This is a genomic window from Lacinutrix chionoecetis (assembly GCF_053604665.1).
Map to the genome: position 1 here is coordinate 1 of NZ_JBSHNQ010000080.1, position 57,671 is coordinate 57,671.

Below are 57,671 nucleotides of genomic sequence, written 5' to 3' on the forward strand. Positions count from 1 at the left end.
GGGTTGCTTATATTAGTGTAGGTATTTGGTAATGGGTTGGCCTGAGCGTCTGCATCTGCCTGATTGAGGTAATACGTAACGCTATAGGCTGGATTGCTACCTGTTATTTCGTTGTTTTTTATCGTTAAATCGATGGCTGTAAAACCGTCTGGTGTGCCGTCGTCGCAAACTTCTAATGGTGTGGGGGTTATTAGGGTTGGAAGTGGGTATGCAGTTACTGTTACCGTGCTTGTTGCCGGACAGGTGCCACTAGTTAAATAATCTACAGTATAGGTTGCTTCTGGAGTTCCTCCTGTAATCGTTCCTGTTGCTGGGTCTATAGTTGCAGCATCTGTTGGTGCTGTATTAAATGAAAAGGTTCCACCTGGTGTTGCTACGGTATCTACAACGGCTCCGTCGCAGGTTGGTGTGTAGGTGAAGGTAGGATCGTCTGTTGTTAAAACCGTTAAAGTTACTGTTGATGATGATGGACAATTACCTCCAAGGTTATATTCTACAGTATAAATCGTAGCAGATGTTGCATTGGTTACTGTTCCTGTAACGGGATCAATAGTTGCTGCGTCTGTTGGCGCAGGATTAAAACTATAAACTCCGCCTGGAGTTGCTTCTGTAGCTATTGTTCCACCATCGCAGGTAGCAGTCATGGTGAAGGATGGATCGTTTGTTATGTCCACTGTCACTGTAAAAGAACTTGTAGATGGACAAATTCCGTTAGACGTATAATCTACTGTATAAGACGTCCCAGAAGTACCATTTGTAATTGTTCCTGTAGCAGAATCGATAATTGCTCCATCAGTTGGTGTTGGGTTTAAAACAAACGTTCCTCCTGGTGTTACAACAGTGTCTACAGTACCTCCATCGCAAGTGGGTTGCATTGTAAAAGTTGAATCATCAACAGGATTAACTGTGATGCTAAAACTAGTTTCCCCATAACATGTAGGATTAGAATTATCATCTACTCTTACATATATGGTTTGTGTTGGAGTTGTAGTATTTGTATAGGTAGCAGGATTTGGTATAGCATTAGTAGATGTCGCAACATCTGTTTGCAATTCGTAATAACTAACTGTATATAGTGTAGGATCCTGACCATTTAAAATTACTGGCTCTAATGAAGTTAAATCGAATATTTCGAAACCATCGTTAGAGGCATCATCACAAACTTCGATATTCATTGGCTGTACTGCGTCTGCTATTGGATTGACGATAAGTAAAAATCCTTCGGCATCATTTTGTGAAGAAATATAGCAAACACTACTTGATACACTTTCAATTCTAACATAGATTATCTCTCCGTTAGTACCAGTATACGGACTTGTTAATTGATTAAGTCCCATATCTGCATCTGAAATAGAGTTATGATACGTGACAATAAATTCGGCTGGAAATTGAGTTCCTAAAACAGCTGCATCTTGAGTTGTTAAATCGAAAAGTTCTGTTCCATCATTTGAAAGATCGTCGCAAACCTCCATATCTGGAGCTGGATTAATGGTAATGTTTAAATATTGTAGTAAAAACACATCAGTTGAATAACATAATCCAGATTGAGTTTCATCTACTCTAATATAAATTGTTTCTCCATCTGTTCCTGCATAGGTCGCTGGATTTGTAATAGGATTTATATCTGCATCAGCATCCGCTTGAGAATTATGAAAACTCACAACAGTCATAGTAGGATCTTGTGCTCCTATCGCTGGCGCTTCATTTTCAGTTAAATCAAAAATTACCGCTCCATTTCCATCGTTACATTCAACTAAATTATTAACAGCCTCAACCGTTGGACCTGGGATAAATTCTATATAAATAGAATCTGAAGCCAAGCAAGTAGCAGAATAAACAATATCTACAGAGTAGTTACCTTGCTGAGTAACATCTATGGTTGAACCTGTTTCTCCTGTAATTACATTTCCTTCAAAATACCAAGTATGTGTAGCGGTTGGCAGCTCTGTGTCTAAGGTTACCGCTGTACCTTGACAATCTGCTGTTCCTGCGCTTATAGTAATATCGTCACCTAATTCTCCTCCTAAGTTAAATGATCCAGCTCCTAAAAATACTGCTGCATCGTATGCAGTATCCAGTGCGTCTGCAATAACCAATTTGATGGTGTAAGGATTATTAGGAGTAACGTTTGAAAACGCTGTCATTGGTTTAGTGTAACCTAAAAAATTTGTAGGGTTATTGGCTGCTGGTAAACCACCTGCTCCATAATAGGCATCAAAAAACTGAGGGTTTACCGATGGACAACCACCATTCCACATATTATCTCTAACTGTAAAAACAGAAACGACATCTGTAGTTCCGGGAACTAATGCTAAATTTGTTGTTACACCTGTTACCTGATCTGTTAGCAAAAACGCAAAAGCATCAGTAAAACCGCATTGAAAGGTTCCATATTCTTCAGATGCAAAAATAAAATCAAAACTTATTGTGTTGGCTATAGGCACAAAATCGAACTGAAGAAAAGAAGCATTATTTGTGTTAACACCAGCCAGTTGTGCTTCTAAATCTGCATCTCCTGGCCAACCACCACCACCATTACTTTGGTTTCCAGATTCTGGACCTTCGGCAGCTACAGCGCTACCTGAAGATAAAACAATACCAGCCTCAAATGCAAACGCTCCAGGAATAGCAGTAAATGCTCCAATACCTGTGGCCACACCAAAATTCTCTCCAGAACTGGAGATTATATTGGATACTGCAGCACACGGGCTGTCTATTAAAACATCTGTTACTAATTCTTGATTTGTGTAAGTCGTAATATCTACATCAATGTACGGGCTTAAAACCTCTACAGTGATTGTTACCGACTCTGAGCATCCTGTTGGATTGGCATCTGTAATTGTAAATGTAGTTGTAAATGTCCCTATTGAGTTGAATTGATGACTTACAGTTTGACCTGTTTCAATACCACTACCATCTCCATAATTCCATGTGTAAGTAGCACCTGTACCATCATCTGAAAAAACCCCACTCCCTGTAAAATCCACAGTACCTCCAACTGGTATTTGGACTACTCCTGTACCATCTGCTACCGGATTTGTTGAGTCTATAGATGGTGTAATTGTTTGACAAGATTCTAAACATGAAATATTTGCTATCCACCCTAATGTATTAGCTGCAGAATCACTTACAAACTCTAAAGTTACACAACCTGTAACACTCGTAGTAGAAGCTCCAACATTTCCGGGGTTATTTACAACGCCTCCTCCAGAATATGAACCAATTACCGGAGATGCCGTATCTGGTCCATCGTATATTGTAAGAATATCTAACCCTATTTGTGTACTAAATGATGTGAAATCCAATTGTACAAATTGATCTGGACCATCCGGACATAACGTAAGTACAAAATTCTCGTCGTTGGCATAGTTAGCCGCAGCTCCACCAGAATCGTATAAAACACCTGAACATTGGTTAACTGTTCCGTTTTGCATTAAAACATCTTGTGCAAATGATAATGATGCTGAAAAGAATAAAATTAAGATTAGCGTAAAATTCTTCATTATAGAGGGATTTATTTTCTTATTGATGTAATGTACAATAATACTCAAAATTTTTCAAAATTTTCAGTAATATCAAGGCGTTATAACCTTGAAAACTGTACTTTAATCTATTCGACTTAGTTAAATATGACTTAATTGTTATATACATATAACAATCTTCAGATTAATATTCCTACCTTTTAAATTGATAAAATGCGTAAAATTTCTATATTTAGTTGCATCCTAAAAAGCGTTATGAAATATTTAAGTCTTCTATTAATATTACTAATTTCATATTGTAACGCACAAAAAAAAGATACAGTGACTCATAAATACACAAACAATTTAATTAAAGAAACCAGTCCATATTTATTACAACATGCGCATAATCCTGTTAACTGGGAAGCATGGAATAGTAAAACTTTAGAATTTGCAAAAGCCAGCAACAAACTTATAATTATTAGCGTCGGTTACGCTGCTTGCCATTGGTGTCATGTTATGGAGCACGAGAGTTTTGAAGATGAAGAAGTAGCTAAAATAATGAATGATAAATTTATTAATATTAAAGTTGATAGAGAGGAGCGTCCGGATATTGATCAAGTGTACATGAATGCCGTGCAGCTTATGACTGGTAGTGGTGGATGGCCAATGAATGTGGTTACCCTTCCAGATGGACGTCCTGTTTGGGGTGGCACTTATTTTAAAAAAAATCAGTGGATTAATGCTTTAAAACAAATTGCAGAGTTATATGAAAGTAATCCTGATAAACTTGAAGAATATGCCTCTAAATTAGAACGTGGCATGCAGGCAATGGATGTTGTTTCTTTAAATACTAAAACTCCCGAATTTGAGAATTCTTTTGTTGATGAAGCTGTAGACAATTGGTCAAAATACTTTGATAGCAGAAGAGGCGGAATGGGTAGAGCGCCTAAATTCATGATGCCAAACAACTACCATTTTTTAATGCGATATGCCTTTCAAAATAAAAAAGAGAACATTGCAACTTTTGTGAACAACACTCTAAAAAACATGGCATTTGGCGGCATTAATGATCAAGTTGGAGGTGGATTTTCTCGCTACTCGGTAGATGATAAGTGGCATATCCCTCATTTTGAAAAAATGCTTTATGATAACGGACAATTAACTAGTTTATATGCAGACGCTTATTTATTAACCAAAAATGAACTTTACAAAGAGGTCGTACTAGAAACTTTAGAATTTGTTGAAAGAGAACTTTATAACAAATCTGGCGCCTTTTACTCTTCACTTGATGCGGACAGTTTAACACCTTCGGGCGAACTTGAAGAAGGCGCATTTTATGTTTGGACTAAAGCTGAATTAAAATCTATTTTAAAAGTTGATTTCAATCTGTTTTCTATATACTACAATGTCAATAATTATGGTTTTTGGGAGCATAAAAATTATGTTTTAATTAGAAATGGAACCGATGCTGATTTCATTAAAACCGAAAATATTACTCTTGAAACGTTACAACATAAAAAAAAGCACTGGCAAAAACTCTTACTTAAAGAAAGGGCAAAAAGAGAACGTCCTCGATTGGACGACAAAATTCTAACGTCATGGAATGCTTTAATGTTAAAAGGTTATGTTGATGCCTATCGTGTTTTAGAAGACGAGCATTATTTAGATATTGCTATTAAAAACGGTCAGTTCATTTTAGATAATCAATTAAAAGAGGATGGTAGTTTATACCATAACTATAAAGACGGTAAACCCAGCATAAATGGATTTTTAGAAGATTATGCAACAGTTATTGATGCTTTTGTTGCACTTTATGAAAACACTTTAGACAAAAAGTGGTTAAACAATGCTAAAGCCTTAACCGACTACTGCTTTGATGCCTTCTTTAATAACACAAATAAGATGTTTTACTTTACTTCTAATAAAGATAAAAAATTAGTTTCTAAAACCATCGAGTATCGCGATAATGTGATTCCTGCAAGCAATTCGGTTATGGCTAAAAATCTATTTAAATTATCGCATTATTACGATAATAATTATTATCTAAAAACGGCAACTACAATGCTTAATAATGTTAGTCCGGAAATTAAAGAGTATAGTTCTGGTTATTCCAATTGGTTAGATTTAATGTTGAATTACACAAAACCATTTTACGAAATAGCTATCGTAGGTAGCGAATACAAAACCAAACTAAAAGCGTTAAACAATTATTATATTCCTAATAAAATAATTGTTGGCAGCAAAAACGAAAGTGAATTGCCAATACTTAAAAACCGATATGTTGAAAACGAAACACTAATTTACGTATGCGTTAATAACACCTGTAAATTACCTGTTAACGAGGTTGAAAAGGCTATAAACCAAATAAAAAACAATTAATTTAAATGAAGTGATTTATGAATATACTTATTACGCTCTTTGTTATTTTTATAGCTTTATTACATGTCTATTTTTTAATACTTGAAATGTTTTTATGGACAAGACCAAAAACCATAAAAGCGTTTGGCATTAAAGACAAGGCTTTTGCAGAAGCAACCAAAGTTCTTGCTGCAAACCAAGGTTTATATAATGGGTTTTTGGCTGCAGGTTTAATATTTTCAATAGTTATAAAAAACTTAAATACACTGCTATTCTTTCTTACATGTATTATTTTTGCAGGCATATATGGCGCATATTCTACTGGAAAGATTAAATTGTTCTACATACAGGCTGTTCCAGCTATTTTGTGCGTGCTTCTATTAATTATATTACAATAAACAAATTATGGAATTACAAAAATGGATTGATAAAGGATATCAATTAACTATAGATTACGCACCAAAAATTTTGCTCGCGATTATTATATGGATAATAGGTGCTTTTATTATTAAATATATAAGAAAAGGTATTGGTAAAACAATGGATAAAGCTAATTATGACATTAGCCTTAAAAAGTTTTTAATAAACCTTATTGGCTGGGTTTTAAAGATTGTTCTTATTGTAATTGTATTAGGCACTGTGGGAATTGAGACCACTTCTCTTGCTGCTGTAATTGCTGCCGCTGGCTTAGCAATTGGTTTAGCTTTACAGGGCTCGTTAGCCAATTTCGCTGGAGGTGTATTAATTATGATTTTTAAACCATTTAAGGTTGGCGATTTTATAAAAGCGCAGGGTGAAAGTGGCACAGTCAAGGAGATTGAAATTTTTACTACTAAATTAACAACTCCGGATAATAAAGAAATAATTTTACCAAACGGAAGCCTTTCTAACGGAAACATTACCAATTTCTCTACCGAACCTACGCGTCGTGTGGATGTCACTTTTGGAGTTGGTTACGATTCTGATATTAAAACAACCAAGGAGGTTATTATGAGCGTTATAAACGCTAACGAATTAATTTTAAAAGAACCTGCTCCTGCCGTACATGTTAATGAATTAGCAGATAGTTCTATAAATTTCTTTACAAGAGTTTGGGTAAACAAAGACGATTACTGGCCAATTAATTTTTATATGATTGAGGAAACAAAAGAAGCGTTGGATGCTGCAGGAATTGAAATTCCTTATCCACATGCTGTCGAGATACAAAAACAAGGCTAAACTATTTTTTTGATTTAGGCTTTAAAGCGACAAAATCTTTTAAATAATAAGGTTCAAAATAAGCGACATCTTCGGTGTCGTTTTTTTTGTATTTAGCATAAGCTAGAGCACTCATTTCTTGTGCCGAAGGTAATTTATCTTTTATAAAAACCGCATTGTCATGAGAGATAATCGATTCGGTTTTTTCGACACCATTACCTATAAAGTAAACGTTTCCGTTGCTTAATTCTTTAGCAAATGAAGTTTCATCTAAAATTTGAGCTTCTATTTTTCTTTCTATTTTTAAATTTGAAGAGAAAATAGCCGAATACACTTCCATACGTCTTGCATCAAGCATAGGTATAATGACACCACTTTGAGTTTGTACTTGGTGCGCCAAGGCTTCTAAAGTTGAAATGGAGATTAACGGTATATCTAATGCATAGCACAACCCTTTGGCCGCCGAAACGCCTATACGTAAGCCTGTGTAAGAACCTGGACCTTTACTTACAGCAATAGCATTTAGTTGCGAACGCTCAATATTAGCTTCGCGAAGCACTTGATCTATAAAAACGTGTAAACGCTCTGCATGAGAATAATTATTGTTATAATCTTCCTTTAACAGCAAGGTCTCACCATCTTTAGATAATGAGACCGAGCAATTTGTAGTTGCTGTTTCTATGCTTAAAATTAAAGCCAAATTTTTCTATTCTGTTATTGGTTTATCAAGATAAAAATCTAATACTTTCGTTTTAAATACATAGTTATATTTTGCATTTAAAAAGGAAGATTGCGCATTAATTAATCTGTTTCGAACCTGCTCTAACTGAAAGGAGGTACTAACGCCTAAGTCGTATTTGTCTTGTTCGTTTTGAAAAGCTAATTCCTGAGATTCAAGAGATAGTTTAGAGGCCTCGTATTGAATTAAAGATGCTTTAGCATCTGCAAAAGCTTGCTCTACATTCGCTCTCAGGGTTTGAATTTGTTCATCTAGAGCCAAAGTAATACGTTCTTTACTTAATTGCGAGCGTCTAACATTAGCGTCGGTTCTAAAACCATTAAAAATAGGAATGCTTAAATTAAAACCAACGTTGTAACCTAAGTTGTTTTCAATTTGCTCTTTAAATCCGTTTTTTTGAAACTCCGTTATAGGTAATCCCGTCATAGGATCGAAACCTGTTACTATCTGTCTCACATCATCCTGACCTTGCAAGTGTTGGTACGATGTGCTTGCGCCTGCACCAAAGGATAACGTTGGATAATAAGCACTTTTAGCTATTTGATAATTTAATTCGGCATTGTCTATATTAAGTTGAGCGCCTTTTATTTCTGGTCTGTTCTCAATGGCATAAGATAAAATTTCGTTGGTGGATTTATATACTAAAACCGCCTCGGTTAAATCGATATCTACATCCTGAATTTCAAAACCTTCTGAAGGAATTTGTAATATTTGCGCTAAACTTAATAACGATAAATCTACACTATTTTGAGCATTTACCAAACGTTCTTGATCTGCAGCCACTTGCGATTTAGACACTAACAAATCGGCTCTTGCTCTTGCCCCAGCGTCTACCAGCTCTTGTACCTGATCTAAACTTTTCTGACTTATTGAAACTTGATCTTCGGCTAATTTTAGAGATTCCTTATTAAAGAGTATATTTAAATAAGCGTTTACAATATTAAGTGAAATATTATCTTCTAATATTTCTAATTGAATTTGACTTGCTTCTACACCCAATTCTGCCTGTTTTTTAAGATTCATATTTCTAAAGCCATTAAACAAGGTCACACCTGTATTTAGCGAGAAACTATTACCTCTTGAGTCTATTGAAATTCGACCACCATTTTGATCTATAAAAGAACCAAAATTCCAGTTTTGAGAAGCATTGGCATTTACCGTAGGTAAAAAATTTCCTTTAGCAGACTCTAAATCCTGTTCTGCAATTGCCTTATCAATAGCGGTTTGTCTAACAGTAATATTGTTTTCTAAAGCATAGTCAACGCTTTCTTTAAGCGACCATTGTTTTTCTTGTGCAAATGCAAATGCACAAATACATAGGGTTATTATAGATAAAATTGTATTTCTATTCTTCATCATTATCTTCTTTAGAGGCCTTATTCCAAACCTTGATTTTATCGCCTTCTTTAACGCCATCGGTAATTTCTACGTTAATCCCATCAGACAATCCTAATTCCACGTTTACTTTTTCAAATTTTCCAGCTTCCTTTTCAATTTCTACAAAAGGCTTCTCTGTAATTCTATTAAACTGCAGTAAAGATTCTTTAATAACCATTACGCTGTCTTTTGCTTCCATTTCAATTTCGGCATTAGCGCTATAACCAGCTCTAATTTTTGTTGAAGAGTCTACCGTCACATCTGCTTTAATGGTAAATTGTACTGCACCATTCTCTTCGTTTCCTTTAGGCGCAACAAAGGTTAGTTTTGCTGGAAATTCTTTTTCTCCAATGGCGCCAAGAATAACTTTTATTTCTTTCCCTTCTTCTAATTTTCCAACTTCGGCTTCATCTACCTTTCCTTCAAAAATCATTTTACTCATGTCTGCAATGGTAGCAATGGTTGTTCCTGCATTAAAGCTGTTACTCTCAATTACCTGATCTCCTTCACGTACAGGGATTTCTAAAACAGTTCCAGGAATTTGAGCCGTAATACTTGTATTGGCAGAACCTCCTCCAGAAAGCGAGCCTCTTTTAATAATCTGGTAATTATTTTGTGCCTGGTTTAAAGACTCCTGTGCCTGATTTAAAGCTAATTGACTGTTTTCGAAATCTTGTCTTGAAATCACACCTTTATCGAACAATGCTTTATTTCTATCGTAAATTGTTTTAGAATTATTGTATCCTATTTTAGCTGAAGAAATTTGACCACTTGCACCAACTAAACTTTGCTCGTTTGGGACTACTCTAATTTTAGCGATTAGGTCTCCTTTTTTAACAATATCTCCTTCTTCTACAAGAATTTCGTCTATAATTCCTGCGATTTGTGGTTTTAATTCAATTTCTTCTTCAGGATTTAATTTTCCTGTAGCGACCGTTTTAGTATTGATTGATGTGTAAAACGGCTGAGCGGTTTTAAAATCTTCTACAGATTTTGAATTAGAGTCTTTAAAATACTTCAACACTATTATAAGTGCTATAAGCAATCCTAATCCTACAATAATTTTTAATGCTTTTTTCATTTTTAGTTTAATTTACTTTTGTTGGTTTGAAAGCGGTACGCTTTCTTTTTCTATTTTATTTTGATTGATGATTATTCTTCTCGTAAGGCATCTATTGGTTTAACACTTGTGGCTTTAAATGCAGGAATTAATCCTATTAAGGTGCCTAAAACTATTAATATTATTAATGCTATAAATACAACTGAGATAGAAACCGATGCATTAACTAAAACCGCTTCATCGCCTTGTCCAAACATTTTATCAACAACAATTAATAGTGTCCCACCACTTATAATACCAAGTAAACCTGCAATAAGTGTAATAAATACGGCCTCTAAAATAACCTGTCTTTTAATCTCGAATGGTGTGGCACCAAGTGCACGACGTACACCAATTTCTTTTGTTCTTTCTCTTACTGTAATTAGCAAAATGTTACCAATGGCAAACACACCTGCAATTAGTGTTGCAATACCTACAAACCAGGTTAAAAATTGCATACCTGTTAAAAAGCCCGTAATTTTCGCAAACTCTTTTCCTAAGTTAAAACTACCAAAGGCACGATTATCTTCTGGATGCACTTTATTTAAGTTTCTTAAAATAAGTTTAGCATCGGCTTCAATTTGCGAAATATCGTATTCTGGTTTGCCTGTAATCATCATCCAGCCTATATTTTCGCCCATATTATAGATTTGCTGAAATGTGGTAAATGGTATATGGATATCGCTTGATGGTCCCATATTTGCATTTCCTGTTTCAAACATGCCAACAACCTTAAAATTCATACCATTAAGTTGCACGTATTCACCAATCATTTCGGCATCTTTATCGAAGAGTTGTTTATAGATTTCTTCAGAAATAACAATAACTTTTCTATTTTCGTCGATATCTGTTTGATTGATAAAACGTCCACGAATCATTTTCTTTTTTTGAACTTGATCCAGTAAAGGATAATCGCCATTAACACCAAAGTTTCCTGATAAAAAATTATGAACCACCAGTGCTTGACTTTGGTTTCTTGGCACTACAAATTCTATACCATCTACATTTTCTTCTATCTTTTTGGCATCGCTAATTTTTAGCTGGACTTGTCTGCCTTCCTGAAATCCTTTAAACGGCATACTTGTGGCTTGTGCCCAAACAAAAACACTATTTGTAGCGAAGCTACCAAAGAGTCTGTTAAATGAATTCTCTATCCCTCGAGCAGAGCCTAACAAACCAATAAGCAGCAAAATGCCCCACCAAACACCAACCATTGTTAGTATAGTTCTAAGTACATTTTTACTTAAACTATCGAAAACCTCTTGCCACGTATCTCTTTCTAATAAAAATCGCATAATTAATCGTTTCTTAGTGCTACAATAGGTTTTATTCTCGATGCTTTTTTTGCTGGTAAATAACCTGCAAGTCCACCTGCTACAATCAGTGTTATTGTTGCTCCAATAACCAGATTTAAACTTACGTAAGGGTCTTTAATAAAGTATTTTTCTAAACTTGGCCCAACCAATTCTAATATTCCCATGCCCAGAAACAAACCAACAAATCCTGCGATTATGGTAATAAGTATAGATTCTAATAATATTAGTGATACAATAGATTTTGGTTCGGCACCAAGTGCTTTTCTAATACCAATTTCCTTGGTTCGCTCTTTTACAATAAATATCATGATATTACTTATCCCTACTATACCAGCGATTAAGGTTCCAAATCCAATAATTAACACCAAAATACTAAGTACAAATGTCATTTGATCTACAGCCTTAGATTCATTTGCTAAATTTCGAACTCGAATGGCACGCTGATCGTTTTGAGACACTTGAAACCTGTCTTTAAGCTTTTTAGTAAGCATATTACTAAAGCCAATGGCAGCATCGAAATTCATTTCGGGATTATAGGTTAAGTTAATTTGGTCGATATGGTCGTTATTACCATAAATTTGTTGTGCAGTACTTACTGGCATGTAGATTAAGCGCTCTTCATTATCGCCACCATCGTCTACAAACGTACCTACAACTTTGTATTGAATACCATTAAGATTTAAGTATTTTCCTATGGCTGTGGTTTTTTTAAACAAATCCTCCTCAACCAAACGACCAATAACAACAACCTTGGTTTTGTTTTTAATATCAGATTCGTTTATGTACCGACCATAATTTACTTTAGTATTTTCTAAATATTGATGGTCTGGATTAACAGCACGTACACTATAACTGCTTTTTTCGGTTCTAAACGTTGCTGTAACATTAAGATAAATACGTGAAGTTATATATTGTACTTTATCACCATATTCTTCTTCAATCCATTTTTGATCGCTATTTTCAAATTGAATTTGTCGTCCAGCCTGTAACCCGTTACTTGCTTTAGAAGTCATTCCGGAATTTATAAAGATGGAATTTTTTGCATCGTCGACAAAAGCCGAATCAAAGGTGTTTATTAAACCATTTGTAATTCCGAAAAGTAAAGCAAACAAGAGAATAGCGAATGTTACTGTAAAACCAGACAATAACGTTCTGGTTTTATTCATGTTTATACTTTGAAAAATTTCTCTCCAGAGATCTCTATCAAACATATTGCGAGGCTCTTACTTGTTCTACAAATGTATCTTCCATTATTACACCATCCACCAAGCGCACAATTCGCTTACACATGTTTGCAATATCTTCTTCGTGTGTTACCATTAAAATGGTTTTACCTTCATCGTTAAGCGATTGAATAAAATCCATAATCTCGTAGGACGTTTTAGTGTCTAGAGCTCCTGTTGGCTCATCTGCCAATAATAATTTTGGATTTGCCGCTAACGCCCTTGCGATAGCTACACGCTGTTTTTGTCCTCCAGAAAGTTCATTTGGTAAATGGTGTGCCCATGCCTTTAAACCTACTTTCTCTAAGTGAAATAAGCCTTTTTCTATCCTTTCTTTACGTTTTAAACCTTGATAATACAATGGCAAAGCCACATTATCTAAAGCGTTCTTATAATTTATTAAGTTAAACGATTGAAAAATAAAACCTAAAAATTTATTTCTGTAAATGGCTGCTTTTTTCTCGGTAAGATTTTTAATAGGCACATTGTCCAGGATATATTCTCCTTCATCTGCCTCGTCTAACATCCCAATAATATTAAGTAAGGTAGATTTTCCAGATCCTGAAGATCCCATAATAGCTACCATCTCTCCGCTTTCTACAGAAAGATCAATACCTTTTAATACATGTAAACTAGAATCTCCAATAGGATAAGACTTGTGTAGCTTATTTATTTTGAGCATAATGGCTGGTTTTTTTTGGCTGATGTTAACTACATCATATCCATTAGACTGCAAAGGACCTTTTTTGTTACAGTAATTTTGCTAATAAAATGTTAAAACTCCCTGTATTAGGTTTTCTTCTTTCTAAAATACTTCCAATAAATAGTAAAACCAATGCCAAAAACCAATACGTAAGGTATAGCCATAAGGTATATAATACCATCGTTTATACTTTTAGCTGTTCCCATGCCTTCTTCGCTTTCTAAAACAGCTCTACACATGGCACACTGTGCGTTACTCTTAAGAAAAAAGAGGAGTGAAAAAAGAAAAAAGAAAATTTTTGTTTTCATATTATAATGGGATTACTTCTCGCTACAATTCTACTTCACTAATTTAAAAATCACACCTTAAAATCACTGGAAGTGACAATATATTTTGGCTAAAGATAATAAGGTGAAATCATTAAATAAACGACAACTCCAGTTACAGCAACGTATAGCCATAACGGAAATGTAATACGCGCTATTTTCTTATGTCTTTCAAAATTATTAGAAATGGCTCTTACGTAAGTTATTAACACGAATGGAATAACAGCAATAGATAATATGATATGTGTAATTAAAATAAAATAATATAAATAAGCTATTGCTCCTTCTCCTCCATACTTTGTAGAATCGCTGGTCATGTGATAAGCGATATACATTAACAGGAATAAAACGGATAACGAAATAGCAAATTTCATAAGCTTCTCGTGTAATTTTCTATTTCCTCTTCGTATTGCCGACACTGCAATAATGAGTACAATGGCTGTTAATCCATTTATTGAAGCATAAATAGGAGGCAGAAATGTAAGCGGTTCTACATCCAGCCCAAAATCTTTAAGTTTAATACCAAATAAAGCAGCTACTGCTAAAGGAATTACAATGGATAGAATAACAATCCACTTATTATATTTTTTTTCGTTTTGTATGTTTTCTATAGCATTCATAAGTATTTAATACCCTTTATATTATTTAAAAATCGCTCGAATATAGTTGTTGTATTTTCTATTCTTCTAATAACTTTTTAATGTCTTCCTTAAGCATAGTAATTTCCTGTTCATTACCATCTTCATCCATTTTTTCCTGCTCGCTAATAATACCTTTATAAAATATTTTTGGATTACCGAAAGCGTCTAATCGTGAACGAATAAATCCGTTTTTATCTATTAAGGCAAAATCTCCGGAGTGCTCAAAGCCAATATCGTCGTCTTCTACTTTGCCCACAAATATGTTGAATCCTACATTTGCTAAATTGTAAATTTCGTCTTCTTTACCTGTAAGCAAATTCCAACTAGGGTTTGTAATGCCGTAATTATCGGCATAGGCCTTTAAAACTTCTGGTGTATCTAATTCTGGAGTAATAGAAAAAGAGGCAATACCAAAATTAGCTTTATCTTTAAACGTATTTTGCACGTCTACCAAGTTTCTATTCATTCTTGGACAAATGGTTGGACATGTTGTAAAAAAGAACTCCACTACAAATACTTTGCCTTTGTAATCGTTTTGGGTTATGGTTTCTCCATCCTGATTTGTAAAACTAAATTCTGGAACGCGTTTAGGAGTTCCATTGATTTCTATAAAGGCTAACTTGTCCTCTCCTTCGGTGTTGTTATCTTGTCCAACACTCATTCTGTCGTTTCGGGTGATATCGTTATTTTTTATTCTGTTTACAATTTTTGGAATAAAAATAATTCCGAAAACTAAAATAATAAAGGCGATACCTATGTATGAGTAGTTATTCTTTTTCATCTGTTTCTTTATCAGGATTAAGGTCTTGTGCACGCCTGTTAGATGAATCGATTTTATTTCTTCCAGATTTTCTATATTCTTCTAAAAGCACACGCATATCTTCTGCAGCAAGTTTGTTTTTAATTATGGAGACTTCTAAAGCGTTGTACGCTGTTAAAGGGATTACTTTTTCTCCTTTTTCTATTTCTTTTTTACTTCTGTTGTCTAATCTTCCGCGTTGGTTTAGTTCCTTATCAATTACAAATACACTACTTGTTGCATTAGTAGTATCTAAGGTTAAGCTCGTTCTTAAACTATTAAATAGTTTGTTAATATCGTTCTCACTGGCATAGACAAAATGCCAGTATTTATGTTCGCTATATCTATTTAATTCTTGAATTAACCGTTTCGTTTCTGCATGAGCATCTTCTGAAACCAGCATTACAATTTGAAACTTTTTAAAGCCTTTAAATTTGTTATAAACAAGTTCTTTTAAATTGGAAGCTTCTAGAATTTTCGATTCTGGATTATTTCCTAAAAAGCCTAAAACTGTTATGTGGTCTTTTAACAACACATCCGACGTTTTAACCGAAGATAAGTTAGAGATATCCAGCACTTCTTCCTTTACAATATCCAGGATATTATAATTGTTTGTTGAAGGATATAGCATGAGTAAAAAAGCAACAGGAAGGAAAAACAGCACTCCTAAAATAAGATACTTTGAAATAGGCTTTTTGCTCATGAATTACTACAATTAAATTAGTTTTGCAAAAATAAAAAAGGTGGTTTAAAAAAACCACCTTTTACTATCTTTTAACTTTCAAAATTGCTAAAAATCTTTTTTAACAAATCCGTTAGTATAAACACTTTCTATATAACCTCCTTCTTGTAAGAGGATAAAAATTAAGTAACAAATTAAAAAAACAGCTGTCCATACCACCATACGTCTCAATGCTTTTGTTTCATCTCGCATGTGCATAAAATCCCAAGTAATGTAGTAAGCTTTAACCAGTGTTAAGATTATGAAGATCCAGTTAAGACCTTTCATTCCTAAAACCTGACCCATTAATATTTCTGGTTTGTAGATACCTAAAACTACTTCTATTGCAGTAACAAAAGTTAAAAATGCTAAAACGCCCCAAATTTTTTGAGTGTTAGACTTAAACTTCCATAATCCTCTAAAGATTTCTAATTTATGTTCGTGTGCCATTTTATATGCTTTATTTAAATTTTCTTGTTCAAGAAAATGAAATACAAATTTTTATTATACCAAGTAGAAAAATGTGAATACAAATACCCAAACTAAATCTACAAAGTGCCAGTACAACCCTACCTTTTCTACCATCTCATAGTTTTTACGTCTTTCGTAAGTTCCTAAAATGACATTAAAGAAAATTATAATATTTATTACAACTCCAGAAAATACGTGGAAACCGTGGAAACCTGTAATAAAGAAAAAGAAGTCTGCGAATAATGGCGATCCATATTCGTTAACTTTTAAATTAGCACCATGTACTACTAATTGTCCGTTATCTTTTAATTGTTTTAAAGATTCGTCGCGAGATAGTATAGTTTTTTCACCATGCTCGTTAATTATTTGCGTTCTAACCAATACATTAGAATTTGCCTGTAAACCAGAGTAAACCTCATCTACTGTATATTCCGGAAGCGTCCCTTCAGATTCATACCAAAGACCAGTTTTATCTAAATGCTGTGTTCTAACATCTGTAATTGATTTTGCGAAATCTGCAATAGCAACACGCTTAAATTTTTGCTCTCCGTCCTCTGTAACATACTCTCCAAATTGTAAAATATTACCACCTTTGGTTTGTACTGCTCCATATTCTCCTTTAATAAAAGTGTTCCATTCCCAAGCTTGCGAACCAACGAAAATTAAACCACCTATTACTGTTAAAAACATGTACCAGGTTACTTTTTTCTGATTCATATGGTGTCCAGCATCTACGGCTAATACCATAGTTACAGACGACATGATAAGAATAAACGTCATGAACGCAACATAAATCATTGGATAGTTACCATGAAAAAACGGTACGTGAGTAAAGACCTCGTCTGCTATTGGCCAAGAATCTATAAATTTAAATCTTGAAAAACCGTAAGCAGCTAAAAATCCTGAAAATGTTAAGGCATCTGAAACGATAAAAAACCACATCATCATTTTACCGTAACTTGCTTTTAGAGGTTCATTTCCTCCTCCCCAAATTTTACCTTCTGTTCCAGTAGTTGCAACTGTAGTATTCATATAGTTGAGTTCGTTAATTTTAAATATGGCACAAAAATAATCATTTTCTTCTTCTAAAGAAATGTTAAAGTGTAATTTTTAAGCCTTGTTTTATCTGATTGGCGAATTCCTTTTTTTGTCTCTTTTTTTCTTATAAAAATCTATCCTACAAAATAGAGTAGCAAATACAAGAAAATCCACAGTATATCAATAAAATGCCAGAATGTGCCTGCCAGTTCAACACCTAACATATTGTCTGCCGTATACTTTTGTTTAAAATGATTATAAATTACAACTAACAAACAAATTAAACCTACAGCTACGTGTAATAAGTGCACAAAAGCGATTAAAAATATGAATGATGCCTTAGGGTCACTAGTTTCACCTGTTAAATAATATCCCGAATTTATAAGTGCACTAAATCCTTGAAACTGCAGAAAAATAAACACCAAACCTAAACCAAAAGTTATAAGTAAGCATACTGTTGTTACTTGTCTGTTGCCTTTTTTTAAGGCGCGTTGTGCTATAATATACGCAATGCTACTTGCTAAAATTACAAAAACACTTATTAAAAAAACCTGTGGTAACTCTAACTCCTTAGACCAGTCTGGTCTTGTACGGCTAATAATCACTGCACTGGTTAAACCTGCAAACGACATAAATAAAGAAATTAGCCCAAACCAAAGCATCATCTTTTTGGCTCGTTCGTTCTTTTCTGTTAAGGTTCCTTGGGTTAAATCCATAATTATCTAATAAATTTATCTACAACGTAAATAATTTGCACTAATGTAATATAAGAGACGCTTGCCAGCATGAGTTGCTTGGCGGCTTTTTCTGTCATTTTTTTAAACAGTTGAATGGCGTAATACAACATAAACATGCCTAAACCAAAAACAACAGTTGCGGCAATAACAGACAATTTTAAACGTCCTGTAATTCCAAAAACTGGTACAATAGAAATAAGTACCGTCCAAATGGTGTACATTATAGTTTGTACTGCGGTGCCTTTGTCTTGTTTACCTGTTGGTAGCATAAAAAAGCCTCCTTTTTTATAATCGTTGTATAAAAACCAGCCAATAGCCCAAAAGTGTGGAAATTGCCAAAAAAACTGCAATGCGAATAATGTTCCAGGCTCAATACCAAAGTCGTCGGTAGCTGCTACCCAACCTAACATAAACGGAATGGCTCCAGGAATAGCACCAACAAATACAGCTAAAGGTGTTTTTGTTTTTAACGGTGTGTATGCACACGTATATAAAAAGATGGAAATAGCGCCAAACATTGCTGTTTGCGGATTTATATAATACAGAATGGCAATACCTAAAACCGTAAAAACGGTAGCAATAATAAACGCCGATTGTACAGTCATGCGACCTGCTGGAATAGGACGGTTTTTTGTTCTGTCCATTAAGGCATCTAAATCTTTTTCTATAATCTGGTTGTAAGCGTTAGAGGCACCAACCATAAAATAGCCACCAATTGCCAATAAAAATAACGTAGTAAAGTCAATAGTTTCTACACCCAACAAATAACCAGCAACCGAAGAAAACACGACGCTTATAGCTAAACGCATTTTCGTGATTTCTTTAAAATCTGAAATTAAAGACTGTTTTACTGTTGTAGTTGTAGTACTCAAAGTATTGCTTTGTTTTCGAACGCCGTTTAAGGGTTTAAAAATTTGATGCAAAGATACGTTGTAAAGTCTATTCTACAAATCAAAATACCAATTAAATAAGTCGGTTCTAATCCCAAAATTAAACCACACTGTACTGTTGTTTAAAACCGTCATCGTTTCGGCTTCAGGATTAAAATTACGGTAGCTAATATTGGCAAATACTTTTAAATTAGAAGCTGGATTTATTAAATAGCCACCTTGAATGCTCGCATTAATGGTATTGGTTTTATTGCCTTGTCCAATTTTTACTCCAGTGTCGAAAGGTCTATCTACTTCATCTCTAAAAATATCGCCTCCATAGTTAAAAGCATCTGTAGCATTATTAAAATCGAAACCACGAACACCAGTAATAAGTTTGGCCTCGCCAAACCAACGCTTATATCTGTAACGGCCTATTAATACCAATTCTCTAAAATTTGCTCCCCAGAGGTGTGCCATAGGCTGGTTGTTATGTGCGTAATTTAATATAATTGTATTATGCGAATAGGTATATGGTCTTACCGCATTATATTCTGCCTGAAGCATGAGATTGTTAACCTTAAACGCATTATAGTATTTTGCACCCAATTGCAGCCCGAATTTGTTTTTCCAACTGCCATCTCCGCCTTTAACGTCGTTTAAAGAAAACTCATCTAATATAAATTGGGAGTACATATTAACATTGTCGCTAAACTTATATTTGGCTGAGGCACCAACAATAGCATTTCCAGCATCCTGTCCTGTTTCAAACTCGATAGCACGATAAAAAATAATTGGATTTAAATAATTAATATCGAAACCTCTATCGTTTGTATTTGCCCATATTACAGATTCGAAAATCCCCAAATTTAAGCGTTTGTTTACATTCCAACTTAAATAATGGTTGGCAATATACTTAGTTAAAAAAGCACCATCTTTTGTTACTTCTGGTCTCACGTCTTTTAACCAGGTGTAAGTATTGGTGTATTTTATTTTCCAAAACTTTGTGTTTAGTTTTAAATAAGGATATGGACTGGCCACATCACTCTGTAATAACGAGCGATAGCCATCACCAATAAAATTTTTACCATGCCCAAATTGTACATTTATAAATTTTGCTGGTGTGTAAGATAAATAAGCTTCTGCCACAGGATAATCGTAAGCATCGTCTTTAAAACGTTTGGCAATACCACGACCTGGAATGATTGCAGGACCGTCTGACGGTTTTATACTTTCTGCATAATTATTAAAGTACTGTGCAAACCTGCCTTGATTCTCATACACCGAAGCCGAAAAATTAAATTTCTTACCTAATCCGCCTTGAATGTAAACACCTCTTGTGTTGTTAAATGTAGTATTAAAGTCGGCGTCTGTGTCTTTACCTGCCTGTAAATCGAAAATAGGGTCGATAGTAAACCAATAATCTTTGCCTTGCAATTGTACCAAATGCTCGTTCCATAATTTTCTTCCTGCCCAAGTTTGCGTTTCTTTTTTTAAGGCTTCATTTTCTGCTTTAAAATCGTGATAAGCTGAAACGTCCTCATATAAAAAAGGCTTAGATGCTGTATGGCTGTTGGTTCCAATTAAGTTGGTTGCACGATCGAACTGCGCATAATTTTCATGTGAAAACGGAATGTTTAACTGGCTGGAATATTCGCTGTTATCGTATGTTTTATAATTTTCTTTAACTCTATCTAATTCCTTTTTAGCTTCAATTTCTAAAGCGTTTAACTCTTGTTCTTTTTCCTTCTGAAGCGCTAAATCTTGCGTAGAAACAGTTTGATCGACCAGCGGAATTTTAAGTTTTATTGAGTATTGCTTAAAAGTGGGATTACCATTATACGTTGCTGGCTCCACCTTTGGGAACTCGCTAATAACACGAGTGGCTTCGGTTTTTAATTCGGCATATAAAGCATCTACATACATGGTTCTAAAAACACCTTCCTTATCGACTTCAAAAAGAATAACAATATCTCCCTTGTAACTTTCATTGATTACTTTCTCTGGTATTTTAAAATTTTCGAAAAGCAGATTGAAAACTTTATCATCAAAACATTTTTGAATAGTAGCCTGAACTGCTTCTTTACACGAATCGAAAACCGGAGGTTTTTCTGAAACATCTTGGGCAAATGCAAAAGTTTGAAAGCAAAGTACAATGATAAATAGGTAATACTTCATAGGTCTATAACCATTTAATTTCGGCGAAAGATAGTATTTTTTAATTTTTTCGGGTTGGTTGTATAAAATAAAAACCGCTATTACTTTAGGTAATAACGGTTTTTAGCTATTAAAAAATAGTATTTACTGAATATTAAATTTTATTGGCAGTAAGTACGATACCTCTACTGGCTTATCATTGTTTTTACCAGGTTGCATTGTTGGTATTTTACCAACCACTCGGTTAGCCTCTTTAGCTAAATCTTTATGATTAGCTTTAGTATCTATAATCTCAATTTCACCAAGTTTATTGATTTTGAAGGACACATAAATGTTTTGTCTTCCTGTTAAACCTAACTCTGAAGGTAAGTCTCTATCAAATTTTTTCTGTATTAGTCGGGTTAATTTATCTGAAAGGCACTTTCTTCTTCCATCGTTGTTTGTTTCGCTCTCACAACCTGGATAAATTGGTACTTTCTGTACAGCCATAATGTTTACAGGCTCTGATGGTTCTTCAATTATTAGGCTTTTATCATCTGTTTTAAGAACAGGTTTTTTATCGTCTGGCACAACTACCTTAACAATATCATCAACTGCTTTTTCAATTTTTGTTTTGTCGTCCACGATTTTTAAGTCTGGATTTTTTGGCTTAGGCTGTGTTGTTTGCTGTTTTTGTTTTTTCTCAACCTTTTTTTCAATTTCAAAATTTTCGATGTCAATTTCATAAATTTCATTATCGTCTACAGGTGTGGAGTAAACGTAATCTTTAGAGGTTGCAAAAGACATCTCTAATGCACCATAGCTAAATAGCAAACATATAATTAAACCAACCTGAAAGTACAGTGTTGAGTTTTTTTGTAAATTTGCATCGTGCTTTTGTGATTTTTGCACGTTTTTCTCGTTTTGACGAACGAAATCGTGACTTTTCTTTGAATTGTTCATAATTATTAAAGTTTACATGTTAATATTATGTCAAAATCACAATAAGCATACCAAAACCAAAAAACCCGATACAAAATTTGTATCGGGTTTTTAATTTATGTATTTAAAACTATCTAATTAGTCTTGTACGTTAAATGTTATTGGTAAATCGAAAGTTACTTTTACAGGCTTTCCTCTTTGTTTACCAGGCTTCATTTTTGGTATTAAACCAACAACTCGTCTTGCTTCTTTCTCTAATCCTGGATGAGGACCACGTGTTTTAACATTAACAATGTTTCCAGCTTTATCAATTGTAAAACGTGCGTAAATTCTTTGCTTACCACTTAAACCTAATTCCTGGCCTAAATCTAAATCGAATTTTTTAGCTACTAATTTATTGATCTTGTCCGACATACATTTTCTCTTCTGGTCGTTGTTTCCACTTTCGCAACCAGGATAAACAGGTACACTTTCTATAACAGCAAAAGATACCTCAACATCTTCCTCAACCTCTTCTACTTCTACTTCTTCAATCTCAACAATTTCTTCTTCTTGAGTTGTTTCTGTAGATTCTATAACTGTTTCCTCAATTTCCGCTTCATCTTCAACAACATCAATAACTTCTGGTGCTGGTGGTGGTGGCGGAGGTGGTGGTGGAGGTGGTGGTGCCTGATTTGTAATTGGAACTTCTTCTTCCAATTCTTCGTCCACATCAATGCTCCTATTGTCTACAACTCTTTCATCGTAGGTTTTGTAGTTGATAGCAGTGTAAGTTAAACCTAACATTAACAACATACCAACTGCAAAAAACAGAGAACTGTTTCTGCCTACATTTGCTTTAGGATTTTTTTTAGTTTCCATAAATTAATTTGTTTATGCTTTGCTAAAATAGCAATTTATTTGTCAAAAAAACAAAGTATTCTTCTTTTTTAACACGCCTTTATTTATTATTAATAATATAAACAGAGCAAATATCATACCTAAAACGTTTGCTAATACATCTTTATAGTCGCTTTCCCTGTTTAGTGTTATCCAACCTTGCAATAACTCAATAAGCACACCATACACCAATGAACATAGTGCAGCTACAGTGAGTGCTTTTTTAAATTTATAATTGAATTTAAAGTAAAACGTAAAAAACCATAGTAAAACAAATATAAAATGTGCTAAACCATGTGCTAACTTATCGTTAAACGAAGGTATATCTTCCACAACAGCCTTTAGTTTAATTAAACTAAAGGCTGTTAGTAGTATTGTATAAAAAATGCTAGCTAAAAAAGTGAATTTTTTAAGCACTAATTAACGTTTTGTAGTCGTCTGCAGATAGTAAATTATCAAGCTCTGAAACGTTTGATACTTTTACTTTAACCATCCATCCTTCTCCATAAGGATCTGTGTTTACTTTTTCTGGTTCGTCTTCAAGAGACTCGTTAAATTCTATAATTTCTCCTGCAACAGGTAATAATAAATCAGATACAGTTTTAACAGCTTCCACGGTTCCAAAGACCTCTTCGGCATCTAATGTTTCGTCAACCGTTTCAACTTCTACATATACAATATCACCAAGTTCACTTTGTGCAAAATCGGTAATTCCTACTGTTATTATGTCGCCATTAATTTTAACCCATTCGTGATCTTGTGTATATTTTAACTCTGCTGGAATATTCATTATAGTGTTTTTAAGTTTTTACAAATGTATTTAAAAGCTTTGGGTTTTCAAATAGAAAAATTAATTACCAAAATTATATCTTAAAGTAATTCCAGAACGTATTGTTGTTTGCGGAAATGCCGTAGAAATTGCATATTCTGAAAATGTATAATCGAAATAGAAAATACCTGTTAGATTTTTACTAAATGAGTAATTAGCATTGTACTTTAAACCGTAAATAGTTTGCCCGTTTGTAATTTGATTATTCTCTAAATCCAGATACCTAATAATAGTTTTGTTATCTCTTACAGAAAGATTAGCCTCCATTATTAAATCACTTACAATAGCCTTTTTTGGTCCGGCTAATTTAGATTTTATACGTACGTCTTTAAACCTATAACCTAATTTAAGCGCATATTCCTTCCCTTGAATTTCGGTCATTAAATTGTTATCAAAACTAAGCGACAAAAGCCTGTCTTTTCTAACTTCAGCACCTATAACTATGGAGTTTTTCATCTCCATATCGATTTTTATTAGCGGACTAAATAGCTCAGTTAAGTTAATATTGCTATACAATTCTGCATTTTTAAAATTACCTGCTTGATCTAAATCGTCTGCTGGTTGCGAGGCATAAGGCTGGCCGTAATCTATACCATTAAAATCTAAATTTGTTCTAAACTGGTTAATTGTATAACTTGAACGATATCCATGAGATAAGGAGAATCTTTTAAATTGCTTTTTAAACCACTTAAACTTCATTAGCCCAGTGTATTTAATATCCCAATTAGGAATTGGTATGTTTCTAAAAGCTCCTAATTTTGTTTTCTCTGCACTTTGTCCTGTATAGGCACTTAAAAATGATGGTAATAATACTGCCTGACTTGTTTTGCCAAACCCTAATGGATAACCTTCGGCATCCACATCGTTAATATTAGCACCTCGTTCTAAAGCTAATCTTCTGGCAATGGTTAATCTGTTTTGTCTAAAATCATCAAACGCTTGCGAACTTACCTCATCACTTTTACCAAAAGCGGTAGGTAATGTAAAGGCTGAAATATTAAAATTACCAAACACATTAGGTGTTAACGAGTTGTATTCATTATTTTCAATTCTATAGTTTTCGGTATAGTTTTCGGCGTAAGTTCTTGAAGCTACTAAATCGATTTTTAAATCGTTTACAGGTTCTAAATTCGCAGATAAATCTAATTGTTTTGTTTGGTTCTTTGTGTACTGCTGATTGAAATCTGGAAATACCGTTAACCATCCATTTCTTGCCGCCAACGATCTAATATCCTTTTGGCTACCTAAGGTATAACCAAATGTAGGTTTAGATGCACTTATAAAACCTGGAGTATCTAAGAAACCAGGTAGAAAAGTTCCGTTGTTTTCAGAATAATTTGCTTGAATTCTTTTTACAGAAGTTAAAATACCTATACCAAAATTAGCAATTCCTGTACCTACTCCGCTTTTCTTTTTCGCTTCAGGCTTATTATTTTTATCGTCCGTTGCTGGCACTCCTGGAGGTGCACCACTTCTTGGCACCCTACTAACTTTATCACTATTTACAACACGTTTCTTTTTAATACCTAAATATTTGTAAAGCTTACGCATATCTAAAGTAGAATTTATATTATGCGTGTTACCGTTTGAAATGGAGTTACCTAAATTATAAGTATTACCATCGTCTGCAACTAGTTCCCCAAACAAATCGGATCCTTTTTGCCATTGGTATAAACCTTGATAAGAATACGTGGCTTTAATAAAGTCGAGTGTAGGAAATTTATCGAAAGGCACTTCGTAATTTACACCTAAGGTTTGCGAACGCCTGTTGGCATCACCAATATCAAAATAACCGTCCCAAACATCTAAACTTGGGTCTTGCTCACCATTTCTTATATTATCTTGGAAATAGTTTCTTACAATATTGTTATTAGCTATTGTAAAGTTTAAGGACAATGCTTTGGTTAAATTCCAATTGACTGTAGATTGGTAATCGAAATTATAATTTCTTCGGAATAACTCCTCCAACCCAATATTATCACCACCTAAATCTACCTCTCTAAAACGTTGCCTATTAAATTGCCTGTTTATATCTCCATTAAATGAAAAACTTGCAGGCATTAGGTTTACATTAAAATCCTTTAAAAGTTTCCAGTATTTTCCAGTAAAAAGTGAATCGTTCTTTTTAAATGGTTCTATTATTTTAGGTTCGAAATTATAGGCATAACTTGCACCTGTTCTTACTTGTTTATCTATAGAGCGCTCTATTTCGAAATCGCGATGCTCTACTTTGTTGTATGAATGGTTAAACGTTAAGTTTTCTACATCATAAAAACGCGGTTTAGATTCTCCTGTTCTTATTTTTCTAACACCAATAAAATTGATACTTCTTCTCTTGGTATATTCTTCAGATTGCTCTCTAATGTTATCCTTTTCTTCTTGAGTTTCGGCTGCATCAATTCTATTTTGAAGCTTTAAATCTTCGTATTGCTGGTCGTATTCTGGTGTAATTAATTCGGCACCCTGACCATAATTAAAAGGCACTTGAATACCCCATTTTTTTGGTAATAATTGGCCTATGTTTACATTGGTAACAACATCGTACTGTTTAATCTCTTCTCTGCTACGTTCTTGTGGCCCTTGGTCTACAGAACCAAAACCAGCGGTACTCATTCTTCCGGTTGCGCTCACATTAGCGAAATCTGCAAAATTGGTATCTACACTCATAATTGCTGCCCAACCTCCTTCGTTATCCATGTCTGAAAGTCGCAACTCGTTAAACCAAACCTCTCCACATTGACTGTTGTTAGTTCCGTTTTTAATTCCTACCATTAGTGTTCTTACAGCGCCAAAGTTTGGATTACCTTTTATCGCCACACGGTGTCTGTCTCTGCCTAAAGCATCGTAACCCGCAAATTCATCATTTACTTCAACTAATTCACCGTTTATAGTATCGTAAAAAGTTGCTTCTCCATTTGATAGTGTATTGTTTGCAATACCTAAGGATTTTATTTGTTCAAGCACATCTAACGGTAAGTCTATTTCGTTTGAAGCTGGCCATAATGCTGCACTCGAGAATCCTTGCGAAACCACTAAAGGCACTTCTATCTGGTAATAGTTTTGAGTTAAATCGTTACCCATTCTAATAAAACCAATCAATTCTCGGTCCTGTAATCCTGGAATATCGGCATCCTCTGCGTGCATAAACATTCTAATACGATTGTATTGTCTCATGTCCACACTAATATTCTTATAAACTGCTCGAGAGTCCTTAGGTTGTAAATCGCAAACATTAACAACTAAAGATTGCTCGTTTTGGTCTATAATAGAGTTATTATTGTTTAATCTTTCTGGTTCAACTCCTGGAGGTGACTCGTAACTACCATCATTTTCTTGGGTACTTACTACACCTACAGTAAATTCTGTGTCATTAAAGTTTGGAGGTGTTGGCCCACCATCTAAAGCTAATTGATAACGTCTCCAATCGCTACGCACCAAATCTAAGGTACCGAAACGGAATGTGGTTTGTTCAGAAAAATCATTTAAATATAGTCTTGCAAAGCGGATAGAACGTAAATCTGTTATACCATTTACAGCTTCTACATGATCGCCTTGAACTGGTACCCTAAATTGATACCATCTTACCTGCTCTGTATCTCCATTAGGTAAACTTCTTGGGCGTATTTTGATATCTCTAATAAATTCGCCTATTGGATTTGCTGGTGTGATTTCATCTAAATTGTTTAACGGTAGATTTTGGCGTGTTACTTCCAACTCGTACTCAAAATAACTATTAATCGTGTTCATGGTGTTATCACGATTAACGTCCTCTACATCTGGTTGCGTGGTAGAACCACGGTTAGTATCGCTAAATGTATCTGGTGAGTTGCCTTGGGCGTTATTGTATAATTTATAACGCTCTAAAATATTTCCTTCTGCACTAATGTAATACTGGTAATTATCGGCAGATGGATCTGGTAAAGTATTAAATGCGGGAAAATTAAGGGCTTCTGCTGGATCATCGTATCCATCATATCCAACATCTTGATTTAATCTTTCTTCTCCTGTAGTATCGAAAGCATAAATAAGTGCCTGATTTAACGGCACCACTGTGTTATAACTTGTGGTAGGTAGTAGGGCTATATTACCATCTGCAGGTAAACCATTTTCGTATTGCTTTCTTCCATCTCGTAATACATCTTCTGAAATACTTCCTAAGTTAAATACTAACTTTCCACCTGGATTTGTGGGATTGTCTTGAAAAGGATCCTGCATCCAAAACTCAATATACTCTACGTTTGCCTGCTCGAAATCTGTAGACGTTAATTGTCTTGTAATCCCTGCCCAACCTTGATTTGGGTTAGTTATCGTAGTGTTATCTGCATTTAAATTGTTACTATTAAAGTTATACGGCCCTCTTTGGGTAGGATAGTACGTTAAATCCAGTGTGTTTAAAACTGTGGTTTGTCCTTGTGCAATGTCTTGTTCCGGAAATAATTCCTCTACAAAAACACGCGAGGTATATAAGCCCGAAATATCATCATCGTCTATTCCTCCTGGACGCTGACCACTATAGAAAATAGGATCGATAGTGTACCAGTTTAGTAATGCTCTATCGTAACCATTTTCAATACCATCTACATCGAAAGCTGTTGTGGCGTTTAATTCTAACGGACGACTGGAAAGGTTCCATGATTGTGCCGATTTTAAATCGATACCGTTTTGTGAGCCTTCAAAATCGTCTATGTAGGCTGTTGCTTCGCCATTAAAATCTGTGCCTTTTGGAGCACCAGGTAATAAGTACGCAAATTCTCCACGAACAGAAAGATTAGATGGCGCATCGGTATCTATATTTGGCAGTTTGTTTGCCAGTCTGGTAAAGAATGGAACTTCGGTTGAATAATTACCATTGAAGCCTAAAATAGTGTTGTTTATAGGTTCGCTATTGTAGTTTGCCTTCTGGGTAATTGGTCTTTCATTTAAATTAATATAGGTGGCTCCAATTAAAAACTTCTCGTTAAACTGATGCTCTATATTTAAACCTGTGTAACGTTTTGTTTGCTGACCAAAAATAGAATTGTTCTCTGTAGTTACTTGTATAGGTGTGTTTGACGCTTTTAGCGCTTCGTCTAAAATTTGTACACGGCCTAATTGATAATTAACAGTATAATCTACACCTTCGACAAGTACTCTACCACCAGCTGTAACTTTTACGGAGCCTCTTGGTACATTAAAACCTCCAATTGCAATACCATCTCCTCCTGAAGATTTGTAACGTCCTTTTAATTGAAATTTGTTTTTTTGAACCTCGTCTAATGCAGCAGTTTTTGTGGCTTTGTATAATATATCGTAAACGTATTTTTCTTGGTTTGGGTTGGTGTAAATATCAGATTCGTAATCGAAAGCATTGTTTCCAGGATTACCATCGTTATCTAAAATATCGAATAAGTAACGCCCAAAAGGTTCTACTTTTGTAAAAACTATTTTACCATTTTGAGGTAATACTGTAATACCACTTACAAAATCGAAAAACCCATCTCCATTCGCTTGAGGATCGTTATTAAAGTTTAACCTATCGAAATTGAATAATCTTAATAACGTGGTTTGGTCTATGGGTTGCCCTTCAAAATCGGTTCCAAAAGGCGTACCCTCTACAGCTTGTATAAAGTTTAATGGTGCAGATTCGTTATAAAAGATGTTTAATTTAAAATCTTCCTGACTTAGCTGGTAAGCGCCAGTGTCGTAAATATTTTTCATCATTAAATCCCAAATTGGTTGCGATACAGATGTGATACTACTTTTAAGAAGTTTTAAAATTAAGTTATTATTAGTTACGTTGGTTACTTCTCCATTTCCATTAGTTTCTACGTCTGTAGCTCCAATACCATCATTTGCAAATTCTCCAACCTGAAATACTTGACCACCCACTGTATACTGAAACGCTACGGCCAAAACCTCATCGTTATTTAGCCTTTGGTTTAATGAGATATAACCTAATTGTGTATTGATAGTATATTCTTGACCTTCTTGTAATTTTCTGGTGTTTTCCAGTTTAGCATAGTCGAAGCCTTCATTAAAACCAGGAATTAATATTCCTGCTTGCACTGTAGCCACATCTCTAATGGCGTCTGTAATTTGAGAACCAGGTCCACCAATATTATTTGGATTTAACCGGTTGTTTGCATTGTCTGGAAAGGCGCCAGGACCTGCTGTAACAACTACTCCTGGATTTCCAATTACTCCAGATTCTCCTAAATCCTGTAATGCAACAATATTTCTAACGTTCTCTGTACGGTTACTTCGGTTGGTTACCCAAACTTCGGCTCTTGTAATTTGGACATTGGTATTTATAAAAGGATAGTTTGCTAATGCTTTGTTGTAATTCTCACGGAAATACTGAGCTAAGAAAAAGTGACGGTTCTCGTCGTAATCACGAATAAAGAAATCGAATTCATCTAACGTTCCTCCTCCTTGTGCAACTACTGATTTAGTATCGGATTTTTGCTCAGAAAACACTGCTGTAACAGTGGTTTTACCAAACTGTAATTGCGTTTTAACACCAAATAAACTTTGTGCTCCAGATATTAAAGAACTGTTTAATGGCATGCTAACATTACCAACTTCAATTTTTTGAATGATATCGTCTTCGGTTGGTGTGTATTCTAATTTTACAAGATTTTGAAAATCGAAAGTCGATTCGGTATCGTAATTTGCAGTAACCTGCAAGCGCGTTCCTACCTGCCCTAATAAACTTAAACTAATACGTTGGTCGAAATCGAATGTAAAGTTACTTCTGTTTCGAGGTGAAAATGATGGATTATCTTGCTTGGTAAACAGCACTCCTAAATCCATTTCCAATGATCCTTGCGGCACGACTTCTATGGTATTACCGCCAAATATACTTTCAAAAAAACCTGAATTAACATAAAATTCTGGTAGTAAATTTTTTTTATCTTCTTCTGAGGTTTCTTTTTTACCATCGAAAGCATCAATTTTATCTTGATAATAAGTTTTTAAGTTTTCTTTAAAAACCAAATCCTGATATTCCTTGGGTGTTAGAATAATTGGATAATTAATGTTAAAACTACCTATGGTTTCTGTATATACATAACGGTCTGTAATAGGGTCGTAAGTGTATTTAGTAGTTATACTGTTTGGGTTAGGCATTTCTATATTACCCATACTAAATCCTGTTTTTGTAGAATCGCTTTCCACAGTAGGATCTGGATCTTGAGCAAAAACACTAAAAGACAGCAAGAATGCTGTAATTAGTAAAAAATGTTTTGAAATTGATTTATGAAAGTATAGGTTAGTTGTATTCAAAATCTATTATAAATTTTTTAAAGCTTGTTTAATTATGGCTTCTACGCTGGCCTCTGGCTGAGCTACAACAATTTTGTCCACCACACGTTCTGCTTGTTTTTTAACAAACCCAAGCACTTCTAAAGCAGATAACGCTTCATCTTTGTTGGTATTGTTTCTATTAACAGAAACTTCGTCGATTTCGTATATTTTAATGATTTTATCCTTTAAATCTATAATTACACGTTGTGCTGTTTTTGCACCAATCCCTTTAACAGATTGAATAAGCGCCACATCTTCTGTTGCAATACCTTCCCGAATTTGTTTTGGTGTTAAAGAAGATAACATAGTTCGTGCAGTATTTGTACCAATACCACTTACCGAAATTAGCAGCCTAAATACTTCGCGTTCACTCTTAGAAACAAAACCATAAAGGCTATGAGCATCTTCCTTAATGTGAAGGTGTGTGTATAAATGTATATTTTCCTGATCTGGGATTTGCGAAAAAGTATGTAAGGAAATGTTTAGGAGATAGCCAACACCATTGCAGTCTATAACAACATCTGTTGGATTTTTCTCCACCATTTTTCCGTTAATATGTGTAATCATCGACTGTTTCTTGTTGAGCCATCAAATGTAATAAAATTATTGGACTAAAAACTAATCTGTTTTTAGTTGGTTGTTACCTTGCTTTCTTTTTGTTGTGCATCAATCACAGCAATGGCTGTCATGTTTACAATTTCGTCTACACTTGCGTCTAACTGAAGAATGTGTACAGGCATGCGAAGTCCCATCATTATTGGGCCAATAGATTCTGCCTTATTTAATTCTTTAAGTAATTTATAGGTAATATTTGCCGATTCTAAGTTTGGAAATATTAGCGTATTTACCTTATGTCCAGATAATTTTGAAAAAGGAAAAATATCCTGAAGCATTTTGCTATTAAGTGCAAAATCGGTTTGAAGCTCTCCATCTACTAACAAATCTGGGTGCCTTCTATGCAAATAAGACACTGCTTCACGCACTTTTGTTGCTGTTTGGTCTTTTGAAGATCCAAAATTTGAAAAGCTCGTCATTGCCATTACAGGTTTTATTCCAAACATTTTCACGACTCCAGAAGTCATTTGTGCTATTTTTATTAAATCTTTAGCTGAAGGATTAATATTTATAGACGTATCGCTTAAAAACATTGGTCCGCGCTCTGTCATCATCACATTGGTAGTTGCAATTCTTGTAGAGCCTGGCGCTAAACCAATAAGCTCTAACATAGGCTTAACCACCTGAGGATAGCTACGTGAATACCCAGTTATTAAAGCATCTGCATCGCCTTCGTTAACCATCATTGCCGCATAATAATTACGTTCTCTCATTAACTTTTGAGCCTCTAATAAGGTAACACCTCTACGTTTTCTCTGTTGCCAATAAACTTGCGCATATTTGTTTTTTTGCGCTACTTGCTCGTCTGCTTTTGGATCGATAATTAAAACATCTGCGTCGAACTCTATTTCTTCCTTTAACTGCTCAATAACTTCTTTTCTTCCTAATAAAATAGGAATTGCTATTCCTTCATCATGAACAATTTGTGCTGCTTTAAGAACATCGATATGGTCTGCTTCTGCATAGATTACTCGTTTCGGGCTTGTTTTTGCCCTATTGAGTAATAATCTTACAATTTTATTGTCGGAACCTAAACGCTCTAACAATGTGTCTTTATATTTTTCCCAATCTTCTATTGGTTCTTTTGCCACACCACTTTCCATAGCTGCTTTTGCTACTGCTGGTGGCACTTCGGCAATTAAACGTGGATCGAATGGTTTTGGTATTATATAATCTTTCCCAAAGGTTAATCGTGTTTCGTTATAAGCAACATTTACCTGTTCTGGCACAGACTCTTTTGCTAATTTTGCCAAGGCTTTAACTGCAGCCATTTTCATAGCTTCATTAATTTTTGTTGCACGAACATCTAAAGCGCCACGAAAAATAAACGGAAAACCAAGTACATTGTTTACTTGATTAGGATGGTCGCTACGCCCTGTAGCCATAATAATATCTTCTCTGGTATCTATGGCTAACTGGTAGCTAATTTCCGGATCTGGATTAGCCATTGCAAATACAATAGGATTTTTTGCCATGGCCATTAACATGGATGGCGAAACAATATTTGAGGTAGATAAACCAATAAAAACATCGGCATCTATCATGGCTTCATCAAGTGTGTCTATTCTTCTATGGGTTGCAAACTCTGCTTTTTGCGAGGTTAAGTTACCTCTATCGTTTCTAATAACGCCTTTACTATCTAGCATGACTACGTTTTCACGTTTTGCACCAAATGCTAAATATAATCGTGTGCAAGAAATTGCTGCAGCTCCTGCGCCACTGACTACGATTTTTACGTCTTCTATCTTTTTTTCGGACAATTCTAAAGCGTTTAACAAGGCTGCTGCCGAAATAATTGCAGTACCATGCTGGTCGTCATGCATAACAGGAATATCTAATTCTTCCTTTAAGCGTCTTTCTATCTCGAAGGCTTCGGGTGCTTTTATATCTTCAAGGTTAATACCACCAAAAGTTGGTGCTATGTTTTTAACAGTGGCTATAAATTCTTCAACATCTTCTGTGCCAACTTCAATATCGAAAACATCTATATCTGCAAAGATTTTAAAAAGCAAACCTTTACCTTCCATTACAGGTTTTGAGGCTTCTGGACCAATGTTTCCTAAACCTAAAACTGCTGTACCATTAGAAATTACAGCAACTAAGTTACCTTTAGCTGTATATTTATAAACATTATTTACATCTTTTGCAATCTCTAAACAAGGCTCTGCAACACCTGGAGAATAGGCCAATGCTAAATCGCGTTGCGAGGCATACTTTTTTGTAGGAACAACTTTTATTTTACCAGGAGTTGGCTTGGCGTGATAGACTAAAGCTTCTCTTCTTTTGCTTTGTTTACTCATATTTTTATAGATTCTGCTATGAAATACAAATGTAAGTTTTTAACGAATTATAACACTAAAAAAAGAAGATAGACTTTTGGTAATCTTAATAAGAAATCGATATTAATAGTTTAATGTTCTGGTATTCTTATTTTCGGTAAAGATAATTTTAAAGGATAAAGTTTTTAAATTTGCTTTAAGATGTGCTACTTGCCCATTATTTTCCCATAGAATATCTAATTTACTATCTTCTGTGGTTTCAAACTTGATATTACCATTAAAAGCTTTAGAAGTATTTCTAATTCTGATTATTTCTAATTGCTTAATTACGATTGCTTTTTTTAAACCATTACTAATGTCTTTATTACTAAGTGTGGTTCTGTTAATTTCTTTGTGTCCTCCACTACCAGCATTATCTGCCGCTTTGAAATCATTTTTACCTGCAAATAAATCAAGATACCAAACCTGAGGAATTCCTGGCATAAACATTTGAATGGCTCTAGCTAAAAGTAACTTTTTATCGTTTTCTCCTAAAGCGCTAAAAAAAGTGGCATTTACTTGATAGTAAGAAATCTTTTTACCAGATGGTCCATACAAATTTTTTACTCTACCTCCTCGTTCTATAATTTTATTCATTATAGACTCTATGTCTTTGTCCTCTAATAAGCCTTTATTATAGTTACCATTTACTTCTTTACCTTTTAAATCCAATATAGGAATACCATCATGACAACCTAACATATTAACTGTTTTATAGCCTTTATTTAGGATTTCATGAGCCCATTTTAAAATGGCTTTATTATTAGCAGTTTCTAATGTGTGAATAACTAAACCCGGAAGAAAAAAATCATATATAGAATAACCTTTGTTTGCAACTTCCTCGTGTAATCCTAATCCATATTCTGCGTGGATTTCTGGCAATAACATTAAGTTGTTTTTTTGTGCTATTTGTTTTATTCTTTCTAAATATTGCCAGGTACCTGGTTTATTAAAAAAGTTTGATTGACCAACTTGTTTATGTAAATAGGCGAATGCATCTAATCTTAATATTTGGCCTCCAAAACTTTTAACCTTAGACAAGGTGTCTTCATAAAAATCCCAGACTAATGGTGATTTTGCGTTGACATCCATTTGCCCTAAATACGTTAGTTTTTTATTGACAACTTCAATAATTTCACTTTTTAGATCGTTTTCAGTGCCAAAATCTATAGTTGAAATATCTTGGCTGTCTTGTATTGCTTGATTGACTTTATCGCAAATTAACTTTGCTTGATTTGAAGACAATTGTTTTACATTTTTCAAGTCTTCTATTGAAATTGGATGGTACGTAATTTCTTGGTAAAAGGTATTCCAATAAGGTTGCTCGCTACCATCTGGAAATGGCACTTTTAAAATTGGAAGTCCAGATTTACGCATAAACAATTTGTCTAAATACTGTTTTTTAGGAATAACAATTCCCTCTTCGTTTAAATCTCCATGATGTTGCCAAAAGGTATTCCAGTTAATAAAAAATTCTTTGTACTTAGATTGGTCTCCGTGTTTTAATAAATCTTTAAATTGAGGTGAAGCTACGGATAAGTGGTTTAAAACAATATCAAATTTGAGTTTGATATTAAGTTCATCTAAAGCTTTTAAATCTTCTTCTGCTATTAAATCTTTATTTAAATTATAGTCTATAATAGAAAACCCTCTGTCTAAATCGCTATTAAAAAAGGTTGGTAATACATAAAACAGAGAAAAAACATCTTTAAACTCTGTTCTTTGAAGCATACTTATGGTATCGCTCCATTTTTCTCCAATACTATCTGGATATGCATTTAGCATTACACCATTAGAGATTGTACTTGTCGGCATATTTTATTAATTATTTATAAAATTTATGAAGTGCTATAAAAGCTTGGAGACTATATTAATATTTTCTGGTAATCTACCAACATTTTGAAGCTTTAAAGCTGCTAATTTTAGTGCAACTTCTAAGCATTCAACCACAGTTTTTTTATTGATGTATGCATATAAAAATCCAGACCAAAACGCATCTCCAGCACCTGTTGCATCCATTATTTTTTCAATTTTTATTGCAGGTAACTGTATGATGTCTTTATTTTTTTGAGATAGCTTAACTCCATTGCCACCTAGTGTTAAGCACACAGTATCAACACCTATATTATGAAAAAACTTAAAAATTTCTTCATCTGGTAATTTTTTCTCAAAAAGCCTAAACATATCATCTTCACTAACTTTAACTAGAGGATTTAATTTACAATAGGATTTTATAACATTTAAAGCTTCTTCTTGACAGCTCCATAGTTTATCGGAATAATTAATATCTATACTAAGTTGGCATCCTAAATTAAAGGCTTCTTCTGCTTTTTTTAAAATAGTAGATTGTGCAGGATTTTTACTTAAAGCAAAACATGTGGTATGGAATATTTTGGTTTTTTTTAAAGTTTCAGTAGGAATTTGATTTTCGGAAATTATACAATCTGCCTCTCTAAATGGAATAAAATCTGGAGTCCCAGAAGATCTTGAAACAAAAATAACACTTGTTGGTTTTTTATGAATAATATCCATGTAAGTCGCATCGACACCAACTTCTGCTAATTTTTTAAAAATATATTCTCCAAATCCATCGTTTCCAACTGATGAAACTAGTACTGCATTAAGTCCTAAACGAGCAGAATTCATTGCGACATTTGTTGGAGATCCACCTAGAAATCTGTGATAATCTCTTGTTTCATTTATCTCTACTTCAGCTTGATGTCCTATAAAATCTATTAGGACTTCTCCAACACATAAAATATCTATCATACTAGTTTAATTGTTACTTTTAATTGTAATAAATATAAATTTACAATCCTCTTGTAATTTTTTATTAATTACTTAAATAAAATGGCTTTAATACTTACTAAAACGTTTTAGTTTTTATTTAATTGAATAGTTTATTAGGTTCTACTAACTTATTTAACTCTAATCTATACTGATTTTTTAATAAGGATAATCCATATTGATAAGAAGCATTCATCCATCCAAAACCTTCTTGCGTAATATATTCAAAATCGGTACCTACGTTTCCATATTCGGCAAACACTTTATGTGTGGCAGCTACAACATCGTATTTTTCTGGAATTGTCCCATTGTAATCCACAGCATTTTTGGTTATCATATGTAACCATCTGTAAATTAATTCTTGTGCTTCATTATTGTATCCGTAATTAATAAGTCCTTTCCAAATCATCATTTGGTGTGGCGCCCAACCATTAGGGTAATCCCATTGTCTTGCTGGTCTGTTATCTGATATATCTCCTCTACTTTCTTTTGTTGAAGCTGCAATACCGCCTTGTTCTTTTAATAATGGTAAGGCTTTATTAACTAATTGTTTTGCTTGTTCATTAGATGCCATTCCAGACCACATTGGCGTAAAAGTTGTTGCAGAAACAAAATTGGATTGTTTTTTGGTAACGATATTATAATCGAAAAACATGCCTTTTTGATCATTCCATAATAGATTACTTGAAATAGATTGACGTTTTTTTGCTTTTTCATCCCAATATTCTGAAGTATAACTTCTTCCTGACGATGTGGTGAATTTATTATTAAAATGATTTGCTATTAAAAAAGCAAAGTCTTTTTCGTACTTATACAAAAATGCATTTAGCTCTACCAAGTTGAGATCTGCACAATTTTCTTCAATGCGATAAGACGTGTCATGACCAGATTCTCTCATACTTCTATCATGAACAAAGTAAGGGTCAAGTTCTGGGTTAGATTCTAATTCATTTTGATAGCGTTTAATATATTCTTTAACAGACAAGTTTGCTACAGACGCATAAGGTTTAATAATGGCATCAAAATGACCTTCTTCACATTCTGGTGGCATACCAATACCTTGTGATAAATAACGGTTTAGTCCATTTTCTGTTAACCTGATACCGTTTTCCATCCAAACAGTTTCATATTCTTTAATTGCAGTATCCAAATGGTTTTCTAACCATTTTTTGTTTTGTGTTACTTCAAAAACTTCTGTAATTAAACTTGAATAAAAAGGTGGTTGCGTTCTGGTAAGGTAATAGGATCTATTTGCATTTAGAATTTTTCCGTAATTCTCAATCTCATATTGAAAATTATCTGCCATAGCTTTTGCCAAATCTACTCTACCGTCAACAATTAAACCTACAGATTCAAAATAACTATCCCATCCGTACATTTCATTAAATCGACCTCCTGGAACAACAAAGGGTACACCTTGCAATTTTCCGTTTCTATTTTCAAGTTTTAATGATAAAATTCCAGGTTGATTGTTAATAGATTTTACATATTTTGGTGTAATAATTTCTGGCAACCTAACTGTTGTAATGGGTAAATCCTGCTCTAGTTTTTTAAAGTAATTAAAAGCTATTGAATCCTTGAATGGCACATAAATTCTGAGCGCTTCGGAGATTAAATTTTTATTTTTGGAGTCTTTAATTAATGCTTCAACACCATCCTTATCCAAGTGTCTTGTGAGACCATCCCAATAATAGTTTTTTATTAAACGTGATGTTCTATCAACAGGAGGTTCGTTAATGTATTTTGGTTTAATATTGGCAATTGTTTGACCTTTATTTTGAGCAAATACTAGCTCTTGAAGTAAATTAGATAGTTTATATGTACCTTCTACTTGAAATATGTTTCCAGAATTTGATTTTAATTGAAATAATTTTGGCGATATATCTTCCACAGTAATTTTTTTATCACCATCCGTATCTTCTTGCTTTAACAATTGTTCTAAGGTGCTTTCAATATCTACTTGATAAGACACATCTTTAGAATTTTTATTATTAGACTCATTTTTACATGATAAAAATGAAAAAAACAGAATTAAAATTATTGTACCTGTATATTTCATGACAAATGATTAATTGTTAACTATCGTTTTTTTTTCATTTAATCGAAACGCTAAAAAAGCTGCTATAATAAAAAATACACCAGCAAATAACATGGCGTTTACAGCACTTCCTCCTAATATATATTTATAAATTGGACCAAAAGTTAGCGTTTGTATAAACATTGGAATAACAATCATCATATTTAAAATACCCATATACACACCTCTTCTGTCTTGAGGTACAATTTTTGAAACCATTGTGTAAGGAATTCCCATCATTGCAGCCCAACCTATTCCAAATAAAACCATTGGTACAAGTACTAACATTGGATCTGAAATAAATGGTATTGTAAATAAAGCGATTGCTGTACCTACTAAACTTAAGGCATAAACTTTTTTACCTCCAAAACGTAAAGTTAATGGCACTAAAGCAAGAGCCACTACCATAGTTACTATGTTGTAGGTTAAACTCATTTTTGCTGCTTGTGATGCTGCTTCAGATGTTGAATAGCCAAGAGTTAGTTTAAATAATGGTGTTGTAAATTGCCAGTAAATAAAGAGTGCATACCATTGAAATAGATATACAGCTCCAATTTTCCACATAAATTTTGGCATTTGTTTTATAGCTTCGGCAATTTCTGCAAAAGGTTGTGATATACGCTTTTTAAGTGGTAATGCTTTTATAGCATTAATATCTGCTAGTTCCTCTTTACTTGGTGGAATTTCTGGTGTTTTAAAAACCGACCATAAAATGGTTGTTAAAGACAAGAAAGCACCAATGTAAAATGAATAATATAGCCATTGTGGTATAGTACCTGCAACTTCTACAGATTCTCCTCCAAATAAATATTGAAATAAAACAATGGAACCATTGGCTAGTAAAATTCCTGCTCCAACAAATAAGCTTTGCATTTGAAATCCTAAACTTAACTGTTTTTCTGGTAATTTATCTCCAACAAACGCACGATAAGGCTCCATTGCCATATTGTTTCCAGCATCTAGAATCCATAATAAACCTACTGCAAACCAAAGTACTGGACTATGCGGAAATGCAAATAAGCACAGACTACCTAACAAGGCTCCAATTAAGAAATAAGGCTTTCGTCTTCCCCAACGATTAGACCATGTCTTATCTGACATGGCTCCAATAATAGGCTGCACTAATAATCCTGTAACAGGTCCTGCAATATTTAAAATAGGTAACATCTCTTCTGGTGCTCCTAAATACAAAAAGATTGGATTTATAGCAGTTTGCTGTAAACCAAAACTATATTGAATCCCTAAGAATCCGACATTCATATTAAAAATTTGCCAAAAGGATAATATAGGTTTTTTTATTTCCATGTCTTAGTGTATTAGTTATTTTTTTTTGATACTTATTGCAAAACCTCCACCTGAAGCTAGTTTAATATCTAAAACTGAATCTTTAGTTAATTTTAAAGTTTCAATTGTATAAGCTTCTGGATTGGTGTCCCAATGTGATTTATTAGTGTCTTTGTAAACTGTAGCTTTATAGTTAATGCCTTCTTCTAAAAAATCGAAAGTTAGAGATTCTGTTCTTTCATTTTCATTTGTAACACCTCCTACAAACCAGTTGCCAGTATTTTTTTCTTGTCTAGCAATAGTTACATGTTCTCCTATTTCGCCACTTAACACCTTAGATTGTTGCCAATCGACACCAACATCTGTAATAAATTGAAATGCTGGATGTATTTTACCATTTTCCATATAATGTTCTGGTAAATCGCAAGCCATTTGTAATGGACTATAAATAACAACATACAAGGCTAATTGATGTGCCAAGGTTGTATTGACCTGATTGTCTTTTTTATACTCGTTAAACTTAATATTAAATACACCAGGAGTATAATCTATTGGACCAGATAACATTCTGGTAAACGCAACAGTTGGAATATGGTTTGGTGGATTTCCGCCATCTGAAGCCCAAGCATTAAACTCTTGACCTCTTAGCCCTTCTCTTGCAATAGCATTTGGATACGTTCTGCGTTTTCCTGTTGCTTTTATTGGCTCGTGTGCATTAACTGCAATTTTCTTTTTAGCAGCTTCTTCTAAAACTTTTTGATAATGATTGACCATCCATTGTCCATGATGGTATTCTCCTTTTGGAATTATTTTACCAACGTAACCTGTTTTAACCGAATTAATATTATTCGACTTCATAAAATCATAAGCTACATCCATTTGTTTTTCGTAAGTAAGTGGTGCAGCAGAGGTTTCGTGATGCATAATCACCTCAACACCTTTAGCTTTAGCATAATCCATAACTTCTGGAAAATTGTAATCTGGATAAGGCGTCATAAAATCGAAAACACCTTCTCTGTCATTACTTATCCATTTGTCCCAACCTGTATTCCAGCCTTCAACTAACAGACCTTTAATACCATTTGCAGATGCAAAATCTATAAACCGTTTCGCATTTTCTGTGTTAGCTCCATGACGCGAAGTCCCAACTTTACCTGTTGTATAAGTGTTCATGTCTTGGCTTCCTTCTAAATCCCAAGTGGATTTACCAATATGCATTTCCCACCAAATACCAACGTATTTCATTGGTGTAAAATAACTAACATCGCCAATTGCGTTTGGATCGTTAAGATTTAATATCATTTTAGATTCTATTAAATCGCCAGCTTTTTCGGCTATTTGAATAGTTCTCCAAGGTGTATTAAATGGCACTGTTACTTTTGCTTTTCCGCCTAATCTTTCAGATCCTACCAAGGCACTAGTCATACTTAAATTGTCAGCATCTACTTTTAGCGTCATACCAGCATAATTAGTTAAATCTGCCTCATGAAAACTTAAGTACAAACCATCATCAGTTTTCATTGTAACTGGAGTATTTACAGCATTTTCTGGAATATATGTTGCTGATAAATTTGGATGGTTTTGTTTAGAAAGTGCATCAATATCTGCAAAATTTGTTTGATTATATAAATGCTCATAAATATCCCAATCTCCAGGAATCCACCATACTTTATGGTTTCCTGTGAGGTTAAACTGTGTGTTTTCGTCTGTAATTAAAATGGCTTTTAAGTTTGCTTGTTCAGGAAATTCATACCTAAAACCTAAACCATCGTTGTATACTTTAAAGTGGATGTTTAATTGTCTTTTTTCATTGGATTGTTCTTCTAAAAAAACAACCAATTCGTTGTAATTGTCTCTAACTTCTAATTGTTCTCCCCAAGGCATTTGCCAAGTTTCATCTGAAGATCCTGATGTTGTTTTTACTATTTTAAAATCACTTTTTAAGGAAGGTAAATCTTTAAAATCAAAACTTATGTACGAGGTATCTATAATTGTTTTGTTTTTGTGAGACACTATATACATTGGTTCACCTGTTTTTGACAACCCAAATTCTATAGAAATATTTTTGTCTGGCGATATTACGTTTGTATTATTTGTTGTGGTATTACATGCCACTAAAACAAATGCTATTATTAGTATTAAAACAATTTTAACCTTTTGTGTTTTCATAATTTTAATCTGTTTTTAATTGTGAAATAATAGCTTGATAAGGCTTTAAATTTATTGCTCCATTAACTTTATCAATATCTTCATAATTATTAATTAGTACATTATACATTGTATTAACTACTGGCAATTGTATGCTTGTGTGGTTAGCAGTAAAATTTAAAAGCACTAAAAATTGAGTGTTATCTAATGTTCTAGTATAAGCATAAATTTCTGGATGTTCTTCTTGTAAAATTTGGTAAATTCCGTAGACTAAAACTTCGTTTTCTTTACGTATTTTCACCATTTTTCTAAAGTGATTTAAAACACTTTTTGGATCTTTGTTTTGAGCTTCAACATTAATCGTTTTATAATTCTCATTTACTTTTTTCCAAGGAGTTTCTGCTGTAAATCCTGCATTTTGTGAAGTATCCCATTGCATTGGAGTACGCGCATTTTCTCTGGAATAGTAGTTTAGCTCTTTCATAAAAGCATTCATATCTTTTCCTTTTGCTTCTGCTTTTTTGTAGTCTCCAATTGCTGCAACATCTACATATTGTTCTATGTTAGGCATGTCTATATTTGTCATACCCAATTCATCTCCAAAATAAGTATAAGGCGTACCTCTCATACTTAATAAAAAGGTATTTAGCATTTGTGTGGAAAGCGTTCTAAATTCTGGACTTGGATTTCCAAACCTGTTTACTAATCTAGCATTATCATGATTAGAGAGAAAAACTGCTATCCATCCTTTTTTAGAAAAGGAGTTATCCCAACGTGTAAAGGCTTCTTTAAGTTCTACTAATTTGTAACCATCTGTTGTTTTAGACATCTCAACACACTCAAAGTGATAAGCAACTTGCAGCTCTTTTCTGTCTTCATCTACCAAATCGTGTGCATCTTGTAAAGTTGTTCCTGCGCCTTCTGCTACAGCAAATAAATTATAAGGTTCAATTACTTCTGCGTACATTTCTTTTAAATAATCATGAAGTTGCGGACGCATTCCATACCATTTATCGTATTCTTTTTCGTGTCCTTCTGGCCATTCGGGAAATGTGGTATCTTTACTAGCGTATTGAAAAGCATCCATTCTAAATCCATCGACACCTTTTTTTGCCCAAAATTTCATGATATTAAATACCTCTTCTCTAACTTTTGGATTTTCCCAATTTAAATCTGGTTGTTCTTTAGCAAAATAATGCAAATAATAGGCATTGGTTTTTGCATCGAATTGCCATGCACCTTCTGGATCAAAAATACTGTGCCTTGTTGGTGGAGTTCCTTTTTCGGCAGGCCACCAATGGTAATAATCCCTGTATTTATTATCTATAGAGCTACTAGATTGTTTAAACCATTCGTGCTGATTACTACTGTGGTTTACAACAACATCTAAAACAAATTTAATCCCTCTTTTATGTAAACCATCAAGCATTTCTTGAAAGTCTTCCATCGTTCCATATCTTGGATGTATTGCTCTGTAATTACTTACATCGTAGCCATTATCTACTAAAGGAGATTCAAAAAAAGGATTCATCCAAACCATTGTTACACCAAGACTTTCTATGTAATCTAACTTTTCTATTACACCTCTAAAATCTCCAAAACCATCACCATTTGCGTCTTTAAAACTTTGAGGATAAATTTGATATAACACACCTTCTTTCCACCAGGCTTTGGCGTCTTTATTTAAAACTGCTTGTTTAATAGTTTGGTCTATATTTTTTGTGCTGATACTCATTATTTTAACTAACCTTGTTCCTTTTAAAAAATTAATTATTACACCATTTGTTATTTTGTTGGCATAAATACTTCTGCTTCCCATTCTAATTCGTTTCCTCCAGAATGCGGATCATTTAAAAACACTTCTATTGGCAATTCGTTTATAGCAATATTTTTATTTTTTGCATAATCGATTAATGAAAACCATGCTCTATCTGAAATTCTATAATTACCATTAAACATGGTTTTTATAGCTTCTTTTTTATCTGAAGTTTTAATTTTTACCATTTCAGATTTTGGGTAACTATCTTGTTTTGCAATAGGAAAACAAAAATCGAAAGTCATTATATCTTTTTTTTGATTCCAATTGGTTACCTCTAAAAAAGGATGTCCAGTTAATTGCAATTCATTATTTCTTATATAATTCATGACATCTATGGTATGCGTCATCATTAGCTTAGCTTTTTCGTTTAACTTACCAGATAAAGTTATGTAAGCACAATTTTGAGCAGGAAAAACTTCTTTTGTAACTGAAGATACTTTGTATTCTTCTTCATGGATTTTTAATCCTTTTCTTATTTTGCTAACAGTATTAATACTTCGTTTTACAAAATCTGTTTTAGTAAATGGCACTTTTAATTTTTGAATAAAACTATGTTCTGTATCCTTTAATAACGCTGTTACTTTTGTGATGGAATCGGACTCTTTATGTATTGACCATTTAATGTTTATAATTGAGTCTGAAACTTTCAGGTTTTGTTCAATTTCTGAAAACGGTTTTTTTGAAATGGTTGTTACTGCTTGTTTAGAATTTGGTTCCCAATTATTCCAGCCAATTAATGTAGAATAAACGGTTCCTGGAGCATGCGTTGTTTTAAACGTTACTTTATAATCGTAATCTTTAATTAAAAAATACCAACTAGCAGTAAATACTGCTATTATTAAGATAATATATAAGCTAGTTTTCTTCATTTAAATTATTTCATTTTCACATTATTAGCCACTAAATTCCCCACTTTTCTTCCCTGTGTAAGCCCTTCGTCTATAGCAGCCCTGTAATGAATTCCGCCATATAATCTACTTACAGCAGCTTCTTCTGCTGCTTTATTAAATGAAGCAAATGATCGAATTGGTAAACCATAAGGCACTTCAGTATCATCATCAAATGAGTAATTATCTCCAAAAATTGTTGTTAATACGGTTGAAGCTGCTCCAGACACAACAGAATGTCCGCTTGTATATTCTGGAAAAGGTGGTGTTTGCAAAATAGGTTTCCAGGTTTCGTCTATATGTTGATTAATTAAAGTTTCTGGTCTAATTAAATTACTTCTGTATTTTTCGTCCCAACAACTAATAAAACCATCAAAAATAGCAATGGATGTTTTTGTAAACGCATATACTGCTTCTTCAAAATCGTAATCACTTTTTTTACAGGCAATTTTTGTAATGCCAATCCAGTGTGCTCCTGGAGTGATTTTTTTTGTAGCAAACATTAAGTGTCCACGTGTTACAGATACATAAGGATTACAATCCCAGAATTGTGCAATTTCGATTTCTTTAGAGGTATCTCCTTTTTGGGTTATGTCTTGACTTACATTATACACTTCTAAAAGTTCTTTATAAAACTGGGAGTCCTTTTTTAAAGAAAATTCTGGAGGAGGAACGGGTTTATATTGCGAAGCAGAATCCAAAACTAAGGTTCTAATTTTTTTCCAATGTGGTTCAATACCATCCATATAAGCTGGAGGTGTAGGTTGCCAACGCGACGGATTATCTGCATCTACATTGTACTTATGCATGGTTCTTGTTTGGTGGTAATTATCTACATCAATCCAAGTTTTTAAACTTTTTACTACTTGTAATCCATAGTCTTTAGAAGCTTCAAATTGTTTTAGGTTTTTATTACTCCAAATATTATATAAACTATCTCTGTATTGTATTACTTTTTCTTCAGAAAAAACAAGCGATTTACTTAACTCCATATGTGCAACTAATGCTGCTACTTTAAGATTAACATCTTTAGAATTTGCTTTAGGAATTGGTTTTAGTCCTTTTAATTGTCCTGCTAAAGATTTATAAGCACTATCATTTTGTGCTATTATTTCGAAAGCAGCAATGTTTGGGTAAGCGTAAATTCGGCTAGCAACAGGTGGCGAAAAAATATCGTGTACCATTATTTGCGTTACAAGATCTACACCATTGTAAAATTCGTTTGCAGTTATATCAATAGGTTCTTGTTTGGTATTACAGCTATGTAATAACATACTTATTGTAAGTATTGCAATTATTTTATTGTATTTGATAAATTTGAATAGCTTCATTATGTATTACAGCAATTAAATATTGTTTATTATTTATTGTTATTGTGTCTAGTTTTGTAACCGCTTTATTAAAAAAGTTTAAACCTAGCGTGTTTCCTAATTTAATCTCATTTTCATTTTGAATTAGTGCACCTAAAAAACCATCAAATCTGCTATGATAAGGTTTTACGCCAAAGTAATTTCCTGCACAAAGCACTTGTTCTTTACCAGATATTTTGAGTTTTGTGAAACAATTAATTGGTGACACTTGTAATTGATTATTAAACGGAACAAACTTAAATTTACCATTGGTATTCCTTAAAAATCCAGATGCTAACGTATGTACCTTCAACGTGGTTGCTTTATTTAAAACTGCCTCATCAAAAACTTGGTTAATAGGTTTTCCCGCAAAGTCTTTATAGGTAGTAAACTTCTTTTTAGTAAGACTTACCAATTGTGAACTTAACTCATCTAATCCTTCTTGCGGATAATACACACCATTTTTCTCGATAGCTAAAAGGGTTTCCGTTTTGTTGTTATTATCAAAATCTGAATAGTACATAAGCATAGGAAACGCTTCTGAAGCTTTAAATTTTGAGTTGGTTCCCCAATTTCCAAGCAGATAATCTAAATCGCCATCTCCATCTATATCAAAAGGTATAATTGCACGCCATAATCCGTTTAGTGGATTGGAGATATAATTGCTGGACTTATCTATAAATTCGCCATTAGTATTCTCTAAAAACAAGGGTTGCATCCACTCGCCAACTACAATTAAATCTTGTTTATTATCGTTATTAAAATCGGTCCAAATGGCATCTCTAACCATGCCTAATTTACCTAACGATTTTTTAGAGAAAGTCCCTTTGTTATTTTCTAAGATGTAACTTTCTGGACTGTTCCCAAAATCGTTAGACATCGAGGCATTTCCAACAAAAACATCTAAATCTCCATCTGCATCATAATCCATTGCTTTAATAACCGAAGTATCCTCAAAACCTTCTGGAAATGGTAATGCTTGTAAACTGTTATTAGCAGTTGTGTATAAATTATTTTGAAGGGCTTTAGATTTACCAAAAAATTCTCCACCACCAGAAGCTACCAGCAAATCGTTACTATTATCGTTATTAAAATCTGAAATAATGGCTGCATTATCTTCAATTAAAGCCTGTTTGGTAAGTAAGCTGTCTTCAAATTTTATAAATCCAGATTCGTTTTGTAAATATATTTCTGAAGCATTATGTTTTCCGTTTCCTAAATACAAATCTGCTTTACCATCATTATTTAAATCGCCAATAGCAAGTGCTGGACCTCTATCTGAAATTTGATATGGAATTAATTTATTTCTGTTAGAATCTATATAATTATTTTCGGAATGTGTGTAATTGATTCCTAAATTGTCTTCCTCTAAATTAAAAACAGAATGATTATTGGTAGTTGCAACCTTATAATCATGTGCTTTTGGATTATCTATTGAAACATCTAAAGTCTGATTTGAGGCTACATTTTTTAACGTTTGAAACGTTTTGTTAGGCCAAATAACTTTTATTGAATCGATGGTTTTTATAGAATCTAGACCAAAATGCAAAATAGGTTGAGAGGACGATTGAAAACCACGCTGTACATACAACTCTTTAGATTGCAACTTATTTTTATGATATATTATGGCTTTTGTACCAATACCAAAACGGTTTTTATTAGTGTATTTAAATTTTAGTTTTAGGTAGTTTTTTGAAGCATTAGTTGTGTTAATATAAATACTTGCTGGAGCATTTATATTGTTGGTTATGATGTCTAAATCGCCATCATTATCTAAATCGCCATAAGCGGAACCTGTAGAATAAGTAGCATTTTGGCTAACCCAATCTTGGGTTTTATTATTAAATTTTAAATCTGAATCACCTTCAAAAAAATTATTTTTCAATTTACCGTCAGGCATAAAGTTTAGAGCTTCTTTATCGATTAGGTTTGTGGTTTCCATTTTCTTTTTAACCTGACTATTTGAAATGTATTTTATATAATCTAAATCATTTGGTCGTTTAGGAATTCCGTTTGCAATAAAAATATCTTGTTTAGCATCCTGATTAAAATCTGCAATTAACGGACTCCAACTCCAATCTGTAGCAGCAAGATTACTCATTAGAGCTGTTTCGGTAAAACTGCCTCCATTTTGGTTAATTTGAAGCATATTTCTTGCATACTGATAGTGGTAACCATATTGCTTTATACGTAAATTTTGAATTTGAATATTATCGTCTCCAGCAGAAGATTTTAGTACCTTTTCGTCTTCAGGTAACATATCTAAAGTAATTAAATCTGAATAACCATCATTATTTACATCTGCAGCATCATTACCCATTGAAAATTTACTAACATGTCCAAAATGCGTTTTTAATGTTTCGGTAAAAGTGCCATTTCCATTGTTTAAATAGTAGTAATCGTCTTCATGAAAATCGTTACTTACATAAATATCTGGAAAGCCATCCGCATTAAAATCTGAAATAGCCAATCCTAAACCATAACCATTTGCGCCTCCATAAATACCTGCTTCCTCACTTACATCAACAAATTTTCCGTTATTGTTTTTAAGTAATTTATCGCCACTTTCGTAAGTTCTGTTATTTCTAATACTGGCTTTTCCAAAAGATTCTTCAGAATGAATAGCATGATTTAATAAGTACATATCTAAATCGCCATCTAAATCGTAATCAAAAAACGTAGCAGAAGAGCTATAATTATCAAAGTCTAAACCATAAGCATTTGCACTTTCTGTAAAGGTCAAGTCACCATTATTAATAAATAGCTCATTTGAACCAACAAAGCCATTAATACCAACAACTGCACACACATAAATATCTAACAAACCATCGTTATTTACATCTGCCATAGCAACACCTGTACTCCACGTATTTTCACCTTCAATTTTAGCGTTAAAAGATATGTCTTCAAATTGAAGATTGCCTTTGTTTAAATACAGTTTGTTTTTTTGCTGATTTGAGGTAAAGAAAATATCAGGAAGATTATCGTTATTGATGTCTCCTATTGCTACTCCTCCACCATTATAATAGTATAAATAATCTAAAATATTCTGACCTAAAGTATCTTTTAAAGTATTAGAAAAATGAATACCTGATTTATCTGGACTTAAAACATCAAATTGTTTATTGGCATTTTTGTTACAACCCAAAAAAAGCAAGCAAAGGATACTATATAAAATAAATTTATTCATTGTTTAGCTTGAATATTTTAGGTTTTTCATTATTAATTCCAGCAATAATAAATGTGTCTTTTTTTCCTTTTATAATGGAAATATTTTTCATTTCACCTTCAACAAAAAAGCCAGATTTATTTTTATCTATCCAATTAAAATCACCTTTACCATTTCCTAATAAAAGACTACCAAAACTGGCATCTAATCTAGAATATTGTGGTTTTAGTTGGTATTGATTTCCACCTAAAAGTAAATCTAAATTAGCATCATTATTAACATCTAAAACCTGTATGGCTTTAACGCTTGAAAATTGAACTTGAACTGGTAATGGTTGTATTTTAAAAACACCTTCTTTACTATTTAGGGCTATTACAGTTTCTGAAGTATTAACCTCTCTAACAATAGAATTGTCTATAATTTCTTTTGAAAACAACTCATCAATGGATTTGGTAGCATAATCAGAAAACTTTAAATTTTTCTTTTTTAAAGAGACGATTTGTGCGGTTAATTCATGCTTAGTAATTATTGGCACATCTTTACCATCAATAGTTTCTGTTATAATTTGCTCAATGGTTCCATTATTATCAAAATCGTTAACATAGATTTTAATAGGTTTTTCTTTTGAAGGTTTGTATGGAAGATTTAATCCGTTATTACCTAAAATTAAATCCATTAAACCATCATTATTTATATCGGCAACTTTTACAGTATTCCACCATCCAGAATAATTACTTAAATTGGTTTTAAATGGCACTAATTGTTTTCCGTTATTTTTGAAAATTTTAGGAGTTCCCCAATCTTCAGTAATAATTAAATCTTTTTTATTGTCACCATTAATATCAGTCCAAACTGCATCAGTAACCATTCCTAAAGTATTAAAAGCGTATGCTTTACTTTGGGTGACATCCTTGAATTCTCCGTTTCCTACATTTTCTAGCAATTGTTGTTTTGCATTAATAGCATAAACCGCAGGAACGCTGCTGTTTCCTACAAAAACATCTATATCGCCATCATTATCAAAATCTAAAGCTGCAATTACAGATGCATTATGAAATGTTGCAGGAATACTAGTTTTACTTTTGGCAAATACACCTTTTCCATTGTTTAGGTATAGCCTAGTTTTATATAGTTTCTCATCGTTAATCTCATTACCTCCAGAGCCAACCATGAGGTCTAAATCACCATCTGCATCTGCATCAAAAAAAGCAGAAGCTGTGTCTTCTAAATTAACATCTTCAATAAAACCATTAGTGTTTTGTTTTTTAAACGTTCCGTTAATGCCTTGTAAATATAAATGTGCTTCTTGCTTTTTTGCTCCTCCAACAAAAACATCCTCTAAACCGTCTTGATTAACATCTCCTACAGCTACTGTTGGTCCTTCTTTAGATAGCATTTGATGAATTAATCCTTCGTAATTAAAATCGACATGATTATTTTCATAATGAGGTGTTAGATTTGTATTCTTAATTTCTGTAAAGAAAGTCTTACTGTTTTGAGAAGAAGGTTTAAATACATTAGATGCGTTATTTTGATTGAATGTGTACTTCTTATTTGGAAGAATATTTGATTTTGATTGAAATGAATCATCTGGCCAAATAATTTGAATAGAATCGATAGTTTTATTTCCAATTCCAATAGTTTGAACATAATCTACAGAAGACTGAAAACCTCTTGACGGAATGACTTCTTGAAGAATAACTTCTTGATTAGAAAATAATTTAATTTTACTTCCAATTGCGTTAATGTTTGGAGATTTTCCTTTTAAATGAATTTTTAAATACTTGTTTTTTGAAACCGTTTCGGTATTGTTTTTATAAACTAGCGCCTCTTGATTTACGTTATTTATGACCAAATCTAAATCGCCATCATTATCTAAATCGCCATAGGCTGCTCCACTAGAAAAGGTAGGTTTATCAAAACCCCAGTTTTTACTTACATTTTTAAAACCTAATTGACCATTATTTTGAAATGCATAATTGGTTATAGGATTACTTGGCATTTTATTAATGATATTAGAAACTTCTTCTTTTTCACCTGTAAGTATCATGTTTTGAATGATATCATTTGCAAAAAAGTTCATAAAATCCTGATTGGTCAAATCATGATAAATTCCGTTACAAACAAATATATCTTTGTTACCATCATTATCCATATCGAATAATAAAGCTCCCCAACTCCAGTCTGTTTTTGAGACACCACTTAAATTGGCTATTTCAGAAAAATCGTTATTACCACTATTTAGTTGTAAACTGTTTTGCATGAATTGATGGTCAAAATCCAAACCTTGTTTTCTTTGATAGACATCAAAATTTTCAAATTGTGTAGTTTCTTTAGTTCTTTTGTTGTCTTCTGGCAACATATCTGTTACAAAAACATCTGGATTGCCATCATTATTTAAATCGGCCATATCTGCTCCCATAGAAGATTGACTGGTATGTGTTGTCCAATCTTTTATAGATTCTGTAAATGTGCCATCTTGATTGTTAATGTATAGGTAATCACGTTCATAAAAATCGTTAGAAACGTAGATATCTTGGTAGTTATCGTTATTTAAATCTCCTACTGTTACACCAAGACCAAAACCAATAAGGCTTCCAAAAATTCCTGCTTCTTCGCTTACATCTACAAATAATCCGTTATCATTTCTTAGTAATTTATCTCCTCCACCTTTTAACAAACCAGGCACTTCCCAATCTTTAGCACGTAATTCTCTTTTATTAGAATAATTTAAGGTGTTAACAGGAATAAAGCTATTGTTAAGTATATAGACGTCTAAATCTCCATCTTTATCATAATCAAAAAATGCTGCGTGCGTTGTTAGTCCGTTTTCAGCAAGATTATATTTTTCGGCTTGCTCTGTAAAGGTTAAATCACCGTTATTTATGAAGAGTTCGTTTTTTAGATTATCACCTTCTACGTTTCCTGCATTACATACATAAATGTCTAATAAACCATCATTATTTATATCAACCATCACTACACCTGTTGACCAAATGTTAGTCCCTTTTACTTTAGCAGTTTCTGAAATGTCTTTAAATTTAAAATCACCTTGGTTTAGAAACAATTTGTTTTCACCTTGATTGGCAGTTAAATACAGATCTGGAAGACTATCGTTATTTATGTCTCCAATTGCAACTCCACCACCATTATAAAAGTTTCTATACGTGAAGATATTTAACTCTTTTTCGTTTTCTATGGTATTGATGAAATTAATTCCAGTCTGGGTTGAATTAAGGTTTGAAAACAACAAATTTTGCTCATTACCAGTTGTTTTTTCTTTACAAGAAACCAGAAGAATTAAAATAAAAAATGCTAAAATATTGTTATTCATAAAATTAAAAACTGCAGATCTATTTATAATTTTTAAGATAATATTTTTTCTTTTTGTAAGTCAAAAAAAGGGGATGAATATCCCCTTTTTCTTTTGAACAATAATTCAATAAGACTAATTTAATAAATTATTTTTCAATGTTAATATCCTGGATTTTGTGTTAAATTAGGATTAGTACTTAAAGCAGATGCTGGTATTGGAAAGATTATCCTAGTTCTATCCGACGTACTTGGTCTTTCTTGAACAGGATTTAAGAATGTATTAAAACGAATTTGATCATTACGTCTCCAACCTTCCCAATATAACTCTCTTGAGCGTTCTTCTAAAATATCGTCTAATGTAGTACCTGTATATAAAGTTTCAACACCTCTAGCAGTTCTTAATGTAGTTAATAGTGTTGAAGGATCTCCACCCATTCTTGCCATAGCTTCTGCTTTCATTAATAACACATCTGCAAGTCTAAAGACTACATAATCATTTGCCGGACGATCAACATTCTCGTAATCAGGCATATACTTAATAACTCTCATCCCTCTTACTTCTGTAGTATTTGCTAATTCAAAGTCCTCGGTGTAGATTAATGGGTTACCATTTCTATCTTCTAAAGCAACACCATTTTCATCGTATTGTTGACCAAGTAAAATACCAGCGTTTAATCCAGTTACATCAGTAACACCTGTGTAAGACCCACCTCTTCTATCATCACTTGGATCGAATCTGTCATATAAATCGGTTAATCCTACAAAACCATTCCAACCTCCTTGGTTGTAATGTAAAGTCATAAAATATAACTCCCTTAAATTTCCTCCAGTAACATTGTCATTTTCTGATACAAGAATATCTTCTGTAGATAGATTTGTATTATCAGGTGCAAACATATCAAAGTAGTTTGTCTGTAAACTATAAGGTCCTGCCATTACTATATCGCAATAATCTATTACTTGTTGCATATCTGTAGGGTCAAAAGTATAAGGTCCTACTTGAGGTGTCCCATCTGCATCTGTAGCTTTGTAAACTGCTTTATTTAAATATAATTTGGCTAATAATGCCGCAGCAGAATACCTATTTGCAGTATTACTCTCTGAGGTAGCTGGCATATTATTAAATACAGCTTCTAATGATGTAATTGCGAAATCAATTGCTTCCGATCTTGAAAGAACAGTTGGATTATCTGCGTAATTAGAACCTGGCTCTCTAAATGGTACTTGACCAAAAATATCAAGTGCGTTAAATATATAAAAACTCATATAAAACGTTGCAACAGCTTCTTGTTCTACTGTTGGCTCATTTGATAAAGCATCAATAGCAGAGAACAATCCACCTAATAATTGGTTCCATGTATTATTTACTTGCGGATGAGATGAATTCCATAAATGTAAATGTAAAGCTCTCCAAGCACCACCATCATCCCAATCAGCACCACGTGTTGGACCTGCAGTTTCATCTGAAGCATGTTGTTGAAGACTGTATTGGTTTCCAACAGTCTGAAACGATCGTAATTGGTTGTATGCTGCAGAAATTTGACCTGTAACTATTTGTTGACTTTCTAAACCACTTTCTTCTGAAAGCCCTTCTAAATCTTCTTCTAGGTCTGTACATGTAAAAAGAAATACAGCACTTAAAGCTAAAATTAATTGTTTTTTCATAATTCTTTTTTTTAAAAATTTAAGTTTATTCCTAATGAGAATGAACGTGCTCTTGGATAACCTGAGTATTCAATTCCAAAAGAAGGCACTCCATTTACTTGTTTGTTTGCATTTACTTCAGGATCTAAACCACTGTAAGGTGTAATAATAAATAGGTTTTGTCCTGTAAGTGATATTCTTGCACTAGATAAGTATTGACCAACTTTACCTAGTTTTTCTCCATCTAGAGTATATCCAACTGAAGCATTTGAAAGTCTGAAGAAGTCTCCAGATTCCAAAAATCTTGTAGAAATTATTGTCCCAGATGGCGCTTCACCGTTACCAATAATATTTGAAGTAACATTTTCTCCTCTATCAAATAAATTACCTGCGGTAAATAAAGCATTTGCGGTATTATTATAAATTTGATGACCGTATGCACCATAACCATTAGCGGTAAAATCCCAATTTTTATAATTAGCTCTAAGGAAAAGACCTATATTAATGTCTGGGTTTGGATCTCCAACAAATGCTCTATCACTGCCACCTCCTGGTTGGTCAAAATCAGTGTTTATAATACCATCACCATTGGTATCAGCATAAATTGGCACTCCACTAGCGTCAAATCCTTCAAATACTGGAAGGTAAAAAGCATATAATGGTTGACCATCATATAGCAATTGAAAAGTATCACCAGAAAGTCCATTACCACTTGCAGCACCTGTTTGAACTCCAACAGTTGCAAAAGCATCCTTACCATTAATCTTATTATTTAAGAATGATATGTTTCCTCCAACTTCAACAGAAAAATCATCATTTTCAACAACTTTATAGTTTAATCCAATCTCTACACCAGAATTTATTATCTCGTCACTAAAGTTAGCCCAAGTAAATGATCCTACTGGACCTGGTTGAGCTACTGGTAATCTAAATAGTAAATCATCTGTGTTTTTTCTAAAGTAATCTATATTACCTGAAAGTTTACCATCATTAATTTCAAAATCAACACCAATATTAGTTTGGGTTGTTGTTTCCCATTTTAAATCAGGATTACCAATATTTAAACGAGTAACACCTCCTGTGTCTTGAGGAACAAAGACATCTCTTGCTGCTTCAGCGTTAAATTGCTGATTTCCTGTTTGACCCCAACCTGCTCTCAGTTTTAATTCTGTTATAGCATCTGGTAAAAAACCTTCTTCATGTATTTTCCATGCAGCTGCAAAAGCTGGGAAATAACCATATTTATTATTAGAACCAAATCTGCTTGAACCATCTGCTCTTACAGTTGCAGTTAAAATATATTTATCTTGAAATTTAAAAATCCCTCTAGCAAAGTAAGATTGTAAAGAAATAGGTACAAATCCAACTAAATTAGCTATTGGATCATATGATAATGATGAATATGCATTTCTATCAATTGTAGCAGCTGCAAAAATATTATCTAAATAGAAACTCTGATCGTCAAAATCAAAATCTCTTAAGGTTAATGCCTCACCACTACCAGTGTACTTTTCATAAGAATGTCCAATTACAGCATTTACATTAAAATTATCAGAGACATCTTTGGTAAACGACAGCGTGTTTGTAAATAACTGATTTAAAAATTTAGAGTTTTGGATATTTGCAAAACCTCTATCTAGCGTTCCAATAGTATTTAATAATCTTGAAGCGGCAATACCTCTATAAGAATTTGTTCTATCAAACCCATAAGTAAAGTTATAATTTAAATAATCAGTAAATTTTATTTTAGCACTTACATTACCGAACAACTTAGTTGTTTCAGATTCATCATTATAGTAGTTTAAAAAAGCTACTGGATTTCTTTGATTATCTGATGGCTGAAAATAAGTTCCATCTGCATTAAAGAAAGATTGTGTTGGGTTCCACTTTAATGCAGATAACAATAAATCTCCTTGCGCTCCAACAGTTTCAGATAACGCTGTAGCTTCACTATCTATCTGCGAAGCTGTAAGGTTTGCAGAAACTTCTAAAACATTATCAAAAAACTTTTGAGAAATACTTGTATTGAAAGAGTATTTATCTAAGCCAGTATTTTCAATAACACCTTCTTGATTAAGTAAACCTAATGACAATCTATAATTTCCTGTATCTGAACCACCAGAATATGATATATTATGCTCATTAGTAACAGCAGTTCTTGTTATTTCATCAAAAGCATTTACGCTTGAACCTGCATCTGCACTAGGATTAGCACTAGCAAAAGCAGCTGAATCTAATAAATCATACTCATTTGCTACAGTTGAAGTCGTTGTAGAAAAAGAATAATTAAGTTTCCCTTTACCTCTTTTTCCCGATTTTGTAGTAATTAATATAACTCCATTTGCAGCACGAGAACCATAAATAGCTGTTGCAGATGCGTCTTTAAGAATTGATATAGATTCAATATCATTTGAATTAATAAAATTTAATGGGTTTTTAGCACTACTCGATCCTGCAAGATCTCCAGTTGATGTTCCTGAAGAATTTGTGTCATTATTAAATGGCACACCATCTATTACATATAATGGGTCGTTTCCAGACCTTACTGAAGAGGAACCACGAATTCGGATAGTTGCTCCTGCACCAGGTTCACCACTAGAAGATGTTACTTGAACGCCTGCTGAGCGACCTTGGAGTAATTGCTCTGGAGAAGTAGTTACACCTCTATTAAAATCTTCTGTATTAACGACATCTACTGACCCTGTAGCATCTTGTTTAGTTGTTGAACCATAACCAATGATAACTACCTCATCTAATTTCGCAGCATCCTCTTCTAACACAACATTAATTATAGATTCATTATTAATTTGAATTTCTTTAGTTGTATAACCAATATAACTAAAAACAAGTATATCGCTACTTGACACATCATCAATGTTATAATTTCCATTAAAATCGGTTTGCGAACCATTTGTAGCTCCTTTTACAACTACATTTACACCAGGTAATGGACCAGTATTATCAGAAACAACTCCTGACACAGAGGTTTGCGCATAAATAAGACTTCCGCACAGTAAAAGTATTGGAAGTATCATTTTTGTAAGTAATTTGTTTTTCATATTTAAATTAATGTTTGAGTTAGTATAAATTTTAAGTCTAAACGGTTTTTTG

The 57,671-nt window shown here is 33.3% G+C and carries 38 protein-coding genes; 3 read left to right on the forward strand and 35 right to left on the reverse strand.

Annotated features, from left to right (window positions below; translation table 11 throughout):
* Window positions 1-3,503: choice-of-anchor L domain-containing protein (locus tag ACVC43_RS07405; protein WP_452223865.1), on the reverse strand; the 3,503-nt coding region annotated here is incomplete at its 3' end.
* Window positions 3,504-3,803: 300 nt separating this feature from the next.
* On the opposite strand from ACVC43_RS07405, the gene ACVC43_RS07410 reads away from it, so the two are divergent.
* From ACVC43_RS07410 to ACVC43_RS07420, 3 genes are read left to right on the forward strand one after another with little or no spacing between them, the layout of a single operon-like run.
* Window positions 3,804-5,843 carry a thioredoxin domain-containing protein gene (locus ACVC43_RS07410; protein WP_452223866.1) on the forward strand — a complete coding sequence of 680 codons (2,040 nt, stop codon included), beginning with the start codon at window positions 3,804-3,806 and terminating at the stop codon, window positions 5,841-5,843.
* Between the two features lie 17 nt (window positions 5,844-5,860).
* The gene (locus tag ACVC43_RS07415) at window positions 5,861-6,220 is read left to right on the forward strand and encodes a DUF1304 domain-containing protein (protein ID WP_452223867.1); all 360 of its coding nucleotides are present in this window, start codon (window positions 5,861-5,863) and stop codon (window positions 6,218-6,220) included.
* Window positions 6,221-6,227: 7 nt separating this feature from the next.
* Window positions 6,228-7,040, forward strand: coding sequence for a mechanosensitive ion channel family protein (locus ACVC43_RS07420; RefSeq protein WP_452223868.1), 813 nt, complete (start codon window positions 6,228-6,230; stop codon window positions 7,038-7,040).
* Between the two features lies 1 nt (window position 7,041).
* Here the strand turns inward: ACVC43_RS07420 and tsaB are convergent, their stop codons facing one another.
* The 34 genes from tsaB to ACVC43_RS07590 form a co-directional block, all read right to left on the reverse strand.
* Window positions 7,042-7,719 carry a tRNA (adenosine(37)-N6)-threonylcarbamoyltransferase complex dimerization subunit type 1 TsaB gene (tsaB, locus tag ACVC43_RS07425; RefSeq protein ID WP_452223869.1) on the reverse strand — a complete coding sequence of 226 codons (678 nt, stop codon included), beginning with the start codon at window positions 7,717-7,719 and terminating at the stop codon, window positions 7,042-7,044.
* A 6-nt stretch (window positions 7,720-7,725) separates the two neighbouring features.
* Window positions 7,726-9,117 (reverse strand): TolC family protein, encoded by a 1,392-nt coding sequence (locus tag ACVC43_RS07430; protein ID WP_452223870.1) that lies wholly within the window; start codon window positions 9,115-9,117, stop codon window positions 7,726-7,728.
* A complete protein-coding gene (locus ACVC43_RS07435) occupies window positions 9,104-10,216 on the reverse strand; it encodes an efflux RND transporter periplasmic adaptor subunit (RefSeq protein ID WP_452223871.1) in 1,113 nt (370 codons plus the stop codon). The genes ACVC43_RS07430 and ACVC43_RS07435 overlap by 14 nt, the downstream gene beginning before the upstream one ends.
* 71 nt (window positions 10,217-10,287) lie before the next feature.
* Window positions 10,288-11,529: an ABC transporter permease gene (locus ACVC43_RS07440; RefSeq protein ID WP_452223872.1), complete on the reverse strand. Its 1,242-nt coding sequence runs from the start codon at window positions 11,527-11,529 to the stop codon at window positions 10,288-10,290.
* Between the two features lie 2 nt (window positions 11,530-11,531).
* The gene (locus ACVC43_RS07445; protein WP_452223873.1) at window positions 11,532-12,761 is read right to left on the reverse strand and encodes an ABC transporter permease; all 1,230 of its coding nucleotides are present in this window, start codon (window positions 12,759-12,761) and stop codon (window positions 11,532-11,534) included.
* Entirely contained in the window at window positions 12,754-13,455 is a 702-nt protein-coding gene (locus ACVC43_RS07450; protein WP_452223874.1) for an ABC transporter ATP-binding protein, read from the reverse strand. The genes ACVC43_RS07445 and ACVC43_RS07450 overlap by 8 nt, the downstream gene beginning before the upstream one ends.
* A 107-nt stretch (window positions 13,456-13,562) precedes the next feature.
* Complete coding sequence (locus ACVC43_RS07455) at window positions 13,563-13,784, reverse strand: hypothetical protein (protein ID WP_452223875.1); 222 nt, start codon at window positions 13,782-13,784, stop codon at window positions 13,563-13,565.
* An 89-nt stretch (window positions 13,785-13,873) separates the two neighbouring features.
* Window positions 13,874-14,422 carry a DUF420 domain-containing protein gene (locus ACVC43_RS07460; RefSeq protein WP_452223876.1) on the reverse strand — a complete coding sequence of 183 codons (549 nt, stop codon included), beginning with the start codon at window positions 14,420-14,422 and terminating at the stop codon, window positions 13,874-13,876.
* A 58-nt stretch (window positions 14,423-14,480) separates the two neighbouring features.
* Window positions 14,481-15,224: an SCO family protein gene (locus tag ACVC43_RS07465; RefSeq protein ID WP_452223877.1), complete on the reverse strand. Its 744-nt coding sequence runs from the start codon at window positions 15,222-15,224 to the stop codon at window positions 14,481-14,483.
* Entirely contained in the window at window positions 15,211-15,945 is a 735-nt protein-coding gene (locus tag ACVC43_RS07470; RefSeq protein WP_452223878.1) for a hypothetical protein, read from the reverse strand. The genes ACVC43_RS07465 and ACVC43_RS07470 overlap by 14 nt, the downstream gene beginning before the upstream one ends.
* Before the next feature lie 87 nt (window positions 15,946-16,032).
* Window positions 16,033-16,413: a cytochrome C oxidase subunit IV family protein gene (locus tag ACVC43_RS07475; RefSeq protein WP_452223879.1), complete on the reverse strand. Its 381-nt coding sequence runs from the start codon at window positions 16,411-16,413 to the stop codon at window positions 16,033-16,035.
* 54 nt (window positions 16,414-16,467) lie between these two features.
* A complete protein-coding gene (locus ACVC43_RS07480; RefSeq protein WP_452223880.1) occupies window positions 16,468-17,466 on the reverse strand; it encodes a cytochrome c oxidase subunit 3 in 999 nt (332 codons plus the stop codon).
* Between the two features lie 140 nt (window positions 17,467-17,606).
* Window positions 17,607-18,188: a cytochrome c oxidase subunit 3 gene (locus ACVC43_RS07485; protein ID WP_452223881.1), complete on the reverse strand. Its 582-nt coding sequence runs from the start codon at window positions 18,186-18,188 to the stop codon at window positions 17,607-17,609.
* Window positions 18,189-18,190: 2 nt separating this feature from the next.
* Window positions 18,191-19,081: a heme o synthase gene (gene cyoE / locus ACVC43_RS07490; RefSeq protein ID WP_452223882.1), complete on the reverse strand. Its 891-nt coding sequence runs from the start codon at window positions 19,079-19,081 to the stop codon at window positions 18,191-18,193.
* Between the two features lie 72 nt (window positions 19,082-19,153).
* Window positions 19,154-21,256 carry a gliding motility protein RemB gene (locus ACVC43_RS07495; protein ID WP_452223883.1) on the reverse strand — a complete coding sequence of 701 codons (2,103 nt, stop codon included), beginning with the start codon at window positions 21,254-21,256 and terminating at the stop codon, window positions 19,154-19,156.
* A 123-nt stretch (window positions 21,257-21,379) separates the two neighbouring features.
* The gene (locus ACVC43_RS07500; RefSeq protein WP_452223884.1) at window positions 21,380-22,177 is read right to left on the reverse strand and encodes an energy transducer TonB; all 798 of its coding nucleotides are present in this window, start codon (window positions 22,175-22,177) and stop codon (window positions 21,380-21,382) included.
* A 117-nt stretch (window positions 22,178-22,294) separates the two neighbouring features.
* Entirely contained in the window at window positions 22,295-23,017 is a 723-nt protein-coding gene (locus ACVC43_RS07505; protein WP_452223885.1) for an energy transducer TonB, read from the reverse strand.
* A 42-nt stretch (window positions 23,018-23,059) separates the two neighbouring features.
* Complete coding sequence (locus ACVC43_RS07510; protein ID WP_452223886.1) at window positions 23,060-23,368, reverse strand: VanZ family protein; 309 nt, start codon at window positions 23,366-23,368, stop codon at window positions 23,060-23,062.
* Window positions 23,369-23,444: 76 nt separating this feature from the next.
* A complete protein-coding gene (gene gcvH / locus ACVC43_RS07515) occupies window positions 23,445-23,825 on the reverse strand; it encodes a glycine cleavage system protein GcvH (protein ID WP_452223887.1) in 381 nt (126 codons plus the stop codon).
* A gap of 60 nt (window positions 23,826-23,885) precedes the next feature.
* Entirely contained in the window at window positions 23,886-31,127 is a 7,242-nt protein-coding gene (sov, locus tag ACVC43_RS07520; RefSeq protein WP_452223888.1) for a T9SS outer membrane translocon Sov/SprA, read from the reverse strand.
* Window positions 31,128-31,133: 6 nt separating this feature from the next.
* Entirely contained in the window at window positions 31,134-31,715 is a 582-nt protein-coding gene (gene ruvA, locus ACVC43_RS07525; RefSeq protein ID WP_452223889.1) for a Holliday junction branch migration protein RuvA, read from the reverse strand.
* A gap of 62 nt (window positions 31,716-31,777) precedes the next feature.
* Complete coding sequence (locus tag ACVC43_RS07530; RefSeq protein WP_452223890.1) at window positions 31,778-34,063, reverse strand: NADP-dependent malic enzyme; 2,286 nt, start codon at window positions 34,061-34,063, stop codon at window positions 31,778-31,780.
* 102 nt (window positions 34,064-34,165) lie between these two features.
* Window positions 34,166-35,896 (reverse strand): glycosidase, encoded by a 1,731-nt coding sequence (locus ACVC43_RS07535; RefSeq protein ID WP_452223891.1) that lies wholly within the window; start codon window positions 35,894-35,896, stop codon window positions 34,166-34,168.
* Between the two features lie 33 nt (window positions 35,897-35,929).
* The gene (locus ACVC43_RS07540; RefSeq protein WP_452223892.1) at window positions 35,930-36,850 is read right to left on the reverse strand and encodes a carbohydrate kinase family protein; all 921 of its coding nucleotides are present in this window, start codon (window positions 36,848-36,850) and stop codon (window positions 35,930-35,932) included.
* Between the two features lie 118 nt (window positions 36,851-36,968).
* On the reverse strand, window positions 36,969-38,927 hold the full coding sequence (locus tag ACVC43_RS07545) for a trehalase family glycosidase (protein ID WP_452223893.1): 1,959 nt from the start codon (window positions 38,925-38,927) through the stop codon (window positions 36,969-36,971).
* Between the two features lie 9 nt (window positions 38,928-38,936).
* Window positions 38,937-40,250, reverse strand: a complete 1,314-nt coding sequence (locus ACVC43_RS07550; RefSeq protein WP_452223894.1) for an MFS transporter — start codon at window positions 40,248-40,250, stop codon at window positions 38,937-38,939.
* Between the two features lie 15 nt (window positions 40,251-40,265).
* Entirely contained in the window at window positions 40,266-42,398 is a 2,133-nt protein-coding gene (locus tag ACVC43_RS07555; RefSeq protein WP_452223895.1) for a glycoside hydrolase family 97 protein, read from the reverse strand.
* A gap of 4 nt (window positions 42,399-42,402) precedes the next feature.
* Window positions 42,403-44,112: a glycoside hydrolase family 13 protein gene (locus ACVC43_RS07560; protein ID WP_452223896.1), complete on the reverse strand. Its 1,710-nt coding sequence runs from the start codon at window positions 44,110-44,112 to the stop codon at window positions 42,403-42,405.
* A gap of 50 nt (window positions 44,113-44,162) precedes the next feature.
* Window positions 44,163-45,065, reverse strand: a complete 903-nt coding sequence (locus tag ACVC43_RS07565) for a hypothetical protein (protein ID WP_452223897.1) — start codon at window positions 45,063-45,065, stop codon at window positions 44,163-44,165.
* 5 nt (window positions 45,066-45,070) lie between these two features.
* Complete coding sequence (locus ACVC43_RS07570) at window positions 45,071-46,357, reverse strand: vanadium-dependent haloperoxidase (protein ID WP_452223898.1); 1,287 nt, start codon at window positions 46,355-46,357, stop codon at window positions 45,071-45,073.
* A gap of 25 nt (window positions 46,358-46,382) precedes the next feature.
* Window positions 46,383-49,622, reverse strand: a complete 3,240-nt coding sequence (locus ACVC43_RS07575; RefSeq protein ID WP_452223899.1) for a VCBS repeat-containing protein — start codon at window positions 49,620-49,622, stop codon at window positions 46,383-46,385.
* On the reverse strand, window positions 49,615-52,935 hold the full coding sequence (locus ACVC43_RS07580) for a VCBS repeat-containing protein (protein WP_452223900.1): 3,321 nt from the start codon (window positions 52,933-52,935) through the stop codon (window positions 49,615-49,617). The genes ACVC43_RS07575 and ACVC43_RS07580 overlap by 8 nt, the downstream gene beginning before the upstream one ends.
* Before the next feature lie 140 nt (window positions 52,936-53,075).
* Window positions 53,076-54,581 (reverse strand): RagB/SusD family nutrient uptake outer membrane protein, encoded by a 1,506-nt coding sequence (locus ACVC43_RS07585; RefSeq protein WP_452223901.1) that lies wholly within the window; start codon window positions 54,579-54,581, stop codon window positions 53,076-53,078.
* Window positions 54,582-54,592: 11 nt separating this feature from the next.
* A complete protein-coding gene (locus ACVC43_RS07590; protein WP_452223902.1) occupies window positions 54,593-57,619 on the reverse strand; it encodes a SusC/RagA family TonB-linked outer membrane protein in 3,027 nt (1,008 codons plus the stop codon).
* Window positions 57,620-57,671 lie beyond the last annotated feature (52 nt).

Bases quoted from the DNA above. Each gene is read 5' to 3' on its own strand.
- ACVC43_RS07415 (WP_452223867.1), top strand. From the start codon at position 5,861: ATGAATATACTTATTACGCTCTTTGTTATTTTTATAGCTTTATTACAT.
- ACVC43_RS07420 (WP_452223868.1), top strand. From the start codon at position 6,228: ATGGAATTACAAAAATGGATTGATAAAGGATATCAATTAACTATAGAT.
- ACVC43_RS07430 (WP_452223870.1), bottom strand. From the start codon at position 9,117: ATGATGAAGAATAGAAATACAATTTTATCTATAATAACCCTATGTATT.
- ACVC43_RS07435 (WP_452223871.1), bottom strand. From the start codon at position 10,216: ATGAAAAAAGCATTAAAAATTATTGTAGGATTAGGATTGCTTATAGCA.
- ACVC43_RS07440 (WP_452223872.1), bottom strand. From the start codon at position 11,529: ATGCGATTTTTATTAGAAAGAGATACGTGGCAAGAGGTTTTCGATAGT.
- ACVC43_RS07445 (WP_452223873.1), bottom strand. From the start codon at position 12,761: ATGTTTGATAGAGATCTCTGGAGAGAAATTTTTCAAAGTATAAACATG.
- ACVC43_RS07450 (WP_452223874.1), bottom strand. From the start codon at position 13,455: ATGCTCAAAATAAATAAGCTACACAAGTCTTATCCTATTGGAGATTCT.
- ACVC43_RS07455 (WP_452223875.1), bottom strand. From the start codon at position 13,784: ATGAAAACAAAAATTTTCTTTTTTCTTTTTTCACTCCTCTTTTTTCTT.
- ACVC43_RS07460 (WP_452223876.1), bottom strand. From the start codon at position 14,422: ATGAATGCTATAGAAAACATACAAAACGAAAAAAAATATAATAAGTGG.
- ACVC43_RS07465 (WP_452223877.1), bottom strand. From the start codon at position 15,224: ATGAAAAAGAATAACTACTCATACATAGGTATCGCCTTTATTATTTTA.
- ACVC43_RS07470 (WP_452223878.1), bottom strand. From the start codon at position 15,945: ATGAGCAAAAAGCCTATTTCAAAGTATCTTATTTTAGGAGTGCTGTTT.
- ACVC43_RS07475 (WP_452223879.1), bottom strand. From the start codon at position 16,413: ATGGCACACGAACATAAATTAGAAATCTTTAGAGGATTATGGAAGTTT.
- ACVC43_RS07480 (WP_452223880.1), bottom strand. From the start codon at position 17,466: ATGAATACTACAGTTGCAACTACTGGAACAGAAGGTAAAATTTGGGGA.
- ACVC43_RS07485 (WP_452223881.1), bottom strand. From the start codon at position 18,188: ATGGATTTAACCCAAGGAACCTTAACAGAAAAGAACGAACGAGCCAAA.
- ACVC43_RS07495 (WP_452223883.1), bottom strand. From the start codon at position 21,256: ATGAAGTATTACCTATTTATCATTGTACTTTGCTTTCAAACTTTTGCA.
- ACVC43_RS07500 (WP_452223884.1), bottom strand. From the start codon at position 22,177: ATGAACAATTCAAAGAAAAGTCACGATTTCGTTCGTCAAAACGAGAAA.
- ACVC43_RS07505 (WP_452223885.1), bottom strand. From the start codon at position 23,017: ATGGAAACTAAAAAAAATCCTAAAGCAAATGTAGGCAGAAACAGTTCT.
- gcvH (WP_452223887.1), bottom strand. From the start codon at position 23,825: ATGAATATTCCAGCAGAGTTAAAATATACACAAGATCACGAATGGGTT.
- ruvA (WP_452223889.1), bottom strand. From the start codon at position 31,715: ATGATTACACATATTAACGGAAAAATGGTGGAGAAAAATCCAACAGAT.
- ACVC43_RS07530 (WP_452223890.1), bottom strand. From the start codon at position 34,063: ATGAGTAAACAAAGCAAAAGAAGAGAAGCTTTAGTCTATCACGCCAAG.
- ACVC43_RS07535 (WP_452223891.1), bottom strand. From the start codon at position 35,896: ATGCCGACAAGTACAATCTCTAATGGTGTAATGCTAAATGCATATCCA.
- ACVC43_RS07540 (WP_452223892.1), bottom strand. From the start codon at position 36,850: ATGATAGATATTTTATGTGTTGGAGAAGTCCTAATAGATTTTATAGGA.
- ACVC43_RS07545 (WP_452223893.1), bottom strand. From the start codon at position 38,927: ATGAAATATACAGGTACAATAATTTTAATTCTGTTTTTTTCATTTTTA.
- ACVC43_RS07550 (WP_452223894.1), bottom strand. From the start codon at position 40,250: ATGGAAATAAAAAAACCTATATTATCCTTTTGGCAAATTTTTAATATG.
- ACVC43_RS07555 (WP_452223895.1), bottom strand. From the start codon at position 42,398: ATGAAAACACAAAAGGTTAAAATTGTTTTAATACTAATAATAGCATTT.
- ACVC43_RS07560 (WP_452223896.1), bottom strand. From the start codon at position 44,112: ATGAGTATCAGCACAAAAAATATAGACCAAACTATTAAACAAGCAGTT.
- ACVC43_RS07565 (WP_452223897.1), bottom strand. From the start codon at position 45,065: ATGAAGAAAACTAGCTTATATATTATCTTAATAATAGCAGTATTTACT.
- ACVC43_RS07570 (WP_452223898.1), bottom strand. From the start codon at position 46,357: ATGTTATTACATAGCTGTAATACCAAACAAGAACCTATTGATATAACT.
- ACVC43_RS07575 (WP_452223899.1), bottom strand. From the start codon at position 49,622: ATGAATAAATTTATTTTATATAGTATCCTTTGCTTGCTTTTTTTGGGT.
- ACVC43_RS07580 (WP_452223900.1), bottom strand. From the start codon at position 52,935: ATGAATAACAATATTTTAGCATTTTTTATTTTAATTCTTCTGGTTTCT.
- ACVC43_RS07585 (WP_452223901.1), bottom strand. From the start codon at position 54,581: ATGAAAAAACAATTAATTTTAGCTTTAAGTGCTGTATTTCTTTTTACA.
- ACVC43_RS07590 (WP_452223902.1), bottom strand. From the start codon at position 57,619: ATGAAAAACAAATTACTTACAAAAATGATACTTCCAATACTTTTACTG.